50 protein-coding genes, 1 tRNA gene and 2 pseudogenes (2 of these 53 cut by a window edge) are annotated in these 57671 nt (G+C 68.4%); 27 read left to right on the top strand and 26 right to left on the bottom strand.

Annotated features, from left to right (window positions below; all coding sequences use genetic code 11):
* The 7 genes and pseudogenes from urtD to QE399_RS00285 all read right to left on the bottom strand — a co-directional run.
* Positions 1-574 carry the 5' portion of an urea ABC transporter ATP-binding protein UrtD gene (urtD, locus tag QE399_RS00255; protein ID WP_309825252.1) on the bottom strand. 302 nt of this gene lie to the left of the window's left edge, so the window shows 574 of its 876 coding nt (coding positions 1-574); its start codon is at positions 572-574; its stop codon lies off the left edge, out of view.
* Positions 571-1749, bottom strand: coding sequence for an urea ABC transporter permease subunit UrtC (urtC, locus tag QE399_RS00260; protein WP_309825254.1), 1179 nt, complete (start codon positions 1747-1749; stop codon positions 571-573). Before urtC ends, urtD begins: the two co-directional genes overlap by 4 nt.
* An 8-nt stretch (positions 1750-1757) precedes the next feature.
* Positions 1758-1919, bottom strand: a complete 162-nt coding sequence (locus QE399_RS00265; protein ID WP_309825255.1) for a hypothetical protein — start codon at positions 1917-1919, stop codon at positions 1758-1760.
* 1 nt (position 1920) lies between these two features.
* Positions 1921-3501 carry an urea ABC transporter permease subunit UrtB gene (gene urtB, locus QE399_RS00270; protein WP_309825257.1) on the bottom strand — a complete coding sequence of 527 codons (1581 nt, stop codon included), beginning with the start codon at positions 3499-3501 and terminating at the stop codon, positions 1921-1923.
* A 168-nt stretch (positions 3502-3669) separates the two neighbouring features.
* The gene (gene urtA, locus QE399_RS00275) at positions 3670-4932 is read right to left on the bottom strand and encodes an urea ABC transporter substrate-binding protein (RefSeq protein WP_309825259.1); all 1263 of its coding nucleotides are present in this window, start codon (positions 4930-4932) and stop codon (positions 3670-3672) included.
* Positions 4933-5089: 157 nt separating this feature from the next.
* Positions 5090-5386: pseudogene (locus QE399_RS00280) on the bottom strand (Lrp/AsnC family transcriptional regulator); the annotation flags it as partial.
* 255 nt (positions 5387-5641) lie between these two features.
* Positions 5642-5794: pseudogene (locus tag QE399_RS00285) on the bottom strand (Lrp/AsnC family transcriptional regulator); the annotation flags it as partial.
* A 149-nt stretch (positions 5795-5943) separates the two neighbouring features.
* Here QE399_RS00285 and QE399_RS00290 point away from each other — a divergent pair.
* Positions 5944-6555: a glutathione S-transferase gene (locus QE399_RS00290; protein WP_309825260.1), complete on the top strand. Its 612-nt coding sequence runs from the start codon at positions 5944-5946 to the stop codon at positions 6553-6555.
* 132 nt (positions 6556-6687) lie between these two features.
* On the opposite strand, the gene QE399_RS00295 is transcribed toward QE399_RS00290, so the two are convergent.
* The 9 genes from QE399_RS00295 to QE399_RS00335 all read right to left on the bottom strand — a co-directional run bounded on the left by QE399_RS00295 (position 6688) and on the right by QE399_RS00335 (position 15799).
* Entirely contained in the window at positions 6688-7266 is a 579-nt protein-coding gene (locus tag QE399_RS00295) for a YceI family protein (RefSeq protein ID WP_309825263.1), read from the bottom strand.
* Between the two features lie 53 nt (positions 7267-7319).
* Positions 7320-7895 (bottom strand): YceI family protein, encoded by a 576-nt coding sequence (locus QE399_RS00300; protein WP_309825264.1) that lies wholly within the window; start codon positions 7893-7895, stop codon positions 7320-7322.
* 44 nt (positions 7896-7939) lie between these two features.
* A complete protein-coding gene (locus tag QE399_RS00305) occupies positions 7940-8503 on the bottom strand; it encodes a cytochrome b (RefSeq protein WP_309825267.1) in 564 nt (187 codons plus the stop codon).
* A 445-nt stretch (positions 8504-8948) separates the two neighbouring features.
* Positions 8949-10691 (bottom strand): acetyl/propionyl/methylcrotonyl-CoA carboxylase subunit alpha, encoded by a 1743-nt coding sequence (locus tag QE399_RS00310; protein WP_309825270.1) that lies wholly within the window; start codon positions 10689-10691, stop codon positions 8949-8951.
* A 165-nt stretch (positions 10692-10856) separates the two neighbouring features.
* Entirely contained in the window at positions 10857-12464 is a 1608-nt protein-coding gene (gene pxpB / locus QE399_RS00315) for a 5-oxoprolinase subunit PxpB (RefSeq protein WP_309825272.1), read from the bottom strand.
* Between the two features lie 7 nt (positions 12465-12471).
* Positions 12472-13230: a LamB/YcsF family protein gene (locus QE399_RS00320; RefSeq protein WP_309825274.1), complete on the bottom strand. Its 759-nt coding sequence runs from the start codon at positions 13228-13230 to the stop codon at positions 12472-12474.
* A 52-nt stretch (positions 13231-13282) separates the two neighbouring features.
* On the bottom strand, positions 13283-13948 hold the full coding sequence (pcp, locus tag QE399_RS00325) for a pyroglutamyl-peptidase I (protein WP_309825276.1): 666 nt from the start codon (positions 13946-13948) through the stop codon (positions 13283-13285).
* Between the two features lie 154 nt (positions 13949-14102).
* Positions 14103-15059, bottom strand: coding sequence for a DUF979 domain-containing protein (locus QE399_RS00330; protein ID WP_309825277.1), 957 nt, complete (start codon positions 15057-15059; stop codon positions 14103-14105).
* Positions 15060-15064: 5 nt separating this feature from the next.
* A complete protein-coding gene (locus QE399_RS00335; RefSeq protein WP_309825279.1) occupies positions 15065-15799 on the bottom strand; it encodes a DUF969 domain-containing protein in 735 nt (244 codons plus the stop codon).
* Positions 15800-16491: 692 nt separating this feature from the next.
* On the opposite strand from QE399_RS00335, the gene QE399_RS00340 reads away from it, so the two are divergent.
* The 6 genes from QE399_RS00340 to QE399_RS00365 all read left to right on the top strand — a co-directional run bounded on the left by QE399_RS00340 (position 16492) and on the right by QE399_RS00365 (position 22338).
* Complete coding sequence (locus QE399_RS00340) at positions 16492-17172, top strand: GntR family transcriptional regulator (protein WP_309825281.1); 681 nt, start codon at positions 16492-16494, stop codon at positions 17170-17172.
* A gap of 58 nt (positions 17173-17230) precedes the next feature.
* On the top strand, positions 17231-17935 hold the full coding sequence (locus tag QE399_RS00345) for a DUF3334 family protein (RefSeq protein WP_309825284.1): 705 nt from the start codon (positions 17231-17233) through the stop codon (positions 17933-17935).
* Positions 17936-18669: 734 nt separating this feature from the next.
* Positions 18670-19482, top strand: coding sequence for a crotonase/enoyl-CoA hydratase family protein (locus tag QE399_RS00350; RefSeq protein ID WP_309825286.1), 813 nt, complete (start codon positions 18670-18672; stop codon positions 19480-19482).
* Between the two features lie 32 nt (positions 19483-19514).
* Positions 19515-20294 carry an SDR family NAD(P)-dependent oxidoreductase gene (locus tag QE399_RS00355; protein WP_309825287.1) on the top strand — a complete coding sequence of 260 codons (780 nt, stop codon included), beginning with the start codon at positions 19515-19517 and terminating at the stop codon, positions 20292-20294.
* Positions 20295-20332: 38 nt separating this feature from the next.
* Complete coding sequence (locus QE399_RS00360) at positions 20333-21367, top strand: Rieske 2Fe-2S domain-containing protein (RefSeq protein ID WP_309825289.1); 1035 nt, start codon at positions 20333-20335, stop codon at positions 21365-21367.
* Positions 21364-22338, top strand: coding sequence for a PDR/VanB family oxidoreductase (locus QE399_RS00365; RefSeq protein ID WP_309825291.1), 975 nt, complete (start codon positions 21364-21366; stop codon positions 22336-22338). Before QE399_RS00360 ends, QE399_RS00365 begins: the two co-directional genes overlap by 4 nt.
* A 61-nt stretch (positions 22339-22399) precedes the next feature.
* Here QE399_RS00365 and QE399_RS00370 read toward each other — a convergent pair whose 3' ends face one another.
* The 7 genes from QE399_RS00370 to QE399_RS00400 all read right to left on the bottom strand — a co-directional run bounded on the left by QE399_RS00370 (position 22400) and on the right by QE399_RS00400 (position 30319).
* Positions 22400-22891 carry a MarR family winged helix-turn-helix transcriptional regulator gene (locus QE399_RS00370; RefSeq protein WP_309825293.1) on the bottom strand — a complete coding sequence of 164 codons (492 nt, stop codon included), beginning with the start codon at positions 22889-22891 and terminating at the stop codon, positions 22400-22402.
* Between the two features lie 92 nt (positions 22892-22983).
* Positions 22984-23460, bottom strand: a complete 477-nt coding sequence (locus QE399_RS00375) for a nuclear transport factor 2 family protein (RefSeq protein ID WP_309825295.1) — start codon at positions 23458-23460, stop codon at positions 22984-22986.
* A complete protein-coding gene (locus QE399_RS00380; protein WP_309825298.1) occupies positions 23447-24211 on the bottom strand; it encodes an alpha/beta fold hydrolase in 765 nt (254 codons plus the stop codon). Before QE399_RS00380 ends, QE399_RS00375 begins: the two co-directional genes overlap by 14 nt.
* Positions 24211-25143 (bottom strand): amidohydrolase family protein, encoded by a 933-nt coding sequence (locus QE399_RS00385; protein ID WP_309825299.1) that lies wholly within the window; start codon positions 25141-25143, stop codon positions 24211-24213. The genes QE399_RS00380 and QE399_RS00385 overlap by 1 nt, the downstream gene beginning before the upstream one ends.
* Positions 25140-27275, bottom strand: a complete 2136-nt coding sequence (locus QE399_RS00390; RefSeq protein WP_309825301.1) for an acetate--CoA ligase family protein — start codon at positions 27273-27275, stop codon at positions 25140-25142. The genes QE399_RS00385 and QE399_RS00390 overlap by 4 nt, the downstream gene beginning before the upstream one ends.
* Positions 27275-28087: a crotonase/enoyl-CoA hydratase family protein gene (locus tag QE399_RS00395; RefSeq protein ID WP_309825302.1), complete on the bottom strand. Its 813-nt coding sequence runs from the start codon at positions 28085-28087 to the stop codon at positions 27275-27277. Before QE399_RS00395 ends, QE399_RS00390 begins: the two co-directional genes overlap by 1 nt.
* A gap of 402 nt (positions 28088-28489) precedes the next feature.
* Positions 28490-30319 (bottom strand): sigma 54-interacting transcriptional regulator, encoded by a 1830-nt coding sequence (locus QE399_RS00400; protein ID WP_309825303.1) that lies wholly within the window; start codon positions 30317-30319, stop codon positions 28490-28492.
* A gap of 378 nt (positions 30320-30697) precedes the next feature.
* Here QE399_RS00400 and QE399_RS00405 point away from each other — a divergent pair, with 378 nt between their 5' ends.
* From QE399_RS00405 to QE399_RS00440, 8 genes are all read left to right on the top strand, one after another.
* On the top strand, positions 30698-32164 hold the full coding sequence (locus tag QE399_RS00405; protein WP_309825305.1) for a benzaldehyde dehydrogenase: 1467 nt from the start codon (positions 30698-30700) through the stop codon (positions 32162-32164).
* Positions 32165-32201: 37 nt separating this feature from the next.
* The gene (locus QE399_RS00410; protein WP_309825308.1) at positions 32202-32969 is read left to right on the top strand and encodes a coniferyl-alcohol dehydrogenase; all 768 of its coding nucleotides are present in this window, start codon (positions 32202-32204) and stop codon (positions 32967-32969) included.
* 62 nt (positions 32970-33031) lie between these two features.
* Positions 33032-34765, top strand: a complete 1734-nt coding sequence (locus tag QE399_RS00415; RefSeq protein ID WP_309825310.1) for a DUF1302 domain-containing protein — start codon at positions 33032-33034, stop codon at positions 34763-34765.
* 23 nt (positions 34766-34788) lie between these two features.
* Positions 34789-36147, top strand: coding sequence for a DUF1329 domain-containing protein (locus QE399_RS00420; protein WP_405044048.1), 1359 nt, complete (start codon positions 34789-34791; stop codon positions 36145-36147).
* A complete protein-coding gene (locus tag QE399_RS00425; RefSeq protein ID WP_309825312.1) occupies positions 36144-37217 on the top strand; it encodes a WD40/YVTN/BNR-like repeat-containing protein in 1074 nt (357 codons plus the stop codon). The genes QE399_RS00420 and QE399_RS00425 overlap by 4 nt, the downstream gene beginning before the upstream one ends.
* 131 nt (positions 37218-37348) lie before the next feature.
* The gene (locus QE399_RS00430) at positions 37349-39781 is read left to right on the top strand and encodes an efflux RND transporter permease subunit (protein WP_309825313.1); all 2433 of its coding nucleotides are present in this window, start codon (positions 37349-37351) and stop codon (positions 39779-39781) included.
* 159 nt (positions 39782-39940) lie between these two features.
* Positions 39941-40267: a plasmid stabilization protein gene (locus QE399_RS00435; RefSeq protein WP_309825314.1), complete on the top strand. Its 327-nt coding sequence runs from the start codon at positions 39941-39943 to the stop codon at positions 40265-40267.
* A gap of 140 nt (positions 40268-40407) precedes the next feature.
* A complete protein-coding gene (locus QE399_RS00440; RefSeq protein WP_309825315.1) occupies positions 40408-41784 on the top strand; it encodes a putative bifunctional diguanylate cyclase/phosphodiesterase in 1377 nt (458 codons plus the stop codon).
* 36 nt (positions 41785-41820) lie between these two features.
* Here QE399_RS00440 and QE399_RS00445 read toward each other — a convergent pair whose 3' ends face one another.
* Together QE399_RS00445 and QE399_RS00450 are read right to left on the bottom strand one after the other, a co-directional pair.
* Positions 41821-42888: a response regulator transcription factor gene (locus tag QE399_RS00445; protein WP_309825316.1), complete on the bottom strand. Its 1068-nt coding sequence runs from the start codon at positions 42886-42888 to the stop codon at positions 41821-41823.
* Positions 42889-42925: 37 nt separating this feature from the next.
* Positions 42926-46894, bottom strand: coding sequence for a hybrid sensor histidine kinase/response regulator (locus QE399_RS00450; RefSeq protein ID WP_405042962.1), 3969 nt, complete (start codon positions 46892-46894; stop codon positions 42926-42928).
* Positions 46895-47161: 267 nt separating this feature from the next.
* Between QE399_RS00450 and QE399_RS00455 the strand changes: the two genes are divergently transcribed.
* From QE399_RS00455 to QE399_RS00495, 9 genes are all read left to right on the top strand, one after another.
* Positions 47162-47464 carry an urease subunit gamma gene (locus QE399_RS00455; RefSeq protein WP_309825319.1) on the top strand — a complete coding sequence of 101 codons (303 nt, stop codon included), beginning with the start codon at positions 47162-47164 and terminating at the stop codon, positions 47462-47464.
* A gap of 55 nt (positions 47465-47519) precedes the next feature.
* Positions 47520-48119 (top strand): HupE/UreJ family protein, encoded by a 600-nt coding sequence (locus tag QE399_RS00460; protein WP_309825321.1) that lies wholly within the window; start codon positions 47520-47522, stop codon positions 48117-48119.
* Between the two features lie 25 nt (positions 48120-48144).
* The gene (locus tag QE399_RS00465) at positions 48145-48462 is read left to right on the top strand and encodes an urease subunit beta (protein WP_309825323.1); all 318 of its coding nucleotides are present in this window, start codon (positions 48145-48147) and stop codon (positions 48460-48462) included.
* Complete coding sequence (locus QE399_RS00470) at positions 48459-49133, top strand: LysE family transporter (protein ID WP_309825324.1); 675 nt, start codon at positions 48459-48461, stop codon at positions 49131-49133. The genes QE399_RS00465 and QE399_RS00470 overlap by 4 nt, the downstream gene beginning before the upstream one ends.
* Positions 49134-49181: 48 nt before the next feature.
* Positions 49182-50900, top strand: a complete 1719-nt coding sequence (gene ureC / locus QE399_RS00475; RefSeq protein ID WP_309825326.1) for an urease subunit alpha — start codon at positions 49182-49184, stop codon at positions 50898-50900.
* Between the two features lie 58 nt (positions 50901-50958).
* Entirely contained in the window at positions 50959-51615 is a 657-nt protein-coding gene (gene ureE, locus QE399_RS00480; protein ID WP_309825328.1) for an urease accessory protein UreE, read from the top strand.
* Positions 51554-52375 carry an urease accessory protein UreF gene (locus QE399_RS00485; protein ID WP_309825329.1) on the top strand — a complete coding sequence of 274 codons (822 nt, stop codon included), beginning with the start codon at positions 51554-51556 and terminating at the stop codon, positions 52373-52375. The genes ureE and QE399_RS00485 overlap by 62 nt, the downstream gene beginning before the upstream one ends.
* A gap of 5 nt (positions 52376-52380) precedes the next feature.
* A complete protein-coding gene (gene ureG, locus QE399_RS00490; RefSeq protein WP_309825331.1) occupies positions 52381-53043 on the top strand; it encodes an urease accessory protein UreG in 663 nt (220 codons plus the stop codon).
* An 83-nt stretch (positions 53044-53126) separates the two neighbouring features.
* A tRNA-Ser gene (locus QE399_RS00495) sits at positions 53127-53214 on the top strand.
* A gap of 39 nt (positions 53215-53253) precedes the next feature.
* Here the strand turns inward: QE399_RS00495 and QE399_RS00500 are convergent.
* Positions 53254-54912, bottom strand: a complete 1659-nt coding sequence (locus QE399_RS00500) for a histidine kinase famiy protein (RefSeq protein WP_309825334.1) — start codon at positions 54910-54912, stop codon at positions 53254-53256.
* Positions 54913-55118: 206 nt separating this feature from the next.
* Between QE399_RS00500 and paoA the strand changes: the two genes are divergently transcribed.
* The 3 genes in view from paoA to paoC are tightly spaced (at most 4 nt apart) and all read left to right on the top strand, a layout consistent with a single transcriptional unit that may run on beyond the window.
* Positions 55119-55763 (top strand): aldehyde dehydrogenase iron-sulfur subunit PaoA, encoded by a 645-nt coding sequence (gene paoA, locus QE399_RS00505; RefSeq protein ID WP_309825335.1) that lies wholly within the window; start codon positions 55119-55121, stop codon positions 55761-55763.
* Positions 55760-56710, top strand: coding sequence for an FAD binding domain-containing protein (locus tag QE399_RS00510; RefSeq protein WP_309825337.1), 951 nt, complete (start codon positions 55760-55762; stop codon positions 56708-56710). The genes paoA and QE399_RS00510 overlap by 4 nt, the downstream gene beginning before the upstream one ends.
* A gap of 4 nt (positions 56711-56714) precedes the next feature.
* Positions 56715-57671, top strand: partial view of an aldehyde oxidoreductase molybdenum-binding subunit PaoC gene (gene paoC, locus QE399_RS00515; RefSeq protein WP_309825339.1) — the 5' end (the start) only. 1302 nt of this gene lie beyond the right edge of the window; the window shows 957 of its 2259 coding nt (coding positions 1-957); it begins with the start codon at positions 56715-56717; the stop codon falls past the right edge of the window.

Consider the following 57671-nt stretch of genomic DNA (forward strand, 5'->3'; position numbering starts at 1 on the left):
GGCCCGCCTGGCGCGCGGGCTGGTGGGCGAGGTGGATCGTGTGCAGCACCTCGGCCAGGCGGTCCCGCTGCGCGGAGTCGAGCCGGAAGAACATGGACGAGGCCACGCCCTTGTGGGTCTTGAGGGCCAGTTCGAGGTTCTCGAACACCGTGAGCTGCTCGAACACCGTGGGCTTCTGGAACTTGCGGCCGATGCCCAGAGCGGCGATCTGCGGTTCGTTATGGCGCAGCAGGTCGATGGTGGAGCCGAAGAACACCGTGCCGCGGTCCGGACGGGTCTTGCCGGTGATGATGTCCATCATCGTCGTCTTGCCGGCGCCGTTGGGGCCGATGATGCACCGCAGTTCGCCGGGAGCGATGTCGAGGTTCAGGCTGTTGATGGCCTTGAAGCCGTCGAAGCTGACGTGCACGTCTTCCAGGTACAGGATGCGTCCGTGCGCCACGTCCACCGCGCCGGGCACGGCCACGCGCGAGAACCCCGCGGTGCGGCCACCGGATTCGGTCTGCCCGGCGGCGGCCGGTGCGGGCGTGCCGCCCACGCGGCGCACGCCTTCTTCCATCAGGTCGGGGGTCATGCCGCGCCCTCCTCTTTGCGCAGGCTTGCGGCGTTGGCGTCCGCTGCCGGCGCTGCTGCGGCAGGCTGCGCCTTGCGAGGACGCCGCCGCAGCAGGCCCACAATGCCGTTGGGCAGGAACAGCGTGACGACGATGAACAGCAGGCCTAGGAAGTACAGCCAGAACTCCGGCGCGGTGACGGTGAGCCAGCTCTTGGCGCCGTTGACGATGAAGGCGCCGACGATGGGACCGATCAGCGTCGCCCGACCGCCCACCGCCGCCCAGACCGCGATCTCGATGGAGTTGGCCGCGCTCATCTCGCCCGGGTTGATGATGCCCACCTGGGGCACGTACAGCGCGCCGGCCACGCCGCACATCATGGCGCTGATGGTCCAGATGGTGAGCTTGTACGGCAGCGGCGAGTAGCCCGAGAACATGACGCGCGTCTCGGCGTCGCGGACCGCCTGCAGCACGCGGCCGAACTTGGACGCCACCAGCCAGCGGGCCAGCAGAAAGAACGCCAGCAGCGTGACGCCGGTCATCACGAACAGGGTCATGCGCATGCCCGGCGTGGCAATGGGCATGCCCAGGATGCGCTTGAAGTCGGTGAAGCCGTTGTTGCCGCCGAAGCCCGTCTCGTTGCGGAAGAACAGCAGCATGGCCGCGTATGTCATGGCCTGCGTGATGATCGAGAAGTACACGCCCTTGATGCGCGAGCGGAACGCGAAGTAGCCGAACACGAAGGCGATGAGCCCCGGCACGGCCACGATGAGGACCAGCGTGGCGACGAAGCTGTCCGACAGCGCCCAGTGCCAGGGCAGCTCCTTCCAGTCCAGAAACACCATGAAGTCGGGCAGGTCGCTCTTGTAGTTGCCGTCGCGGCCGATCTGGCGCATGAGGTACATGCCCATCACATAGCCACCGAGCGCGAAGAACAGGCCGTGGCCCAGGCTCAGGATGCCGGTGTAGCCCCAGATCAGGTCCATGGCCAACGCGCAGATGGCGTAGCACATGATCTTGCCGAGCAAGGCCACGGCGTAATCCGACAGGTGCAGCGGGCTGCCGGCCGGCACCCACAGGTTGAGCACCGGGGCCACGGCGCACACCACGATGAGCGCCACGATGAAGGCCGACCAGCCGCTGCGCGTGAGCAGCGGTGCAGGTGCAGGCAGTGGGATGGGGTTCGGGATGGTCATATTTCTATTCAGCGTTCGGCATGGCCTACGGCCTCGGCCACCGTCTCGTCCCAGGCCAGCAGCCGCCGCGCAAGGGCCGCCCCGCCGCGCTGGCGGCGTCCCCCCTCCCGCATGGCGCGGCCATGCGAGAGAGGGGGGAAGGAGCGAAGCGACACAGGGGGGTGTTCCATATCAATCAGCGGTACGCCCTTTGACCGCGAAGATGCCCTGCGGCCGCTTCTGGATGAAGATGATGATGAACACCAGCACGGCGATCTTGGCCAGCACGGCACCCGTCCAGCCTTCCAGGAATTTGTTGAGCACGCCCAGGCCCAGCGCCGCATACACGGTACCGGCCAGCTGGCCCACGCCGCCGAGCACCACCACCATGAACGCATCCACGATGTAGCTCTGGCCCAGGTCGGGGCCCACGTTGCCGACCTGGCTCAACGCACAGCCGGCCAGGCCCGCGATGCCCGAGCCCAGCGCGAAGGCGTAGGTATCGACGCGGGCGGTGTTCACGCCCATGCAGGAGGCGATGGGCCGGTTCTGCGTGACGCCGCGCACGAACAGGCCGAGCCGCGTGCGGCTGATGAGAAAGGCCACGCCGCCCAGCACCGCCAGAGCGAAGGCCACGATGATCACGCGGTTCCAGGGCAGCTGCAGGTTATCCATGAGCTGCACCCCGCCGCTCATCCACGCAGGGTTCTCCACGCCCACGTTCTGCGCCCCGAACACGGTGCGCACCAGCTGCTGCAGCATCAGGCTGATGCCCCAGGTGGCCAGCAGCGTTTCCAGCGGGCGGCCGTAGAGGAAGCGAATCACGCCGCGCTCCAGCACTGCGCCCATCAGCGCGGACGCCAGGAAGGCGGCCGGCACGGCGGCGACCAGATACCAGTCGAACGCGCCGGGGAAGTACTTCTGGAAGAGGCCCTGCATCACGTACGTGGCGTACGCGCCGATCATCATCAGCTCGCCATGGGCCATGTTGATCACACCCATGAGGCCGTAGGTGATGGCCAGGCCCAGCGCCACCAGCAGCAGGATCGAGCCCAGGCTGATGCCCGAGAACACGGCGGCCAGGCGCTCGCCCCACTGCAGGCGCTCTTCCACCGCGTTGAGCGCGGACTGCAGCGCGGCTTTCACCTGGAGGTCTTCTTCGCTGCGCAGCTGCTCCAGCAGCACGGTGCGCGTGGCGGGGTTGCCGCTGGCGGCCAGGTGGCTTGCGGCCTCCACGCGCTTGGCGGCGTCGCTGCTGCTGATGAGGATGCGCGCACGGATGGTGTCCAGCCGCGCCTTGAGGCCGGCATCCTGCTCGGCGGCCAGCGCCTTCTCGATGAGCGGCAGGCGCGCCTCGTCGGTCTCTTCGCGCAGGGCCTCGACGGCTTGGCGGCGCTGCGCGAGATCAGTGGAGAGGAGCTGGAGCGAAGCCAGCGCGGTGTCGAACTCGCCGCGCATGCGGTTGTTGTTGACGATGTCTTCGGCATCGTCGGGCACCGGCACCTCGGTACCGGTCACGGGGTCCAGCCCCTTGCCGTCCCGGATGACGATGGCTTGGTCGCCCGCGATCTTCACCGCGTCGTCGCCCATGGCGCGAATGAAAGCCACCGTGGCCTCGTCAGGCGCCGCGGTGGCGGCCTGCAGCGCAGCGATCCGGTCATCGGTATCGCCCGCCGCCATGGCCCGCGCCGCCTCAGCCGTAAGCGCGTGCGCCTGCGCTGCCGCACACAGCAGCAGGCAGGCGATCAAGCGATGGAAGAAGGAAAGAAGCATGAAATTGCAACCCGGAACGAACATCGGAAAGAAGCAGAGCAGTGGCCCGCCCCCAGGCCAGCAGACGCCGCGGAACCGGCTCCGCCGGGCCGCTGGCGTCGTCCCCCTGCCCGCCGTGCTCCGCACGGCGAGAGCGGGGGGAAGGCCCGAAGGGCCTCAGGGGGGTGCTTACTTCTTCTCCGGCTCGTCCTTCTTCTTGTCGTTGCCTTCGATGTACGGGCTCCAGGGCTTGGCCTTCACCGGGCCCGGGGTCTTCCACACCACGTTGAACTGGCCGTCGGCCTTGATCTCGCCGATGAACACGCTCTTGTGCAGGTGGTGGTTCTTCTCGTCCATCTTGCTGACGATGCCGCTCGGCGCCTTGAAGGTCTGGCCGGCCATGGCGGCGATCACCTTGTCCACGTCCGTGCTCTTGGCCTTTTCGACCGCCTGCTTCCACATGTGGATGCCGATGTAGGTGGCTTCCATCGGGTCGTTGGTCAGCGGCTTGTACTTGTGGCCGGCGATGTTCTTGGCCTTGGCGTAGTCGCTCCACTTCTTGATGAACGCGGTGTTCTCCGGGTTCTTGATGGACATGAAGTAGTTCCAGGCGGCCAGGTGGCCCACCAGCGGCTTGGTGTCCACGCCACGCAGCTCTTCCTCGCCCACCGAGAAGGCGACGACCGGCACGTCCTTGGCCTTCAGGCCGGCGTTGCCCAGTTCCTTGTAGAACGGCACGTTGGAGTCGCCGTTGATGGTGGAGACCACGGCCGTCTTGCCGCCCTGGCTGAACTTCTTGATGTCGGCCACGATGGTCTGGTAGTCGCTGTGGCCGAACGGGGTGTACTTCTCGTCGATGTCGGAGTCCTTCACGCCCTTGGACTTCAGGTAGGCGCGCAGGATCTTGTTGGTGGTGCGCGGGTACACGTAGTCGGTGCCCAGCAGCACCCAGCGCTTGGCACTGCCGCCGTCCTTGCTCATCAGGTAGTCCACGGCGGGAATGGCCTGCTGGTTGGGCGCGGCGCCGGTGTAGAACACATTCTTGGACAGCTCTTCGCCCTCGTACTGCACGGGGTAGAACAGCAGGCCGTTCATTTCTTCCACCACCGGCAGCACCGACTTGCGGGACACGCTGGTCCAGCAGCCGAAGATCACCGAGACCTTGTCCTGGCCCAGCAGCTGCTTGGTCTTTTCGGCGAACAGGGGCCAGTTGGAGGCCGGATCCACCACCACCGGCTCGAGCTTCTTGCCCAGCACGCCGCCCTTGGCGTTGATCTCGTCGATGGCCATCAGCACCGTGTCCTTGAGCACGGTTTCCGAAATGGCCATGGTGCCCGACAGGCTGTGCAGCACGCCGACCTTGATGGTGTCCTGCGCATGGGCAGGGAAGACAGCCAGGCCCGCCAGTGCGGCGGCGGCAGAGAGGGCCTTGAGGGTGAATCGACGTTGCATGGTGATGGCTCCGAGGGGGTGAAACGACCGGCTCGCCGGACCGGTACCGGCCCATGGCCCGTCCTGTCCTGCGATGAAGTCGATTCTGTAGATCCCTCGGCTGCCGGCCTATACGCCAGGTGGCGTATGCGGGCGCAGCGCCTGCGGCCCGCCCCGCTTACAGCGGCACCGTCACCGCCTTGCGCACCGGACTGGACAGCACCAGCGACGTCGTCACCCCGCCATGCGCGGCCAGCGCGTCCACGACGCGCTCCAGGTCGCCGGGCTGGGCAATGGCGCAGCGGACGATGAAGCAGTCCTCCCCGGTCACACGGTCGGCCTCCAGCACTTCAGGCATCTGCTGGAACAGCTGCACGTAAGGCGCGATTCCGGTGTGCGTGGTCTGGATGCGGATGAGAGCTTGCAGCCCGATGCCGATGGCACGCAGATTGACCCGCGCCGCAGGGCCTGTTAACGCGATGGAAGGGGATCGCGTTGATCCACCAAGGGGCTGTATGCAAGGCGCTCGCGCGCAGCAAGGCTGGTGCCTTGCAAGTGCGGGCAACGCCGCAGACGGCCCCTTGGTGGGGCAACCCGAAGGGAATCTCATCGCAGCCCGCCCCTCGGCGTTGCGCTCCTTGTGCGTGTGCATACACGCACGGCGTCGCGCGCCTTGATGGGCGGGCTGGGATGAGCTTCGCGACCCCTTACATAGCGTTAACAGGCCCTAGCCCTCGATGACGCCGGCCGCCTCCAGCTTGCGCACGCGCTCGCTCATGGCAGGCTGCGACAGGCCGATGCGCTTGCCCAGGGCGGCCAGGCTCTGCCGTGCGTCGGCCTGCAGCGCCTGCAGGATCAGGCGGTCCTTCTTGTCCAGTTCCACGTCGTGCCCCTCTTGGTAGCCGCTGCGGCTTGCAGCCTGCCCATGCCGATGACCCATCGGCCGGCGGGCGGCATTTCCGATGAATCCGGCTGTGCGGTGCGCAGCGTCGCCGCTATCGTAGGGCCTGTCACACCACGGCTTCACCCACCATGCAACTCATCGGAATGCTCGACTCCCCCTATGTGCGCCGCGTCGCGGTCTCGCTGCACGTTCTGCATCGGCCGTTCGAGCACCAGTCCCTGTCGGTGTTCAGTACCTTCGATCAGTTCCACCGGATCAACCCGGTCGTCAAGGCGCCGACGCTGGTGACGGACGACGGCACGGTGCTCATGGATTCCACGCTCATCCTGCAATGGATCGAGGCACAGGCCCCCGCGTCGCAGCTGACGCCGCACGTGGCGGCGCAGCGCCTGCACGACCTGCGGCTCACCGGCCTGGCGCTGGCGGCCTGCGAGAAGGCCGTGCAGACGGTGTACGAACACCAGCTGCGGCCGGCCGACAAGCGCCATGCGCCCTGGCTCGACCGTATTGGCAGCCAGCTCGACGCGGCCTTCGCAGCGCTGGAGGCCGACATCGCACGGGTACCCCCGGCCACCGCGCAGGACGCGCTGACGCACGGCAGCATCGCCGCCGCCGTGGCCTGGAGTTTCACGCAACTGCTGCTGCCAGGCCGGGTGGATGCGGCCGCCCACCGGCATCTGGCGGCCTTCACCGAGGCGGCCGAACAGCTGCCCGCCTTCCTGGCCTGTCCTCAGACCTGACGCGGCGCTGCGCATCCGGTCCCAGTAAAAAGGCGGGCTCCCGCCATGCAGGAGCCCGCCTTGCGCGGTGGGAGCCAGGCCACGGTGCCGGACCTGTCAGGCCCGGCAGGCGTAGCAGCCGCCGTCGCTTCGTTACTGCTTGACGGCTTCGATCTGCGCCACGATGCGCACGTTCTTGGGGAAGCCGTACTGCACGCCATAGTCCGCGCCGAAGGCCGTGCGGTCGATGGTCGTCTCGAAGTCGCCGCCGCACACTTCACGCTTGAGCATGGGGCTTTGGTAGCAGGCGAACTGGTTAGCCTTGAAGGTGGCGGGCTGGGTCTTGCCCTTGATGGTCAGGTCGCCGGCCACGGACACCAGCTTGTCGCCGTCGAACGTGAACTTGTCGCCCACGAACTTGGCGGTGGGGTACTTGGCGGCGTCGAAGATGTCGGCGCTCTGCAGGTGCTTGTCGAACGGGGCGGTGCCGGTGTTGATCGAGGTGATGTCGATCGTCAGTTCCACCTTGCCGGTCTTGGCCGCCTTGTCCAGCTGGATCGTGCCTTCCTTCTTGTCGAAGCGGCCGCGGTTCACGCTGGCGCCGAAGTGGCTGATCTCGAAGGTGGCGAAGGTGTGGGTCGGGTCCACGGCATACGTGGCGGACTGGGCCTGCACGGCGCCTGCGGCCAGGGTTGCGGCCACAGCGGCGAAGGCGAAGAGGGATTTACGCATGTCGATATCTCCGGTTGAAAAAACGAAAGGAATGGAAAAGGAACGCGAGGGGGTCAGATCTTGGGCACGCCGGTCAGCGCCAGCTTGAACTTGACTTGCACTTCGTCGGCCACCATGGACGTGTCCGCCCATTCGTTCTCGCCGATCTTGAAGGCCAGGCGCCTAATGGGGAAGGCGCCGGTGGCCATCGTGGTGGCGCCGCTTTGCGTCAGCGTCACCGGCACGACCACGTCCTGGGAAGCGCCCTTGACGTTCAGCTTGCCGGCCACTTCGTACTTGCCCGCGCCGACCGCCTTGATGGCCGTGGACTGGAACGTGGCCTGCGGGAACTTGGGCACGTTGAACCAGGTGGGCTTGGGCAGTTCGGCGTCGGTTTCCTTCACGCCCAGCGTGGCGCTGCCGGTGTCCACCGTGAAGGCGATCTTGCTGGTGGCCAGCTTGGCGGGGTCGAAGGCGACCTGCGCATCGAACTTCTTGAATTTGCCTTCCACCGGCACGCCCATCTGCTTGCTCACGAAGGCGATCTCGCTCTGCGCGGGCACCAGGGCCTGCTGGGCGAAGGCGGGCGCACCGGCCAGCAGTGCGGTGGTGGCCAGCGCCAGGCCGGCGAAGGTCGTCGAATAGGTCATGGAGGGCTCCGCGTCAGAAAAAGGAAAAGAAAGGAGGAAAGGGGTCAGCCCCGGCCGGGCAGCATGCGGCCGATGAGGCCGTCGCGGTCGATCAGCTGGTGCTTGAATGCGGCCGCCACGTGCAGCGCCACCAGCGCGGCCAGCGCGTAGGCCGTCCAGGCGTGCCAGGGCTTGATGGCCTCGGCCAGCTCCGGGCTGGCGGGCACGAAGCTCGGCAACGGCAGCACGCCAAGGAACACGATGGGGAAGCCCGCCGCCGAGCTGTAGGCCCAGCCGACCAGCGGCACGGCGAAGAACAGCAGGTACAGCAGGTGATGCGTGCCATGGTGGGCGATCTGCTGCCAGCGCGGCATGCCGGCCTGCACCGCCGCGGGCAACGCGGGCGGGCGGTGCGTGAGGCGCCACAGCAGCCGCAGCGCCGACAGCGCCAGAATCGTCACCCCCGCCCACTTGTGCCAGTTGTACAGCTTGAGGCGCTGGGGCGAGAACGGCAGCCCCGTCATGTACCAGCCCACGCAGAACACGGCCACGATGGCCAGCCCCAGCACCCAATGCAGCGCGATGGCGGTGGCGCCGTAGCGCATCGGTTGTGTCTGCAGAGTGGTCATGGTGATGAAGGCGTGGACGTGGAAATCAATGATGGTGGAGCGCGGGGAGACCCTTCGGGCAACGCAGTCTAGAGTCCTCCCAATCCATTAAGTTTCAATGCCCTTGTCGCGACGATTCAAAATAATTGAATCAACGCGGCAGCTGCCCCATTTGCATGACGTCCGGAGCGTCCGGGGAGAAGCCCTCAGCACCTGGTGCGGGATGTCGGGAAGGCGTTGGGGGAACCGGCGGCCACGGCAGCAAGCGCCTGGAGCTTCGCTGGCTCCCTGTTGGAGCCGCTGCCCAGGGGTGCGCTACGCCCCGCCTTCCTGCGCGCCCCTCGCCCGCCCGGTGCGGGACACGCAGCACATCATCCAGGGGGATTGAAGCGCTTCTTCTGCTTTGGGCGAATGCTGGGGACTGCCGGCGCGGCACTTCGCCGGCCGTCACTCCCCGCCCGCTGGATTACGCCGCGTCGCCGATGGTGGCCAAGCTGGCGCCCACCGCCTGGTAGCTGCCGGCCTGCGCCTGGATGCGGATGCGGCCGCTGCGATGGGCCGCCACCTGCATCTCCATCTTCATGGCTTCCATGACGGCGATGACATCGCCCTCCTTCACCTGGGCGCCGTCCTCCACCTTCCAGGCATGCAGGTTGCCGGCGATGGGGGACACCACGGCGGCCGGATCCACATCCGGCGTGGCGGCTCCTGCTGCTGCCGCAGACGGGGCGGCTCCTGCGGACTGGAGGCCGCGCAGCAGCTCGGCCGGCAGGCCCAGCGAGACGCGGCGGCCGTCGATCTCCATTGCGGTGCGCACCAGCGTCGCGTCCGGCTGCGGTTCAGCGCGTGCCGCGGCGGCCAGGGGGTTGGCAAAGTCGGTCTCGATCCAGCGCGTGTGCACCTTGAAGCCGTCCGTGCCGATGAAATCGGCGTGCCCCATCACGGCGCGGTGGAACGGCAGCACCGAGGCCACGCCGTCGATGCGGAATTCCTTGAGCGCCCGGCGCGCGCGGGCCATGGCCTGCTCGCGCGTGGCACCGGTCACGATGAGCTTGGCCATCAGCGAATCGAAGGTGCCCGGCACGACGGAGCCGGCCTGCACGCCCGTGTCCAGGCGCACTCCCGGGCCCGAGGGGGCATCGAAGCGCGTGACCGGGCCCGGCGTGGGCAGAAAGCCCCGGCCCACGTCTTCGGCGTTGATGCGGAACTCGATGGAATGGCCCAGGGGCGCCGGCGTCTCGGTCACCGATAGCGTGTGGCCGTCGGCCACGCGCAACTGCTCCACCACCAGGTCCACGCCCGTGGTCTGCTCGGTCACCGGGTGCTCCACCTGCAGGCGCGTGTTCACTTCGAGGAACGAGATGGCGCCGCTGCCCGAGAGCAGAAACTCCACCGTGCCGGCGCTGGCATAGCCCGCCTCGGCGCAGATGGCGCGCGCGGATTCGTGGATGCGCGTGCGCTGCTCGTCGGACAGGAAGGGCGCGGGCGCTTCCTCCACCAGCTTCTGGTTGCGGCGCTGCAGCGAGCAGTCGCGCGTGCCCAGCACCACCACGTTGCCGTGCTGGTCGGCAATGACCTGCGCCTCGATATGGCGCGGCTTGTCGAGGAACTGCTCGACGAAGCACTCGCCGCGCCCGAAGGCCGTGACGGCCTCGCGCACGGCGGAATCGAACAGCTCGGCCACCTCGTCCATGCGCCACGCGATCTTCATGCCGCGCCCGCCGCCACCGAAGGCGGCCTTGATGATGATGGGCAGGCCGTGCTGCTCGGCGAAGGCCAGCACCTCGCCGGCATCCTTCACCGGGTCGGACGTGCCGGCCACCAGCGGTGCACCCACCTTGAGCGCGATCTTGCGGGCCTCGACCTTGTCGCCCAGGCGGGCGATGGCCGTGGGCGAGGGGCCGATCCACACCAGGCCGGCGTCGATCACGGCCTGCGCGAAGGCGGCGCTCTCGGACAGGAAGCCATAGCCGGGGTGCACCGCATCGGCACCGCTGCGCTTGGCAATCGCCAGCAGCTTCTCGATGTTCAGGTAGGTATCGGCCGGGCGGTCGCCATCGAGGCCATAGGCCTCGTCGGCCATGCGCGCATGCAGCGCGTCGAGGTCGGCATTGGCATACACGGCCACGGACTGCACGCCGTAGTCGGCACAGGCGCGGGCGATGCGGACGGCGATCTCGCCTCGGTTGGCAATCAGGACTTTTTTCATGGATTCAACCTGTCAATTTCTAGTGAGCTGTTGAACATCGCACCATCACCGCTGGACATCAGAAGGCCGCGGAGCAGGCCATGCCAGCAGACGCCGTGGAACTGGCTTTGCCAGGCCACTGGCGTCGTCCCCCTGAAGGGGGAAGGCGCGAAGCGACACAGGGGGTCATTCCCGAACCACGGGCTCGAAAGCCGTGATGGGGTTGAAGCGTACCCAGGCGTTCACGGGGATCTGTCCCGCGCGGTCCAGGTGGTAGGACGCCACGGCGCCGATCACCGGGTAGCCCCCGGTGAGCGGGTGGTCCGCCAGGAACAGCACGGGCTGGCCGCTGGGCGGCACCTGGATGGCGCCGGTGGGCGTGCCTTCGCTCGGCAGCTCGCCGGTTACCGCGCGCGACAAGGGCGTTTCGCCCGCGAGGCGGATGCCCACACGGTTCGACTGCGGCGTGACCTGCCAGCGCTGGCTGCGCAGCAGCGCGATGGACTCGGACGTGAACCAGTCGGTGCGCGGGCCCAGCACCACGTCGAGCACCACGTCCTGCTGCGTCGTGGGCAGATCGGCGGGCGGGAGCTCGGCCGCGCCCACCACGGCGCCGCGGGGTGCCGGCAGCACGCCCAGCACATCGCACACCGCCAGCGCGGCCGGGCCGACGTGGGCCAGCGTATCGGTGGCGCGGCTGCCCAGCACGGGCGCCCCGGCAAAGCCGCCGCGCACGGCCACGTAGCTGCGCGTGCCGGCCGTGGGCTCGCCGATGGCCAGCACATCGCCCTCCGCCAGGGCCACGGGCGCATAGCGCTCTACGCTCCAGCGCGCACCGCTTGCGGCCGTGAGGGTGACGGGGCCTGCGGCGCCGGTCACGGCCACCACGGTGTCGCCGCGGCTGCGCAGTTGCAGGCCGCCGTTGACGGTCTCCAGGCAGGCGAGGTTAGAGGCATTGCCCACGAGCCGGTTCGCGGCCTTGGCCGCCGCCTGGTCCATGGCACCGGAGGCCGACACGCCCTGCCCCGCCTGGCCATGGCGGCCCAGGTCCTGGAACAGCGTCTGCAGGCCGGGCGAGCGCACTTCCAGCGCCGCGCCGTCGGCCACAGCGGCCGCTTCGGATTGGGAGTGTTTTTGGCCTCCAGCGCTTATCAGACGGTCGCTGTCAGCTTCCGAAAGCATAGCAATATCGACGAAGCGCACGCGGTAGCCCGGCTGCAGCAGCGAGGGCTTGTCGCGGTCGATGTCCCACATGGCCACCGGCGTGGTGCCGATGATCTGCCAGCCGCCCGGACTGGCCTGGGGATACACACCGCTGAAGGTGCCTGCCAGGCCCACGCCGCCCGCCGGGATGCGGGTGCGCGGCACCGTGCGGCGCGGCACGTTCAGGCTCGGGTGGCCGCCCACCAAGTAGCCGAAGCCGGGCGCGAAGCCGGTGAAGGCCACCGTGTATTCGCTGCTCGTGTGGCGCCGGATGACTTCCTCCGGCGTGATGCCCAGCATCTGCGCCACTTCAGCCAGATCCTCGCCGTCGTAGTGCACGGGGATCTCGACCAGCACATCGCTGCGCTGGGCAGCCGCGCTCACGTCGCGCTGGGCGATGGCCTCGACCAGTGCGGCAAAGCTCTGCACGGTCGGGCGGAAGGTCACCAGCAGCGTGCGTGCGGCAGGCACCAACTCCTCGATGCCGGCGATGGGGTCGCGCTTGAGCGAGGCCAGCAGCGCCAGCGTCTGGTCGAGGTCATCGAGCTCGACCAGCAGCGCATTCAGGTTGACAGGCAGGAAACGCTTCATCGGCTGCTCACCCTGCGAACGAGGCGATGGTCACGCCTTCCCGCTCGAAGCGCGCGCGCAGTTGGCGGGCGATGGACACCGCACCGGGGCTGTCGCCATGCACGCAGATGGAATCGGCCTCGATGCGCACGGTGCTACCGTCGACGGCTTCGAGCGTGCCCTCACGCACCAGGCGCAGCATGCGGTCGGCAATCAACTGCTCGTCGTGCAGCACGGCGCCCTTTTCGCGGCGCGACACCAGCGCGCCCTGCGGCGTGTAGGCGCGGTCGGCAAAGGCTTCGGCCACCACGCGCAGGCCGGCGTCGCGGGCCCACTGGATCAGCGGCGAGCCGGCCAGGGCCACCAGCACCAGCGAGGGGTCGATCTCGTGGATGGCGGTGATCACGTCCTTCGCCTGGCGGGCGTCATGGGCGATGGTGTTGTAGAGCGCGCCGTGCGGCTTCACGTAGCGCACGCTGGTGCCGGCGGCCTTGGCCAGGCCCTGCAGAGCACCGATCTGGTAGATCACGTCGGCCACCAGTTCGGCGCTCTCGACGTCGATGTTGCGGCGGCCGAAGCCGGGCAGGTCGTTGTAGGCCACGTGGGCGCCGACGACCACGCCGTTCTCCTTGGCGTGGCGCAGCGTGCGCAGGATGCCGACGGCATCGCCGGCATGGAAACCGCAGGCCACGTTGGCGCTGCTCACGATGCCCAGCATCGCGGCATCGTCACCCATGCGCCAGGCGCTGAAGCTCTCGCCCAGGTCGCTGTTCAGGTCCATCTTCATCGTCGTGTCCTCCTTGGGGTGGACGGCATCCAGCTGCCGTCCGGAAATGGGATCAGTGCAGTTGACCGGCGGTTTCGCGCACGTCGTTTTTTACGGTCAGTGCGGTTTCGATCAGCACACGCAAGGCCTGTACCTGCGTGGCCAATGCCATGCTGGGCGCGCCCGGGTTGCGGGCGGCCTGCTCGGGCAGATAGGGCACGTGCACGAAGCCGCCGCGCGTGCGCGACGGGTCGCCCCGCTTGGCCAGCCGGTGCATCAGCGCATAGAAGATGTGGTTGCACACGAAGGTGCCGGCGGTGTTGGACACCGAGGCCGGCAGCCCCTGCGCACGCAGATCGCGCACGATGGCCTTGAGCGGCAGCGTGGAGAAATACGCGGCTGGGCCGCCGGACACCGCGGGAGCGTCCACCGGCTGCTGGCCGCCGTTGTCGGGAATGCGCGCGTCGTCCATGTTGATGGCCACGCGCTCGGGCGTGATGTCCACGCGCCCGCCTGCCAGGCCCAGGCTGATCACCAGCGTGGGCTGCCACTGCAGCAGCGCCGCATCCAGTTGCTCGATGGCCTTGCCGAACACGCAGGGCAACTGCACCGCGCGCACCGTGGCGCCCTCGCACACCCAGCCATCCAGCGCCCGGGCCACTTCCCACGAGGGATTGACCGGGTCCTTGTCGAACGGCTCGAAGCCGGTCAGCAGCACATTCACAGCAGGTTCAGACATGGTTTGGAGCCTTTCATTTCAGGGCGCGGCGTTGATTGGGATTTGCCAGCAACCGCCGCGCAAGGGCCGCCCCGCAGCGCTGGCGGTGTCCCCCTTCCCATCGCGCAGCGATGAGAGAAGGGGGAAGGCGCGCAGCGCCTCAGGGGGATGCTCCCTACCGGAACATCAGGAAATACAACAGGAACACGTTGCAGGTCAGCAGCGCCAGCGCCGTGGGCACCTGCGCGCGTATCACCGCATTCTTGTCCGGCAGCTCCAGCAGCGCGGCCGGCACGATGTTGAAGTTGGCAGCCATCGGCGTCAGCAGCGTACCGCAGTAGCCCGACAGCATGCCGATGGCGGCCATCACGGCGGGGTCACCACCGTACACGCCCACCAGGATCGGCACGCCCACGCCACCCGTCATCACCGGGAAGGCCGCGAAGCCGTTGCCCATGATGATGGTGAACAGCGCCATGCCGATCACGTACACGGCCACGGCGACGAAGCGCAGGTCCATGTTGATGTAGGTGGTGGTCACGTGCGCCACGGCCTTGCCCACGCCGGCGTCGGAGAACACCAGGCCCAGCATGCCCAGCATCTGCGGCAGCACCAGGGCCCAGCCCAGGGCGTCCGTCAGGCGGCGCGATTCGCGCAGGCCCTGGGCCGGCGTCTCACGCGTCAGCCAGCAGGCCAGCGCCAGCGAGACCACGCAGCCCACGCCCAGGCTCACCAGCGTGGTGTTCTTGGGGTCGAGCAGTGGCGTGCCACCGACGATGAGGTGCTTGGCCGACAGCGTGCCGATCATAGTGATCAGCGGAATCGCCAGCGCAGGGATGAACAGCTTGTTGCCCAGGCGCTTGGCGCTGGCGACATAGTCGGCATCGGTGCGGCCACCGTGCTTGCCGCTGCCCACACCGCCGAAACCGGCGATCACGGCCATGACCACGGCGCCGACGCCCACCCACATGGGGGGAATCAGGTCACCGATCACGAAGACCAGGGCATACAGCGCCCAGAACAGGCCGCTGGAGAAACGCTTGGGGTTGGTCTTGTCGGTCAGCGTCGAGAACGCGGTGACCGCCAGGATGAAACCGACCAGGTAGTAGAGATGTTGGATCGTGAGCGTCATGGCGTTCAGGCTCCCTTGTGGGCGGATGCGGATGCCGATGCACCGGCGGCTTCGGCCGCCAGTTCACGCTGCAGCACGCCGTCCAGGCGGTGCAGGCGCCAGGCGTGGATGGCGAAGGCGCAGATGGCGGTAGGGATGCCCCACAGCGCGACGTGGATGGGTTCGACCTCGATGCCGGCTTCGCGCAGGAAGGTGGTCATCAGCACGATGGCGCCGAAGGCCACGAAGATGTCTTCACCGAAGAACAGGCCCACGTTGTCGGTCGCGGCCGAGAAGGCGCGCAGCTTGTGGCGGATGCGGTCGGGCAGCTTGCCGTGGCGCGCCTCGGTGGCGCCTTCGGCCATGGGGGCGATCAGCGGGCGCACCATCTGCGGATGGCCGCCCAGGCTGGTCAGGCCGATGGCGGCCGTGAGCTGGCGTGCGGCCAGGTAGACGATCAGCAGGCGGCCGGCCGTGGCCGACTTGATGGAGCTGATCCAGTTCTGCGCATGCTGGCGCAGGCCGTGGCGCTCGAGCAGGCCGATCACCGCCAGCGGCAGCAGGATGATGAGCGGCAGGTTGCGCGTCTTGACGAACCCGGCGCCGATGGTCGCCAGGATTTTGTCGATGGGAAAGCCCGCGGCGAACGCCGTGGCGATGGCCGTGACGATCACGACCAGCATCGGATTGAACCGCAGGATGAACCCCGCGATGATGACGGCCACTCCGATGAGCGGCCACAGATTGACGTCACTAAGCATGTTGATCCTTCATTGAACAGACACCCGCCGTCCGGCCAGAGCGAGCACGTGCACTGCGCTCCCGGCCGTTCCAGCCCGCCCGGACGCTGGCTTCTCGCCATGCATCCATCCGGGCCGGCCCCCTGCCAGCCCCTCGGAGCCGACGACTGCCTGATGCAATCCCCATGCCAATCAATGAACAAATATCCACCAATCAGCCCATCAAATATTCTGTTTTGTTGAACAAAAACAGACTTTGAAAATACAAACTGCACCAAGTTGTCTCACATGACGCGGATTCTGCCCAACGATGAGGCATATCAAATCCCCGAGGAAACCCTAGGGATGGGCTATTTGGTGTGGCCGCGAGGCAGGGGTGGGACCCGGGAGGCGGCTTGAGACGGCACGGGGCTGCAGGTTGGCGCCCGTGCCGCAAGCGCTGAGTACGGGGTGGGAGGCACGGGGTGTGTGAAGGCGTGTTGCGCGGCGGCTTGCCTTCGGATCACCCACCAACAGGCCTCGGTGCCCATGCGTTGCAGGCGGTTCCGGACGAATGTTCTCAGCCCCAAGGGCTCGGCCCACGCCCGCGCCTCCGGCGAAGGCCGCCTCGAAATCTGCTACAAACCGTTCCATGCCTGCCGCGACCGTCGAAGGGCGAAGCGCCGACCGGCGCGCCTTCTGTGGCCCCCTGCAACCCGCCCATTCCGCCCGGCATGACCTCCGAACTCCCGACGAACGCCCCCACGCTGAACGACCGCATGGCGGAGCTGATCCGTCACAAGATCGTTCAGGGGGAGTTCACCCCCGGCCAACGACTGTCCGAAGCCGCCCTGAGCGAGAGCCTGGAGATCTCGCGCAACACCTTGCGCGAGGTGTTCCGCCTGTTGACCAAGGAAGGTCTGCTCAAGTACGAGCCCAACCGCGGCGTGTCGGTGGCGGTGCCTAGCATTGCCTCGATCATCGACATCTACCGGGTGCGCCGGCTCATCGAATGCCAGGCCCTTGCCCAGGCCTATCCCCGCCACCCCGCCAAAAAACATCTGCGTGACGCCGTCGATACGGCGCTGCGCTGCCGCGAGGCCGGCGACTGGCAGGGCGTGGGCACCGCCAACATGGAATTCCACATGGCCATCGTCGAGCTGGCTGACAGCGAGCGGCTGAACGTGATGTTCTCGCACATCCTGGCCGAGCTGCGCCTGGCGTTCGGCCTGCTGAACGATCTGGAGTTCCTGCACGCGCCCTATGTGGACATGAACGTCAAGATCGTCGAGCTTTTCGAGGCCGGCAAGCTGGCCGAGGCCTCCACCGAACTGCACGAGTACCTGGTGCATTCCGAACGCATCCTGCTGGGCGTCTACGCGCGCCGGCTCTCCGACTCCGGCCAGCTGCGGTAGGCGCAGCGGCGTAGCGTAGCCCCACCATCCCACCGACCCTCTCCGCCCTCCATACACCATGAGCGCCACCGACACCTCCGTCATCTACGGCACCGAAGACCTGCTCGTCAGCCTGTGCAACTCCGTCACCCGCGTGCTGAGCGTGGCCACGCAAAAGCCCCTGCACTACTCCGGCATGGTCCAGCGCATCACCAAGACCTGCCTGAAGCCCGACATCGGCTGCTTCGTGCTGTTCGACGGCGGTTTTTCGGGGCTGGTCATCATCAACTTCTCGAAAGAGGCGGCGATGGAGATCTACCGGAGCTACCTGCTGAGCATGGGCATGTCGCAGGCGGATTTGGCCACGTCGTACACCTCTGACGAGGTGGCCAACGTGATGGGTGAGCTGATGAACCAGGTGGTGGGCGACTTCACCGGCAAGGTGCGGCGCGAGCTGCAGACCCACATCACGCAGAACCAGCCCAAGATGCTGGTGCTCAACCAGCAGGTGGTGTTGAGCGTGGACGCCAACCTCGACAAGCCGGAAGCCCGCCGCGTGACTTTCTACACGGCCTCCAACCACATCTTCTACCTGGAACTGGCCATCGACCGCACGGAGTTCGTCAAAGTCGTTGACTTCGAGCCCCAGGAGACGCCCGACCCCGACGCGCTGATCGCGGCCCAGAACACCCCTGCCCCGTCCTCGCCATCTCAGGCAGGCAGCGCCGGCGCCACGGGCGGCGACAGCGACACCGACGCGCTGTTGCGGTCCCTGGGCATGTAATTGCTACATATTTAGTAGCATATAGCGCTTATTTGACAAGGGCTTCAGCCATTTTCTATCGATTTTTGGCCATTGCGGTCAGCCGGGCCACGCTGGCGCGGCCCTGGCTCTGGCGCGCCTGTACGTGCAGGGCCGCCGGCTGTCCTCCCCGTTGTAGGGTGAACCGGGGGCGCCCAGCGCGTGGTCGGCGCTCCTGGAGCGCCCTTGGCTGTCGGTAGCGGAACTGCAGCTTTCCACGGCGGCGCCCCACCGCCCTGCACTTGGCCCCCTCCCTCTGCACCCATCGAGTGAAAGTGCGCGCTGCGGCCCGGGAGGGCCGCAAGGCGCAAAACGCAGCCATAGCCTGGCTGTGGCGAGTACTCGCAGCGCCGCAGGCTGCCCGAGTCCGCAGGCGAACGGCGCGGTGGTTGGTGGATATCTCCTAGCAGCCACCGCGATCGCAGGTAAGGAGGGTCGGCGCACTAAGGCGGAAGGGAGTGCCTGAACCCACGCCTCCCTTCGCCCCCCTCCCCCACTCTCCGAAGCCCTGGCCTCACATGGCCTGCCGCTCCTTCTCAGGACACACAGGCTTCCATCAGGCAGCCGTACGGGAAAACCCACCCCCACACGGCAGCAACAAGCGTTGTCTTTTTCATATCGTTAGCTAGACTAACTGATACCCTAAAAATCAATTCCCCAAAAAATCAATTACGGCAGCAGCATCGCTTGCCGTGATGCCCTACCAGAGAGCCCGCATGACCCTTCCCGATTTCCTCCCTGCGCAGGGGCTGCTGGCGCACCTGACGGAATTGCAGGTCAGCGCCGCAGGAGCGGTCGCCCACATCCGCCTGAACCGTCCCGCCAAGCGCAACGCCATCAACGAGGCGTTGATGCAGCAGCTGCACACGGCGCTCATCCATCTGCCCGCTTCCGCGGGAGCCCTCGTCATCAGCGGCGAAGGCCCGCATTTCTGCGCCGGGCTGGACCTTTCCGACCTGAGCGACCGCAGCGTCGCCGAAGGCATTCACCACTCGCGCGGATGGCACGCGGTGATGGACGCTCTGCAGTACTTCCGCGTGCCCGTCGTGGTGGCGCTGCAGGGTGCGGTGGTGGGCGGCGGCCTGGAACTGGCTGCGGCAGCCCACATCCGCGTGGCGGATGCCAGCACCTACTTCGGCCTTCCGGAGGGGCAGCGCGGAATCTTCGTCGGCGGCGGCGGGTCGGCACGCATTCCGCGCTTGGCCGGCGTGGCCTGCATGACCGACATGATGCTCACAGGCCGGGTGCTGGATGCCAGCGAAGGCGAGCGGCGTGGCCTGGTGCAGTACGTGGTGCCCGAGGGCGGCTCGCTGGCCAAGGCGGTGGCGCTTGCGCAGCGCATCGCCACCAATGCGCCGCTGTCGAACTATGCGGTCGTCCAGGCCTTGCCCCGCATCGCCGACATGGCCCAGTCCGACGGGCTGTTCGTCGAGTCGCTCATGGCCGCCATCGCCCAGGGCGATGAGGCCGCCAAGCAACGGCTCGCGGACTTTCTGCAGGGCCGCGCCGCCAAGGTGCTCAAGACGTGATGGCCGCCATCCAACCCACCCAAGGAGTTTCTATGCCATTCACTTCCCAGGCTGCACTTGTCACAGGCGCCGGCTCCGGTCTCGGCGAAGCCGTCGCACGGGCACTGGCCCAGGCCGGTGCGCGCGTTGCGCTGCTCGACATCCATCTGGCCGCGGCCGAGCGCGTTGCCGCCGAACTGCGGGCCCTGGGCCAGCAGGCCATCGCCGTGCACTGCGACATCGCCGACGAAGCCTCGGCCACGGACGCGCTCGACGCTGCCGCGGCCGCCCATGGCGACGCGCGCATCCTCATGAACATCGCCGGAGTGGGTGGCGCCAGGCGGGTGATCCAGCGCGACGGGTCCCCGGCGCCGCTGGCCGACTTCGAACGCACCCTGCGCGTGAACCTGCTCGGCACCTACAACATGGTGCGGCTCATGGCCGCGCGCGCCGCCCGGCTGGAGCCTCTCGTGGATGGGGCCCGCGGCGTGATCGTGAACACCGCATCGGTCGCCGCGTTCGACGGCCAGGTCGGCCAGGAGGCATACGCCGCATCGAAAGCCGGCGTGGCCGGCATGACCCTGCCGCTGGCCCGCGACCTGGCGCAGTGGGGCATTCGTGTGTCCACCATCGCGCCCGGCATCTTCGCGACGCCGCTGCTCAAGGAACTGCCCGAGGCGGTGCAGCACACCCTGGCCGAGGCGATTCCGTTTCCGAAGCGCCTGGGCCACCCCGAGGAATTCGCCGCGCTGGCCCTGCACATCGCCAGCAACGGGCACCTGAACGGCGAAGTGATTCGCCTGGACGGCGCACTGCGGATGGCAGCGCGCTGACCCCCACGCCAACGAAGTCTTCAAAGGAGTCTTCCACCATGTTCCCCCTCAACACCTGGTACGTTGCGGCACGCAGCGACGAGATCCCGCAGGACCGACCGCTGGGCCGGCGCATTTGCAACCAGGCACTGGCGATCTTCCGAAGCAGCGATGGCAGCGTCGCCGCCGTGGAAGACTTCTGCCCCCACCGCGGGGCGCCCCTGTCGCTGGGACGGGTGGAGGGCAACACGCTGGTGTGCGGCTACCACGGACTGGCGATGGGTTGCGACGGCAGGACCGTGTCGATGCCCTGCCAGCGCGTGCGCGGTTTTCCGGCCGGGCGCAGCTTTCCGCTGCACGAGGCCCACGGCTTCGTATGGATCTGGCCCGGGGACCCGGCACTCGTCGATGTTGCGAAGATTCCGCGGTTCGACTGGCTCGGCAATCCGCAATACGCCTACGGCGGCGGGCTCTACCGCATCGGCTGCGATTACCGCCTCATGATCGACAACCTGATGGATCTGACGCACGAAACCTACGTGCATTCCACCAGCATCGGCCAGAAGGAGATCGACGAGGTGCCGTGCCAGACGCATGCGGACGGCGATCACGTGGTCACCCAGCGCCACATGGCAGGCATCGAAGCGCCCCCGTTCTGGAAGATGGCCCTGCGCATGAACGGCCTGCCCGACGACCAACCGGTGGACCGCTGGCAGATCTGCCACTTCACGCCTCCCAGCCACGTGATGATCGAGGTCGGCGTCGCCCTGGAAGGCAAGGGCGGCTACAGCGCACCCGACGAATTCAAGGCCGCCAGTTGGGTGGTGGACTTCATCACCCCGGAAACCGACACGTCCATCCACTATTTCTGGGGCATGGCACGGCGATTCCGGCCCGACGACGAGGCGCTGACGGCGCAGATCCGCGAGGGCCAGGGCCGCATCTTCGCGGAAGACCAGGAAATGCTGGAACGGCAACAGGCCAATCTGCTGGCCTACCCCGACCGCAAGCTCCTGCTGCTGAACATCGACGGCGGCGGGGTGCAGTCGCGCAAGGTCATCGAACGGTGGCTGCAGGCCGAGGCCGCTGCATGAGTGCGGCGGCCTTGCTGCAGTTGCGCGTGGCCGGCAAGCGGGCCGCCGCGCAGGACATCGTGGAGCTGACGCTGCAGGCCCTGCCCGGGCAGAGCCTGCCCGCATTCGATGCCGGCGCCCATCTCGACCTGCATCTGCCCGGCGGGTTGGTCCGCCCTTATTCGCTCAGCAACGACCCCGCGGAGCGGGACCGCTACGTGCTCGGCGTGCTGCGCTCGGCGCAATCGCGCGGCGGTTCCGCCGCCGTGCACGAGCAATTGCAGGTGGGCCAGACCGTGGCCACCAGCGCGCCCCGCAACCACTTTCCGCTGCAGGCCACGCCAGCGCAGAAGCTGCTGCTGGCGGGGGGCATCGGCATCACGCCTCTGCTGAGCATGGCCCGCCAGTTGGCGCGGGAGAAGCGCCCCTTCAGGCTGCATTACGCCGGCCGTTCGCGTGAGCGCATGGCGTTCGCCGACGTGCTGGATGCAGCGCCGCTGGCCGGCAGCACGCAGCTGCACGTGGCCAGCGACGGCGGAGCCCCCGACCTGTGCGCGCTGCTCGACGCCCAGCCACCGGGCACCGAGCTCTATGTCTGCGGCCCACTCGGGTTCATGGATGCGGCGTTCGATGCGGCCACGGCACGCGGTTGGGACAGGAGCCGCCTGCACCGGGAACTGTTCGGCGCCAGCGCGGCGCCGGCGAGCAGCGCGAACCCGGCGGACCGCCCCTTCGAGATCGAGATCGCCAGCACCGGGCAGGTCGTCTTCGTCCCCGCAGGCTGCAGCGCAGCCAAAGCCCTGCAGGAGGCGGGGCTGGCGCTCTACACCTCGTGCGAGCAGGGCGTATGCGGCACCTGCCTCACCCGGGTGACGGCCGGCCAGCCGGACCACCGCGACCAGTACCTCACCCCGGAAGAGCAGGCGGCGAACTACCAGTTCCTGCCCTGCTGCTCACGATCTCTATCCCCCCGGCTGGTCATCGACCTGTGACGCGCAGGGCCTGCGGCGGGCCATGCCTAGCGCTGGCACAGCCGCCCCGACATCCCGCCGCTCAGCGGGCCACGCGGTCCAGCAGATCCATCAGCGTTTCGCGCTCGTCCGCGCTCAGCCCCTTGGACAGCCGGACTTCGTACTCCGCCAGCTTGTCGCGGACTTCGCCCAGACGCTCCTCGCCCTGCTCGGTGATCTCCAGGGAGTAGCGGCGGCGGTCGCCTTCCACCTCGACCCGGCGGATCCACCCGGCCCCTTCCAGCGCGTCCACCAGCTTGAGCACGCTGGGCCCGGCCACGCCCAATTCCTTGGCCAATGCCGCCTGGTTGATGCCCGTGTTCATGGCGATCAGGGACAACGCCGTAACGCGGGCCGGCGACAGGTCCATCGGCGCCATTTTCTCGAAGAACAAATCGAAGGCCCGCACCTGGGCAAGCCGCAGCTTGTAGCCCAGCGCATCGCTTTGAAAGTCGTGCGATGCCGCTGCCTTGCGGGACCGCGAGGTCGGCCGCCTGCCTGGCGGCGCTGACTCTGAACCACTGATTCGAACCATGCCAACTCCTTATCCAAGGTAACAATCATAGTGGCCCTGCCCGATCTGCTGCGAAAACTGCAGCAGGTGCGTAAGGCGACCGGAGCCCTGGATCAGTCGCGGAACAGGTCGAAAGCCGCGGTCCGGCGACCGATGCGCCAGCCTTGCGCCGTGCGCACGAAGTGATCGACGAAGTGCCCCAGCCGCTGCAGCGGCTCCGCAGGCCGCCCATGGGGGCCGGGAAGGCTGTCGGCCTGGGCGGTCCATACCAGGACGCGGCTGGTGGCGAGCGCATGGTCTTCGGAGACCTCGTCGAACAGGGTTCCGCAGATCACATGCACCGTCGTGCGGCCCGGCGGTCGCGCTCGGTAGGTCTGCTCGATGGCGGAACGCCCGGTGACGAGCGCCCCGCCCGGCCGCACCAGCACGCCGTCTTCACTGAACAGGGCCGCCAGGGCGACCGCGTCCCCTGCATCCACCAGCGCAGCGGACCGCAGGACGAGGGCGCTGCAGGCCGATTCGGCGAGCCACCCCGCCCCCGCAGCCGAATGCGGCTGCGCGTCTTCGCCCGCAGGATCACCGGCCGCCATGGCACGCCTTCAGCCACGCGGCCAGGGCCTGCGTGACCGCCTCCGGCTGCTCCATCGGGCTCATGTGGCCGCAGGCATCGATCAGGCACAGGGTCGAATGCGGCACCTGGGCGTGCATGGCCTGGTGCCGTTCCGGCGGGCTCCACCGGTCATCCTGTCCGCACAGCAGCAGCAGCGGGCAGGTCACGGACGCGAGCACGGGTGCTGCATCGGGCCGCTCCAGCAACGCCTCGATCTGCGCGGCAAAGCGCTGGAGGTCACTGCGCGCGACCATGGCGACGATGCGCTCGAAAAGCGGCGTGGCCACCACGTCGGGGTGCACCATCGGCACGGCCCATTGGCGCGCCATGGCGGCCATGCCGTCACGCTGCGCCAGGGCCAGCAGTTCGAGGCGCCCTCTGCGCTCTTCCTCGCCGGCCACTCCGGCGGCGCGTGCGCCCGTTCCGGTGTCCAGCAGCGCCAGCCCGGCGACACGCTCGGGGGCGATGCGCAGCATCTCCAGCGCCACCCGCCCCCCCATCGAATGGCCGGCCAGCGCGAAGCGGGGCGCAGCCACGGCGTCCAGCATGTGCCGCGCCATCCGCTCGATGCGGTCCAGCACTCCGTACTCACCTACGACGATCTCCGCAGAAGCGGACAGGACGTCCATCTGGCCGGCCCAGACGTCGGCGTCGCACAGCAGGCCGGGGAGCAGCACGAGGGGCGGCGCCGGCAACGGCCGCCCATCCTTGCCATGCAGGGTGGCCTCCATCAGCAGCATCCGGCCGCGGCGGGCGGCTTGAGCCGCTGGTAGCGGCCGAACTGGGGATCGCGGTCCAACCCGAGCAGCTGGATGGCGTTCTGCCTGAGGATCAACGGGCGCACCTCGGGGCGGATGTCGAGCGCCTCGAAGTCCTTCAGCCACCGGTCGGCCGTGATGACCGGGTAGTCGGAGCCGAAGAGCACCTTGTGCTTCAGCAAGGTGTTGGCGTACTTCACCAGCTGCGGCGGAAAGTACTTGGGGGACCAGCCCGAGAGGTCGATATACACGTTCGGCTTGTGGGTGGCCACGGCCAGCGCGTTGTCCTGCCAGGGGAAGGAGGGGTGGGCGATCACGATGGGCATCATCGGAAAATCCACGGCGACGTCGTCCAGGAACATCGGGTCGGAGTACTTCAGCCGGATGCCGCCCCCGCCCGGCAGGCCCGCCCCCACGCCGGTCTGGCCGCTGTGGAAAATCGCCGGCAGCCCGGCCTCCGCAATGGCTTCGTACACGGTGTAGGCCGCCCGGTCGTTCGGGTAGAAGCCCTGCGCCGACGGGTGGAACTTGAAGCCCCGGACGCCATAGCCCGAGATCAGCCGCCGCACCTCCCGCGCGCCCATCTTTCCACGCATCGGGTCCACGCTGGCGAACGGGATCAGGGCGTCCGGATGGCGGGCTGCGTCCTCGGCCACTTCCTCGTTGGTGATGCGCACCTGGCCGGTCTCGCGCTCGGTGTCCACCGGAAAGATCACGGCCAGCATGTTCCGCTCACGGTAGTAGGCGGCTGTCTCGTCGATGCTGGGACGCGGCATGGCCTGTTTGAAGTACGCATCCATCGCCGCATCGATGGCGATGGTCACCTCATCCGGTGCATTCCGCAGCGACTTGGTCGCATGGGTATGCAGGTCGATGGCGACGATGCTGTCGAGGAACGTACTCATTTCACCACCACCAGTGCATCCAGGGCCAGCACCCCGCCGCCCGTGCCGTAGGCGACCAGCGGGTTGATGTCGATTTCTTCGATGTCGGGGCGGGCCAGCATGAGGGCGCCCACCGTCGCCACCGCCTGCGCCACGGCGGGCAGATCCACCGGTGGAGCACCGCGGAACCCGTCGAGCAGCTTCGCGCCCTTGAGCGATCGCAGCCGCGCCTCGATGCCTGCCAGGGGAAGGTCCGCCGACAACAGCTGCACATCGCCCAGGGCCTCGACCCAGATGCCCCCCAGGCCGACCATGAGCACCGGGCCCCATTGCGGGTCCCTTACGGCACCGATTACCAGTTCGAGCCCGCGCGCACCCATGGCTTCGACGAGCACACCGTCAAGCACCAGGCTCGCATCATGCTGGCGGATGTTGTCATGCAGGCGCTGCCAGCCGTGGCGCAACTGCGCCTCGTCCTGGATGCCCAGCAGCACGCCGCCCGCCTCGGTCTTGTGCGCCAGCCGGGCCGCTTGCGCCTTGAGCACCACCGGGTAGCCGATGCGCTGCGCCACGGCCACCGCTTCTTCCACGGAGGTCGCCAGATCGCCTTGCGGCGTCGCCAGCCCCGCGGCGCGCAGCCACGCCTTGCCCTGCCATTCGGGCAGCGTTCCCGGCGCCTGCAGGGGCAGGGCCGCCACCGCCGTGGCCAAGAGCGCCGCTGCAGGCGCGGCGCGCCGCTCGGCCTGCAGGCGGCCATGCCGTGCAAAGCGGGCCAGAGCACGCAGGGCACGCTCCGGCGACCGCATCAGCACCGTGCCGCTGCGCGCGGCCCGCTCCAGCATGGCGGGTGGCAGGGGCACGTCTTCGTTTTGCATCACGAAGATGGCGGGCTTGCTGCGCCCCTGCATGCCTTCCAGATGCGACTCCAGCCACACCGGCGCGATCTCGGGCGACGGCATGGGCAGCGACACCAGCAGACTCCCGATCGCCGGGTCGTCCTGGTGCGCCTTGACCCCGCGCGCTATCAGGTCCGGCCGGGGGCCGATCAAGGTCCCTAGATCCAGCGGGTTGCGGGGCGGCGTGTAGACGGGTAGGTGCTCGCGCAACGCCTCCACCTGTTCAGCCGACATGGGCGGCATGGCCAGGCCCAGAGGCTCCAGGTAGTCGAGCGCGATGCCGCACAGCGCGCCAGAGGCGGTGATGAGGCCGAGCCCGCCTTCGGGGGCCTGCGGGAAGCGCAACAGCAACTGGCCCAGGTCGATGGCCTCTTCCAGGCTGTCGACCACCAGCACCCCGGCCCGCTCGACCGCCAGCCGCATGGCGGCATGGTTGCCGGCCAACGCACCGGTGTGCGACTGGGACGCGGCCTGCGCCAGCTCGCTCCGCCCGGGATGCAGCAGCACGACGCCCTTGCCCGCAGACTGCAGATCGGCCAGCGCGGACAGCACCTGCGGCACCGCGCGGATCTGTTCGGCGTACACCACCACTGCCGCGGTCGCGGTATCCGTCGCCAGGAAGCGCAGAACTTCGGCCAGGCCCAGTTGGGCCTCGTTCCCCGTGGCCAGCACATAAGACACCGGCACGCCCCGCGCCTGGAGCGATGCCGAGACATGGATGCCGATGCCCCCGCTCTGGGCCACGACGGCCACGGCCGGCCCGTCATCGGGCCGCAGACGCGGCGGGAGCACCAGCTCGACCATCGCCACGTAGAAGCCATCCACGTTGTTGAAGAAGCCGATGGTGTTGGGCCCGAGCAGCCGCATCCCGCCCGCACGGGCCGTATCGGCGATCTCCTGCTGCCGGTCGCGCCCCGCCTCGCCCATCTCGGCAAAGCCCGAGGCGAAGCACACCGCTGCGCGGACGCCGCGGGCCACACAGGCCTGGACCGTCTCCAGCACCACGTCGGACGGCACCAGCAGGATGGCCAGATCCACCCCCACGGGCAGATCCGCTACCGAGGTCACGAGGGTTCTGCCGTCCACGGAACCGCCGCTGCGCCCTACCAGGTGCACATCACCGTCGTAGCCCGCCTCCAGCAGATTGCGCAGGACCACCAGCCCGGCAGAGCCGGCTTTCGTCGACAGGCCGACGATGGCCACCGACCGGGGCGCGACCAGCGGCTGCAGGTCGTCCGTCTTGCGTTGCATGTCCATCACTGCACTCCTTGGGGCTGCGCGGCTGCCGGCACGACCTTGCCCGCCCGCTTTTCGAGGAAGGCGCGCATGCGTGCCTTGGCTTCCGCATCGGACTGCGTCACCGTGGCCATCAGGCCTTCGGTCAGCAGGCCATGCGCCATGGGCTGCTCCGCGATCAACGGGAGGGCCTGAAGAATGGCGAAATTGGACAGCGGCGCATTGCTGGCAATGCGGGCCGCGAGCTCCATGCCCTTGCGCAGGCCCTCACCCGCGCCGACGAGGTGGTGGGCCAGGCCGATGCGAAGCCCTTCTTCGGCGGTGTAGACATGTCCCGTGAGCATCATCTCGGCCACGCGGGACGCACCGATCAACTTGCTCACCCGCACCGAGCCGCCGCCGCCCAGAAAGATGCCGCGCTGGCCTTCCGGCAACCCGAAATAGGCACTCGGCTCGGCCACCCGCACATGGGCGACGGAGGCCAGTTCCAGCCCGCCGCCGATCACCGCGCCGTGCATCACGCACACCACGGGGCAGCGCCCGAACTGGATGCGCTCGAAGGCCTCGTACCAGACACGCGAGTGCATGAGGCCCTCGGCCGGAGACGTCTCGGCCAGTTCGCTCAGATCGAGCCCGGCGCAGAAATGCTCGCCGGCTCCGTCGAGCACCACGGCCCCGGTCGATGCGGGCAGGTTTTCCATGGCATGGCGCAGTTCGGCGATGACCTGCAGGCTGAGCGCATTGCGCTTGTGAGGCCGGTTGAGAGTCAGGCAGGTCACGGCGCCATGGTGGCTCACCGTGACGTGCGTGGAAGGGGGCAGTTCTGGGGGCATGGTGCTTGTCAGGAAGGGAGCTGAGGGGCGCCATCCAAACCATCAATTAATGATTAACCTGGATAACGTTTTAATCGTAGCCCAAGCCCCGGACACCGCACTCGGTGCAAACCCTAGGGCGGATCGTCAGCCGGCGAAGACCGCGCGGTGGCCCGGTGCACCATGGGATCACGCGGCCTCACGGCCTCCCCGTCGCGCTGCACGCAGCCCCACTGCGTCCACGCCGTGTGACATGTGCCTGCGCTGGCACCGGCGCACGGGCTTCGTCGTCGCTCTGACCGCACTCAGACCGGGCTGGCTGCCCGCATGGCGAGAACAGCGCCTCGAATGCAGGCGCGCAGCTGAATCGCGGGCTTCCCTATCAGCGAGGCAACGGTGCCGGCGAATGGTCCTGGTTGGTAGTTAAGGCTGCGCCGTCTGCGGCGTAGCGCGCTCCAGCCGGTAGGCCAGTTGCGCGCGGCTCAGGCCGAGCATGCGGGCAGCGGCGGACAGGTTTCCGTCGCAGGCCTGCACCGCCTCCTGCAGCAGACGAGCCTCTACGCGGGCCAGGTCCAGGACGGGGGCGTCCAGCGTCGCGCGCAGATGGCCCAGCAGATTCGGCACCCCGCCGGAGGGGAGGGTTCCCGGGGCCACCAGGTCCCCATGCGGAGACAGGGCGAGCACGGCACCCGGCCCCCGCGATTCCCCGCGGAACATGTGGTGCACGTCGATGGCCGCGCCATCCTCCGCGCCGATCACGCCGCGCTCGATCAGGTTCAGCAGTTCGCGGATGTTGCCGGGCCAGTCGTACTGCAGCAGCGCACGCACGGCCTGCGCGCTGAAGCCCTGCACCTGGCGCCCGTGCCGCTTCGCTTCCCGGTTCAGGAAGTGGTTCATCAACAGCGGAATGTCCTCACGCCGCTCCCGCAGGGGCGGCAGGTGGATGGGAAAGACGTTGAGGCGATAGAACAGGTCGGCACGGAACCTTCCCGCCTGCACCTCGGCCTTCAGGTCGACATTGGTCGCGGCCACCAGCCTCACGTCCACCCGCTGCACCCGCGTACCGCCCACGCGCTCGATCTCCCCCTCCTGCAGCACGCGCAACAGCTTGGCCTGCGCCACCAGGCTGAGGGTGCCGATCTCGTCGAGAAACAGCGTGCCGCCATGCGCGCGCTCGAATCGGCCGGGGCGGGCCGCCGTGGCACCCGTGAATGCACCCTTGTCCACACCGAACAGCTCGGATTCCCACAAGGCCTCCGGAATGGCCGCGCAATTGACCGCCAGAAACGGCTGGTCGGCGCGGGCGCTGACGAGGTGCAGGCGGCGTGCGAAGGCCTCCTTGCCCACGCCGGACTCGCCCGTGAAGAGCACCGTGGCCTGCGTGCGCGCCACGCGGTCCAGCATGTGGCAGGCGGATACGAAAGCCGACGAGGCCCCCACCACCGCGTGGCGTTCGTCCCACTCGGCGGTCGAAGGAGCCGGCGGCGCCGACGGTGCAGGCACGCCGAATGCCGGCACCGCCGCAGCAGGCCGCACGATCGATCGGAAGTCGTGTGCTTCCAGGTAGCGCAGGTCCTCGCTGATGTCGCCCCAGGCGGCCGCGTGCCGGCCCACCACGCGGCACGCCGCCGCGCCCTGGGCGCGGCACTCGACCTCCCTGAAGATCACCTGCTTGCCGAAGAGCGTCGTGACGTACCCGGTGGCGTAGCCGATCTGCTGCCAGCAGGCGGCCTCGGTCCCTATGCCATACGCGGCGATGTGCGCATCGTCTTCGCTGGAGTGCTCCCAGATGAACTCGCCCTCGTACACCCCACGATCGATGTCGAAGGCAAACGACAAAGGCGTGACCTTGACCATGCCCTCCAGCGCATGGAGCCGCGCACCGGCCATGAAGACGGCCGCCGCATCGGCGTCGGGCCAGCGCTTGCGCACCAGGGCCGCATCACGGGCACCGCTGACATAGCCCGCGCGCGTCAACAGTCCCCGCGCACTGGCGAGCCCCAGCGTGTCGATGAGCTCGCGCCGCAGATGCCCCAGCGCCGAGTTGTGGATCAGCACCATGCGCTGGTCGTTCAGCCAGATGCGGCCGTCGCCCGGCGAAAAGAAAAGCGATTCGGACAGGTCTGCCAGCGTCGGCGCCGCCGCGCTTCGCGTCCAGTTGAAGCGGCCACTGTCGCCGCTCCTCAGCACGGTGGAGGATCGGCTCGCCATGTCGGCCAGCGAGATGCGTTCATGGGCAGCTGAGGTTTTCATTTTTTCGTGAATTTGGTCGCCGGAAGTCTGCACTGCAATTCATGATTTGCGCCATTGGCACCCACCCCGATGGGGCGTCGGCACCGCTCCGTGCCAACGCCAGCCGCCCCCCGGGAAAGTCCTGAGTTCGGCCCGCAAGCGCCAGCGAAATCAGCCACTTGCCAGCGCTCTCCCTTGCTTTTTCCGCACTGCAGCATTCCAAGCTGGCACGCGCGCTGCAATAAGCCTTGCGCAGAACCGACCACGAAGGGGGTTCGGCAGCGTCGGACGACCAACACATCCCTTGATCGCCACAACGCCTCAGTACGCCCATTTCGTTAGTCACACTAATGTTAACCGTTATTACTAATTAACAGAAGCATCGAGGAGCACACGCGCATGGCCCACGTCCCGTCCTTTCTCACGCCGCACCAGTGGCAGCAACACGTCTACGTCGGCGGCTGGCGGCCATCGCACCAGAAGCTGGAAATCGTCGAGCCCGCGACCGGGAAAAGGCTGGCGACGACCGGGCTGGCCAGCGTGGAGGACGTGGCGCAGGCCGCAGCCCTGGCGCAGCGCGCCCAGCAGGATTGGGCGGCGCAGCACCCGCGTGACCGTGCAGCCGTCCTGCACCGGGCTGCCGCCCTCTTGCAGCAGCACCACGACGAGCTGTCGCTCTGGGTCGCCCGCGAAACCGGCGGGGTCCTGCCCAAAGGGCAGCATGAGGTCCGCGAATCGGTGGCCTTTTGCCTCCAGTCAGCGGCCATGCCGACCCAGTCGCAAGGCCAGGTCCTTCCGAGCGTGCCAGGCCGGCTGAGCCTGGCACGCCGCATGCCCCACGGCGTCATCTCAGTGATCTCGCCGTTCAATTTCCCGCTGATCCTCAGCCTGCGCGTGGTGGCCGCGGCACTGGCCACAGGCAATGCCGTCCTGGTCAAGCCCGATCCGCGCACCCCCATCAGCGGGGGGCACCTCCTGGCGCAGCTGTTCGAGGCCGCAGGGCTGCCGCCCGGCCTGCTGTCGGTACTGCCCGGGGGTGCCGATGTCGGGGAAGCGCTGGTGACCGCACCGGAAGTCTCGATGGTGTCGTTCACCGGCTCGGTGGGCGTGGGCCGGCGCGTCGGAGAGCTCGCGGCCCGCCATCTGAAGAAGGTGTCGCTGGAACTCGGCGGCACCAATTCGCTGGTCATTCTGGACGACGCCGACCTGGACCTGGCCGCCAGCAATGCCGCGTGGGGAGCCTGGCAACACCAGGGCCAGATCTGCATGGCGTCCAACCGCGTGCTGGTACACGAGTCCATCGCGCCGGCGCTGCTGGAGCGGCTGGTGGCCAAGGCCAACCACATGACCGTCGGAGATGGCGCGACAGGTCAGGTCTCCATGGGCCCGCTGATCGACGCCCGCCAGCGCGACCGGGTGCACCACATCGTTCAGGAGGCCGTGCAGTCGGGAGCGCAGTTGCTGGCCGGCGGCACCTACGAAGGGCTGTTCTACCGCCCCACCGTGCTTACAGGCACGCGCCTGGGCATGCGGGTGCACGACGAGGAAGTCTTCGGCCCCGTGCTCAGCCTCAACACCTTCCGCAGCGACGAAGAGGCGGCGGCGCTGGCCAATGCGCACCGCGGCGGCCTGTCGGCCGGGGTCATCACGCGCTCGCTGAACCGGGGCCTGGCGCTGGCGCAGCACCTGCGCGCCGGCATGGTCCACGTCAATGACCAGACCGTCAACGACGACGTCGTCAATCCCTTCGGGGGACCGGGCGTCGCCGGCAACGGCAGCGTGCACGGCGGCCCGGCCGACTGGGAGGCCTTCACGGTGTGGCGCTGGCTGACCGTGAAGGACGCACCGCCGGCCTACCCGGTCTGAACGCAGGCCCACGCAGAAAAAAAGACAAGGAGACAAGATGAGCCTGAACAACAAGACGATCGTCGTCACCGGCGCCTGCTCCGGCATTGGCGCAGAGACGGCGCGGCTGCTGCGCCAGCGCGGCGCACGTGTCATCGGCATGGACCGCAACGATCCCACGCTGACGCTCGACGGATTCATCAAGGTGGATCTGTCGCATGAGGCCGCCATCGACGCTGCAGTGCAGCAGTTGCCGGAACGCATCGACGGCCTGTGCAACGTGGCGGGCGTGCCCGGCACCGCGCCCGTCGAGCAGGTCGCACGGGTGAACTACCTGGGCCAGCGCCACCTGACGGAGAGCGTCGCCCAGCGCATGGGGGCCGGTGCCAGCATCGTTCAGGTGTCGTCGATCCTGGGCTACTTCTACGCGCAGCGCAGCGACCAGCACAAGGCCCTGGCGGCGGTGAATGGCTTCGAGGCCGGGCTTTCCTGGCTGGCCCGCCGCCCCGTGGAGCAGAAGGGCTGCTACGAGTACTTCAAGGAAGCGCTGATCGTCTGGACCCTGCAGCGCTCGTACAGCCTCTTCAAGGAGCGCGATATCCGCATGAACTGCGTCGCGCCCGGCCCTGTGTTCACCCCCATCCTGGGCGACTTCGTCACCCAGCTCGGCGAAGAGCGCGTGCAGGCGGACGCAGAGCGCATGAAGCGACCGGCCTTCGCCGACGAGGTCGCCCCGGCCATCGCCTTCCTGTGCAGCGACGACGCGCGCTGGATCAACGGCGTGAACCTGCCCGTCGATGGAGGGTTTGCCGCCACCTATCTCTGAGTCCGCGGTGCAGCGCCTGCGCGCACGCGGCTCCCCCACACCACAAGAGAGGAGACAAGAAAATGCGTTTGCATCCCTTCGCCCTGGCCGCCGTGGCCGCCCTGGGCTTGCCGGCCGCACAGGCCTTCGACATCGAAACCCCGGACCCCGACATCAAGGCGCGCCTGGACTTCACGCCCAAGGTCAGCATGGGCTACCGCGTCAAGAATCCTTCGGAAGCGCTGAGCCGGCTGGACGTGGGCGTGGACCCCGGCACGGTCAACGAGGACGATGGCAACCACAACTTCCGCCGCGGACTCATCTCCCGGCGGGTCGATCTGCTGACCGAATTCGACGTGACCGGCCGCAACTTCGGCATGCGCCTGAGCGGGACGGCCTGGCATGACGGGGCCTATACCGGCCGCAACGACTACCAGGGCACGCCCCTGTATGCGGGGGGCCGGGCGCTGGGCCCGGTCGTCTCCACCGCCAACAACCTGCCTGGACAGGCGCCCAATGAATTCCTGCCCGCCACGCGGCGCCAGCACGGGCGCAGCGGCGAGATCCTAGATGCCTTCGCGTATGTGAAAGGCGACGTCGGCAGCATGCCCTACACCCTGCGCGTGGGCAAGCACACGCTGCAATGGGGCGAAAGCCTGTTCTTCGGGCAGAACGGCATCGCCAACGCGCAGGGTCCGATCGACATCGCCAAGATCGCCTCGGTGCCGGGCTGGCAGTTCAAGGAAGTGCTGCTTCCGGTCGAGCAGATATCGGGCACGCTGCGCCTGGCCGAAGGCGTTCAGCTGGGCGCCTACTACCAGCTGAAATGGCGGCCTAGCAAGCTGCCCGGCGTAGGCAGCTACTTCTCCAACCAGGACTACGTAGGAGGAGGCCGCGTCAACTTCGGGACCAACCCGGACGGCTCCCCGAATGACCTGCCTGTGCAGCCGTCCGCGGACATCCGTCCCAAGGACTCGGGCCAGGGCGGCGTCCAGCTGCGCTGGAGCCCGCAGGGCAGCGAGTACGAGTTCGGCTTCTACGCCGCGCAGTACCACGACAAGACCCCGAGCGCCCTGGTGTTCGACTTCGCGCAGGGCAACACGCATCTGGCGTACGCCAGCAACATCCGCACGTTCGGGGCCAGCGTCACCTCGTCGATCGGGCAGCTCAACTGGGCCGTGGAAGGCTCCATGCGCACCAACGCACCGCTCAATGGAGACCCCGCCGTCCTCGGCGGGCCCATTCCGACTTGCACCACCCAGCGCGCCAACCCTTGCTATCCCGTCGGCCGTACCGCCCACCTGCAGGTGTCGGGCATCTACGTGCTGCAACCTTCTGCCCTGTGGCAAGGGGGCGCGGTGCTGGGCGAGCTGGCCTACAACCGCCGCCTCAAGGTCACCCGGGACATCTTCGCGATCGGTCCGGACGGCACGTGGGTCGGACTCGGCGGGCTGGACCCGAACACGACCAAGGGCGCCTTCGCGCTGCGCATGCTGTTCGAGCCGACGTACTTCCAGGTGGCGCCGGGGCTCGACCTGTCCGTACCCATCGGCTTCGGCTACAACTTCGGAGGCCGGTCCTCGGCCATCGCCAACTTCGCCGGCGGGGGCTCCAACACCGGCGACTGGACCATCGGCCTGAAGGCGACCTACCAGAACGTCTGGAAGTTCTCGCTGACCTATTCCGACTTCTTCGGCTCGGCCAAGACCTTCACCCAGACACAGGTCCCCGGCAGCGCCTCGCCGCGCCAGCTGAGCTTCGGCCAGACCCTCCGCGACCGCGCGTACGTCGCTTTCAGCGCAACCCGCACTTTCTAAGACCACCCCAAGGACCGACGATGATGAAAATTCCCTACGCCTTCTGGACGATGGCCGCCGCGGCTCTGCTGCCCCTGCAGGCGCTGGCCACCGCAACCGCCGACGAGGCGGCCCAGCTCAAGAGCACGCTCACGCCGCTGGGCGCGGAGCGGGCCGCCAACAAGGACGGCACCATTCCCGCCTGGGACGGCGGCATGACCAAGGCGCCGGCAGGCTACCGCAACGGCGATCCCCGGCCCGACCTGTTTGCAGGCGAGAAGCCCCGGCTCCAGATCAATGCCAAGAACATGGAGCAGCATGCCGACAAGCTGACCGACGGCGTGAAGGCGTTGATGAAGAAGTACCCCGACTTTCGCATCGACGTCTACCCGACCCACCGCACCGCGGGCGCGCCGCAGTACGTCTACGACAACACCTTCAAGAACGCCACGCGCGCCAAGCTGACCGACGGCGGCCAGGGCGTCGAAGGTGCGTTCGGCGGCATCCCGTTTCCCGTTCCGCACGACGCCTACGAAGTGATCTGGAACCACCGGCTGGCCTGGCTGGGCGTGAACACGCAGACCCCGCTGCGCGTATGGGTGATGACGTCGGACGGCCGGCGCAGCATGGCTTCGGGCGGGTCGCAGACGTTCCGCCGCCCCTACTACGACCCCGACCTGTCCCCCGAGAAGTTCGACGGCTACTACTCATTGGGCAAGTTCGCCGCCACCGAGCCAGGCTCGAAGGCCGGGGAAGCCATCCTCGCGCACGACGGGCTGAACGCCTCGTCGCCCCGCGGACTGTGGCAGTACCTGGTGGGCCAGCGCCGCGTGCGCAAGTCGCCTTCGGTCGGCTACGACACGCCGGACGCCGTCACCTCCGGCATCGGCCTGTTCGACGAGGCGTTCAATCTCTTCGGCCCCATCGACAAGCACGAGCTGAAGCTGGTCGGCAAGAAGGAGCTGTACATCCCGTACAACAACAACCGGGCGGCTACCCTGAAAGTGGCCGACCTGGTCACGCCGTCGACGCTCAACCCCGACGCCGTGCGCTGGGAGCTGCACCGGGTCTGGGAAGTCGAGGCCACCCTCGCCCCCGGCAAGCGCCATGTGGCGGCAAAGCGCAAGTACTACATCGACGAGGACAGCTGGCAGATCGTGCTGTTCGACGGCTGGGACGCCAAGGGTGAACTGTGGCGCACCAACTATGCCCTGATGCTGACCGCGCCGGACCTGCAAGGCGCTGTGCTGGGCAATGTGTTCTGGGGCGGCTACGACATGCAGACCGGCGCCTATTACCTCAACATGGCCTCAAACGAGCTGCCGAGCCAAATGAAGACCATGCCCACGCTGCAACGCAGCTTCTTCAGCCCTGAAGAGCTGGCGAACGAGGGAACGCGGTGAGGCGGCGTGACCTGCTGATGGGTACGGGGCTGGCATCGCTCGGCGTGGTGGCGGCTGCACAGGGCGTGCCGCCCGCTGCAGCGTCCGCAGCGTCGGCGCCCGCGTTGCCGGGCGTGCTGTCGCGCCCAGCCCAGGCCACGCACCTGGCCACGCGCTCCGCACTGCTGGGCGCCACCCGCGCGGGCCAGCGCCTGCTGCTGTGCGGCGAGCGGGGTATCGTCCTCTGGAGCGACGACCAGGGCCAGCGATGGAAGCAGGCGCGCGTGCCGGTGCAGGTCAGCCTGACGGCGCTGGCTTTCGCCGACGATGCGCGCGAAGGCTGGGCCTGCGGCCATTTCGGCGTGCTGCTCCACACGCGGGACGGTGGCGAGAATTGGACGCTGGCCCTGGACGGCGCGGCCGCCGCCCGTCTGCAGTCGCAGAGCGCGACCGGAGAAGCCCAGCGCCGGCTGGCGCAGCGCCATGTGGACGAGGGCCCCGACAAGCCGTTCTTCGACGTGTCCCTGGTGCAGGGCCGCGTCGTTGCCGTGGGCGCCTACGGCCTCGCTGTGCAGGGCAAGGATTCCGATCGTGCAGCGTTCACGCCCCTCGGCCCGCAACTGCCCAACCCGAAGCAACTCCACCTGTACGCGGCCTGCGCCCACGGCACACAGCTGTACGTGGCCGGAGAGCAGGGGCTGCTGCTGCGATCCAGCGACGGAGGCGGCCAGTTCGACGCCATGGCCACGCCGTACAAGGGCAGCTTCTTCGGATTGCTGCTACCGGCAGACGGCGCCGTGCTGGCGTATGGCCTGCGCGGCAACATCTGGCGCTCGGCCGATCGCGGCGATACCTGGACCCGCATCGCCAATCCCTTGCCAGCGAACCTGGGGGCCGGCGTGGTGCTGGACGACGGCCGAACGGTGCTGCTGGCGCAGAACGGCGACCTGCTGGTCAGCACCGACCAGGGCCAGCGGTTCGAGCACCGACCGGCCGCCCACCCCTTTCCAGCCGCAACCCTGGTAGCCACCGCCGATGGCCGGCACGCCGTGCTGGCAGGCCTGCGTGGACTGCAGCGCGTGGCGCTTTGATCCATGCCTGGCCGCGTTGCATCCGCCTGCGCTGCGCACAGTACCTGCACACGGCCGCGCGCACGGCGGCATGTACGCCGCAGGTGCCCCATTTCCGCCCTTCGCCCCACCCCGACACCGAGAGCCCGACCGTGAGCCTGCCCACCGACGACACCGCACAGCCGGTCATCAGCCAGCTTGAGCATTTCGATACCGCCAGCGGCTCTGCCGCCGAACGCCTTTTCTTCAACCACCGCCCGTGGGTGCTCGCCATCAGCCTGATCGCCACGCTGATCCTGGGGTGGCATGCGCTGGCCATCCAGCTGTCGGCCAGCTTCGACAAGACGATTCCGACCCGCCACCCCTACATCGTCAACTTCCTTGAACAGCGCGAGCAGCTGGGCGGCGGAGGCAACGCGCTGCGCATCGCCGTGCAGGCCAAGACCGGCAGGATTCTCGACAAGGACTATCTGGAAACGCTGAGCCGCATCAGCGATGAGCTGTTTCTGATGCCCGGGGTGGATCGCCCTTTCCTGAAGTCGCTCTGGACCAGCAACACCCGCTGGGTGGCGGTGACCGAGGACGGTCTGGACGGCGACACGGTGATGAGCGACAGCTACGACGGCAGCCCCGAGGCGATGGCGGCCGTGCGCGCCAACATCGAGCGGTCGGGGGAGATCGGCCAGCTGGTGGCAGCCGACTTCAAGAGCACCATCGTCTACGTGCCGCTGCTGGACAAGGACCCGCGAACCGGCCAGGCGCTGGACTATGGCGAACTGGGCCGCCAGCTGGAGGCACTGCGAGCCCGCTACGACAACGACCGCACATCGATCCACATCATCGGCTTCGCCAAGGTCATGGGGGATTTGATCGAAGGCGTGCGCCTGGTGGCCTTGTTCTTCGCACTGGCCATCGTCATCTGCGCGGGCGTGCTGTTCGCCTACACCCGGTGCGCCCGCTCGACGTTCATCGTGGTGGCGTGCTCGCTCGTGGCCGTCGTGTGGCAGCTGGGCCTGCTGCGGCTGCTGGGCCAGGCGCTCGACCCCTACTCGGTGCTGGTGCCGTTCCTGGTCTTCGCCATCGGCATGAGCCACGGGGCACAGAAGATGAACGGCATCCTGCAGGACGTCGGCCGCGGCACGCACCGCGTGGTCGCCGCGCGCTACACGTTCCGGCGGCTCTTCCTGGCGGGGCTCACGGCGCTGCTGTGCGACGCCGTCGGCTTCGCCGTGCTCGCGCTGATCGACATCCGGGTGATCCAGGATCTGGCCGCCAACGCCAGCATCGGCGTAGCGGTGCTGGTGTTCACCAACCTCGTGCTGCTCCCTGTGCTGCTCTCGTACCTGGGCGTGAGCCGCCAGGCCGCGCAGCGCAGCCTGCAGCAGGAGCAGGCGGGCGAGCTGCGCGGCGCGTGGGGCTGGCTTGCGGCGTTCACGCAGCGGCGCCCCGCCCTCCTGGCCATTGCGGCGGCGGCCGCGCTGCTGGCGGGCTCGGTGGCACTGTCGATGCGCATCCAGGTGGGCGACCTGGATGCGGGCGCGCCCGAACTGCGCGCCGAATCGCGCTACAACCGCGACAACGCGTTCGTGGTCCAGAACTATGCGGCCAGCACCGACATCCTGACCGTGATGGTCACGTCGCCCGACGACCAGTGCACCCGCTACGCCACGCTGAGCCAGGTCGACGAGCTGGCTTGGCGCCTGCAGCAACTGCCCGGCGTGGAGGGCACGCAGTCCATGGCCGGCCTGGCCAAGCTGGCGATGGTCGGGTTCAACGAAGGCAACTTCAAATGGTTCGACCTCATCGCCAATGACCAGGCGCTGGGCGGTGTGCAGGCGATCGCGCCCCGCGAGCTGCTGAACAAGGCCTGCTCCTTCCTCAGCCTGCACGTGTTCCTGAAGGACCACAAAGCCAGCACGCTCGACCGGGTCGTCGCCGAAGTGGAGGCCTTCAAGGCGGCCCAGCCGCCATCGGACGTGAAATTCCTGCTGGCGGCGGGATCGGCCGGCGTGGAGGCAGCCACCAACCTGGTGGTGCGCAAGGCCATGCGGGAGATGCTGCTGTGGGTGTACGGGGCTGTGATCCTGCTGTGCTGGATCACCTTCCGCTCCTGGCGCGCGACCGTGGTGGCCGTGCTGCCGCTGGTGCTGACCTCCATGCTCTGCGAGGCCCTGATGGTGCTGCTGGGCATGGGCGTGAAAGTGGCCACGCTGCCCGTCATCGCGCTGGGGGTGGGGATCGGCGTGGACTACGCCCTGTATGTGCTGGCCGTGATGCTCCAGCGCCTGCGGCGCGGCGATACCGTGGACCAGGCCTACCGCGCCGCTTTGCAGTTCACGGGGCGGGTCGTCATGCTGACCGGACTCACCCTCGCCCTCGCCGTGGGCACCTGGTTCTTCAGCCCCATCAAGTTCCAGGCGGACATGGGCATCCTGCTGGCCTTCATGTTCCTGTGGAACATGGTGGGCGCGCTGGTGCTGCTGCCGGCGCTGGCCCGGTTCCTGCTGCCCCCGTTGCGCCAGCACCCGGCCCCCCCGGCTGCGACCGGGCTGCCGGCGGGTGTGGTTCAGCCGGCAGCACGGTGACGGCTTGCCGCGCGGGCAGCCGCCCGCAGAAGGCGAGCGCCGTCCTACGCAGCACGGCGCACGGTGCCGACAGGGGCCGCGCCGTGTGCAACGTCAGATCAGGATCAGGTCGCCGGTGCGTTGCACCGGCCCGTTCCACCATCCCACCGGAGGTCTGCCATGCCCCAAGCTGCCTGGAGCGCCAAGCGCGAACGCCAATACGAACACATCAAGGACAGCCTCAAGGAACGGGGCCGCAGCACCAAGACCGCGGAATCCATCGCGGCGCGCACGGTGAACAAGGAGCGTGCACAACATGGCGAGGCCGAGAACCCCAACCCGAAGACCCTGCGCGACACTCCCGCGCCGGTACGCGGCGGCCAGCGCTCGCACAGCGGCGCCCAGGGCCGCACCCGGGATCAGCTCTATGAGGAAGCCCGCAAGAAGGGCATCGCCGGCCGCTCCAGGATGAACAAGGCCCAGCTCCAGAAAGCCGTCGGGCGCTGAGAAGCGGCCATCGCGGACGCAGCCATCCCTTCGATGCGGCGGGGGAGCGGCAAACGCGGATGGGCGGCACCCGCCTTGCCAGCCGCCAGGCGCGCCCGGAGAATGCAGCCAGCACTGCACTGCCTCCGACGCGCCCCTCCATGACGACAGCCCCCGGCGGCCCCGGCCCGCTCACCACCCGCCTGCGCAACCTGTGGCTCGCCCCCGATCTGGCCGGCGTCGGCCAGCGGCGGGAACGCCGCATGCGCCTGCTGGCCAGCGCGGCGCTGGTGTTCATGGGCGCGGGCTGGGGCGTTTTCTTCGGACTGCAGGGTCATCAGGTCATCGCCCTGGCCGAGCTGGTGCCGGTCGCGTCCGGCCTGGGCGTGTTGTATCTCACGTTGCAAGGCCACCGCCGCAGCGCCAACCTGCTGCTGTTCGGCAGCATGGCCGTCGTGGTTGCAGGCATGGCCACGCTGTTCGATGTGCCCAGTGCCCACGTGCCACGCAGCGTGCATCTGTACCTGCTGCCCCTGGCCGTGGCTGCCTTCATGGCCTTTCGCGACGACCCGGCCTGGCTGCGCTATGGCATGGCGGCAGGCTGTCTGGCCCTGTTCGTCGCGCTGGACGCGCACCCCTGGCGGCTGGCCGAGGGCTATGACCTGCCGGGCGAACTGCGCCAGGCCGCCATCTGGGTGCAGGCCACGCTCGCCATGGCCTTGATGCTCATGCTGCTGCACATCCTGCAGACCGATGCGGCGCAGCGCTCGTGGCTGGACCGCGACCTGCAGGCCGCTCTGCGGCAAGAGCAGTTCACGCTGCACTTCCAGCCCCAGCTGGACCGCCAGGGCCGCGTGACCAGCGCGGAAGTGCTGATCCGCTGGCAGCACCCCGTGCATGGCCTGCTGCGGCCGGCGGAGTTCATCCGGCATGCGGAGCACAACGGCATGATCGTCCCGATCGGCCAGTGGGCGCTGGCGCAGACCTGCGCCACCCTGCGCGACTGGCAGACCGATCCCGACCTGCAGCCGCTGGTGCTGGCGGTGAACGTCAGCCAGAACCAGTTCCGCCAGGCCGACTTTGCGCAGCAGGTGCGCGCGCTGGTGCAGACCCACGGCGTGAACGCCGAGCGGCTGGAACTGGAGCTGACCGAAACCCTCATCGTGCAGGACGTGGCGGACCTGCGCCGCAAGATGGACGAGCTGGTGGCTCTGGGCGTGCGCTTCGCGCTCGACGACTTCGGCACCGGCTTCTCGTCGCTCAGCCACCTGCAGCATTTCCCGCTGGCCAAGCTCAAGATCGACCGATCCTTCACCAGCCGCCTGCCGGACGACCCCGGCAGCGCGGTCATCGTGCGCAGCGTCATCGGCCTGGGCCACGGCATGCAGCTGGCCGTGGTGGCCGAGGGGCTGGAGACCGAGGCGCAGCATCGCTTCATGCTCGACCACGGCTGCGACGGCTTCCAGGGCTACTGGTTCAGCCAGCCGCTGCCGCTGGACGCCTTTGCCGCCTTCGTGCGCCAGCGCAACCGGGCCTGACCGGCCGCCCGCGCCGCGGCCCTGCCCCCGCGCTCGTCACCCTTCGAACTGCGGATGCGTCTGCCGGATGCGCGCCATGGCGATGCCCGCGGCCGCCGTGCGCGTCTCCACGCCCAGCTTGACGTACACGCGTTCCAGGTGCTTCTTCACCGTGGCCGGACTGGAGCCCAGGATGTCGCCGATGTCGCGGTTGGTCTTGCCCTTGACCAGCCAGTACAGCACCTCGGCCTCGCGTGCGGTGAGCTTGAAACCCAGGGCCATGGCCTCGATCACGGCGCCATCGGACACCTCGCGCATCACGATCAGCCAGTCGCCGCCGCCCTCGCTGTCGCCTGTCTGCTGGTGCAGGCTGAACGACAGGCGGCGCGCGCCTTGCTCCACCACCAGCCGGGGCGGCTCGATCTGCTGGGCGGCCCATTCGGGAACGCGCGGCAGCTGGGCACGCAGCCAGTCGACGACGGGGGCCGGCGCTAGCGCGGTGAACAGCGCGGGTGCGTCCCGCTCCTCGGACGCAGAGGTTTCACCCGCAGGCGGCGCGAAATAGTCACGCAGCAGCGTGCGCGCCAAGGCGGTCTGCCACATCAGCCGGCCATCGCTGGCGCGCACGGTGATGCTGGCGTAGCCGAAGGCGTCCAGCGCGTTGCGGGCCTGGCCGGCCTGGCGCATTTCCTGCCGCGCACGGCGCGCGCCCTGCAGGTGCACGTTCATGCGCGCCAGCACCTCGCGCGGCTTGATGGGCTTGGTGACATAGTCCACGCCGCCGGCCGCCAGGGCGGCCTCCAGGTGCTCGGTCTCGGTCAGGCCCGTCATGAAGATGATGGGAATGTGCGCCGTGGCGGGCGTGGCCTTGAGCCGGCGCGCCACTTCGAAGCCGTCCATGCCGGGCATCATCGCGTCCAGCAGCACCACGTCGGGCAAGGCCTGGGCGGCGCGGGCCAGCGCCGTTTCGCCGCTGGTCGCCACCAGCACGGTATAGCCCGATTCATCGAGCGCATCGTGCAGCACGGCCAGGTTGTCGGGCACATCGTCCACGATCAGCACCACGTCGGTGCCCGCACGGTCGATGGCCGGCGTGGCCGCATCGGAGGGGGAAGTCGTCGTCATAGAAGCCTGCATGGCGGCGGAAAGCATCGGGAGCGGATCAATCGGTGGCGGGTTGAGCGGGCGCGCCGGCGGCAAAAGGAGCGGGTTCCACCGCCGCGCCGCCGGGCAGCCGCGCGGCCATCGCTTCGAACTGGAACCGCTGCGCCAGCGCGCGCATCTCAGCCACCCAGGCGGCGCAGGCGGGCTGCGCGGCCTCGATGGCGGCCAGCTGCTGCAGCACGCCGCGGTAATAGCCCAGTGCTACCGCCTCCGCCAGCGGCCCCAGCGTGGCGGGGTCGGGTGGCTCGGCGTCGGGGGCATTCGCGCCGCTGCCGGGGCCTGCGGCCAGCGGTGCGGCCGCGGTGTCGGCGGACGTTGGCGCCGGTGCATCGGTCCATTGCAGCGCCAGGCGGCGCTCCAGCCAGTCGAGCAGCTCGCTGTGGCGCACCGGCTTGACGATGAAGTCCTCGGGGCGGATGCCCACGTCGTTCTCCAGACCCTTGTCGAACGCGTTGGCCGAGACGACAGCGACGTGGATGGAGGAGCCATGCCCCTGCCCGCGCCCCGCCGCCGAGCCGCTGCCAGGCGTGACAGCCCCCTCGGAGGGCAGCGAGGACACGCCAGAGCTGAGCGTTAGGGCATGCATTCTGCGGAGGGTTTCCCAGCCGTCGATGCCCGGCATGGCCAGGTCCATGAAGACGACGTCGGGCCGGTAGCCGGCGGCCAGCAGATCCAGCGCATCGTGGCCGCTGGCGGCCGTGCGCAGCACGAAGCCCAGCGGCGCGAGCAGCTGCACCAGCAGCTCACGGTCGGCCTCCTCGTTGTCCACCACCAGGATCTGGCGGCGCGGGCCCAGATACCCCCGGCGAGTGCGGCGCGCCTGCACCGCAGGCAGGTCGGCGCCGAGCGATCCGGGGTGCACCTCGGGCAGAAAGAGCCGGATGCGGAACAGCGCCCCGGCGCCCGGCGTGCTGGTCACCGTCATCTCGCCGCCCATCAGTTCGGTGAGCATCTTGGCGATCGTCAGCCCCAGCCCGGCGCCGGGCGCCACGCCCTGGTGGGTGGCGGCGCCGCGGGCGAAGGGCTCGAAGATGCTGGCGCGCTCGGCTTCGGTCAGGCCGGGGCCGCTGTCCTCGATCTCGATCAGGGCTAGCTCCCGCGCATGGCGCACGCCCAGGCGCACGTGACCGGTGCTGGTGAACTTGATGGCGTTGCCGATCAGGTTGATGAGGATCTGGCGCACGCGCTTGTCGTCGCCGCGCACCCACTCGGGCAAGGGGCCCTGCGGGTCGAAGCGGAACTGCAGCCCCTTGGCCCGCGCCTGCGGCTCGAACATGTCGCACATCTCGTGCATGCAGTCGGCAAAGCGCAGGGGCTTGACCTGCAGCGTGAGCTTGCCGCTTTCGATGCGGGCGATGTCCAGCGTGCCTTCGATGAGCGACAGCAGGTGCTCGCCCCCGCGCCGGATCACGCTCACCGCCTGCTGGCGGTGCGGCGGCACGGCGGCGTCCTCGCCCATGAGTTGCGCGTAACCCAGGATGCTGTTGAGCGGCGTGCGCAGCTCGTGGCTGATGGCGCTGATGTAGCGGCTCTTGGCCTGGTTGGCCTGGTCCGCCTGGGCGCGGGCGCGCTCGGCCTCTTCGCGCGCTTCTTCCGCCACGCCGCGCGCGTGCTCTGCCACGCGGCGCGCGTCCTGCAGGGCCTCGTCGGTCCGGCGGTGCAGGGTGATCTCGCGCTGCAGCAAATGCGTCTGGCGGTTGGATTCCTCCTGCGCGACCTTGCGGCTCTTGTGGGCCAGCACCAGCCACCAGGCGACGATGCCCGAGATGACCAGCAGCGCCAGGTAGGCCTTGAGCAGCCCCGACCGCAGCGCGCCCTGGGTGCTGACGGGCCAGGGGGCCATCGGCACGTCGGCCAGCGGCGCCGCGGCGGTGCCGGGCGCCCCGGGCGCCAGCGTCTGCAGCTCCTGGTGGTAGAAGAGGCCGAACACGGCAGCCAGCAGCGGCGCAATGACCAGCATGATGAGCAGGAAGTGCCCGAGCCCCGTGTCGAGCAGGCGCCACGCCCGGCGCGGCAGCACCCAGCGCAGCGCCGCGCTCCACTGCACGGCCAGGTGCGCGTGGGGTTTGCACATGTCGCCGCAGCGCGCATCCAGCGTGCAGCACAGCGAGCAGATGGCGCCGCGATAGGCCGGGCAATGGGCCATGTCGGGGGATTCGTACTCCCGCTCGCACACCACGCAGCGCTGCAGCGCGAGCAAGTCGCCGGGACCGCCCTGTATACAGCCGCTACAGCCTGCCACGCCATCCCTGCACTGTGGCATCGCGCCCTGCGCCCTGTCACTGGCACCCTCCAGGCCAGCGCCCCCGCGCAAGGGCCGCCCCGCCGCGCTGGGGGCGTCCCCATCCCGCGCAGCGAGAGAGGGGGAAGCGGCGCAGCCGCACAGGGGGAGATCGCCATGTCGCGCCAGGTAGTACCGGCCGCCCGTGGCCCAGGCGATCAGCGGCGCGGCCACGAAGGCCGTCACCATGGCGATGACGGCGGAGAACGCCTGCGCCAGCGGCCCGAACAGCCCCAGGTGCGCGCCGATGGACACGCACGACGCCAGCGCCATGGCGCCCACGCCCACCGGATTGATGTCGTACAGGTGCGCCCGCTTGAACTCGATGCCCCGGGGCGACAGGCCCAGCGGCTTGTTGACCACTAGGTCGGCCACCACGGCCATCATCCAGGCGATGGCGATGTTGGAGTACAGCCCCAGCACCTGGCCCAGCGCCTTGAAGACGTTCATCTCCATCAGCATGAAGGCGATGAGCGTGTTGAACACCACCCACACCACGCGCCCCGGGTGGCTGTGCGTGAGGCGCGAGAAGAAATTGCTCCACGCCAGCGAGCCGGCATAGGCGTTGGTCACGTTGATCTTGATCTGCGAGACCACCACGAACAGCGCCGTGGCCGCCACCGCCCAGCCGTAGTGCGGAAAGACGTATTCGTACGCCGCCAGGTACATCTGGTTGGGGTCCACCGCCCGCTCCACCGGCACCATGTGGGTGATCGCCAGGTAGGCCAGCAGCGCGCCGCCCAGCATCTTGACCACGCCCAGCACCACCCAGCCCGGCCCGCCGACGAGCACGCCCAGCCACCAGCGGCCGCGCCGCGCCCGGGTGTGCGCCGGCATGAAGCGCAGGTAGTCGGCCTGCTCCCCCATCTGGGTGATGAGGGCAATGCCGACGGTGAGCGCCGCACCAAACAGGGGCAGACTGAAGGTGGCCGCAGCGCCCGACTCACCGCCATAGTGCACAACGCCCGCAAACGCACCAGGATCGCGCACCAGCACGAAGGCGAAGGGCACCACCAGCATCACCAGCCACAGCGGCTGGGTCCACATCTGCAGCCGGCTGATGGCCGACACGCCGTGCGTCACCAACGGAATCACCACCAGCGCGCAGATCAGATAGCCCCAGCGCGGCGGAATGTCCAGCGCCAGCTCCAGCGCGTAGGCCATCACGGCCGCCTCCAGCGCGAAGAAGATGAAGGTGAAGGTGGCGTAGATCAGCGAGGTGATGGTCGAGCCGATGTAGCCGAATCCCGCCCCCCGCGTGAGCAGATCCATGTCCACGCCGTGGCGGGCGGCGTACACGCTGATGGGCCAGCCCGCCAGGAAGATGATGAGCCCCGTCACCACGATGGCCCAGAAGGCGTTGAGAAACCCGTACTGCACCAGCAGCGTGGCGCCCACGGCCTCCAGCACCAGGAAGGACGCGGCGCCGAACGCCGTGTTGGCCACCCGCCACTCGGACCAGCGACGAAAACGCTGCGGCGTGAAGCGCAGGGCGTAGTCCTCCATGGTCTCGGTGGCCACCCAGCTGTTGTAGTCGCGGCGCACCTTGACGACCTGCTGCGGCACGGCGTCGAGCGGCCGGGCTCCGCTGTCCGCGACGAGCGGCGGCGGCGAGACCGGCGGGACAAAAGGGGGGGAGGGGTCGGGATGGCTCATGGCGGCCCAGCCGCCGGGTGCAGGTTCCATGCCACCCGCCCGTCGCCAACGGGCGGGCGGGACGCTTCTTTTTTGATAGCTGGCTGCGCTTGATTGATGGCGCTTCCATGGCAATTGATGCCCATAACCCAATGAATTCAAGCGCATACAGCTATCAATTCAATAGTGCCCGAGCGGCGACCCGGCCCCACGCCTGCGCCGATCGGCGTATAGCCGGGCACGGTGCTTGCTGCTTACGATGCGCCTCAGGGCAACGAACGCCTCAGATTTCTTCCCTTTGCCCTACCCGCCCTCGCCATGGAACTCACCCCGCGCGAAAAAGACAAGCTCCTGCTCTTCACCGCCGCCCTGCTTGCCGAGCGGCGCCGGGCGCGCGGCCTGCAGCTCAACTACCCCGAGGCCGTGGCGCTGATCAGCGCCGCCGTGATGGAGGGCGCGCGCGACGGCAAGACCGTGGCCCAGCTGATGAGCGAGGGCCGCACCCTCCTCACGCGCGCCGACGTGATGGAGGGCGTGCCCGAGATGATCGCGGACATTCAGGTCGAGGCCACCTTCCCCGACGGCACCAAGCTCGTCACGGTGCACCAGCCCATCGTCTGATGCGCGGCCCCGTCCGCCCCCACCCCGTACGCCTTTCCTGATTGGATTCTTCGCCATGAACAAAGAAGTCAAAGCCTCCCTGGCCACCGCCGCCCTGCTGCTCGTCCCCGCGCTCGCCATCGCCCACCCCGGCCACGGCGCCGAGGGCCTGGCGCATGGCGAGGCCGGATTCATCGACGGCCTGGTCCACCCCTTCACCGGCCTGGACCACCTGGCCGCCATGCTGGCCGTGGGCGTGTGGAGCGCGCTGGCCGTGCGCCCGGTCTGGCTGGCACCCGCCGCCTTCGTGGCGCTGCTGGTGGCCGGCGCGGCCGCGGGCTTCCTGGGTGTGGTGGTGCCGGCCGTGGAGCCGATGATCGCCGCCTCGCTGCTGGTGCTGGGCCTGCTGGTGGCCTGGCAGCGCAAGATGCCCATGGCGCTGGCCGCCGGCCTGACCGGTGCCTTCGCCTTCTTCCACGGCGCCGCGCACGGCATGGAGCTGGCCGGCAGCACGCAATGGCTGGCCCTGGCCGGCATGGTCGTCGCCACGGCCACGCTGCATGCAGCCGGCATCGCCCTCGGCCACCTGGTCATGGCGCGCCACCGCTGGCTGTCGCTGGCGGCCGGCGCCTCCACCGCGCTGCTGGGTGCCACCCTGCTCGTGCGCATGGCCTGACCGCCACCACGAAAAGGCCCTGGCGATGATTCCCGGAGAACTCCTCATCGACGACGGCGAGCACGCGCTCAACACCGGCCGCCGCACGCTCACGCTGGTGGTGCGCAACACGGCCGACCGGCCCATCCAGGTCGGCTCGCACTACCACTTTGCCGAGACCAACGGCGCGCTGGGCTTCGACCGCGACGCCGCGCGCGGCATGCGCCTGAACATCGCCAGCGGCACGGCCGTGCGTTTCGAACCCGGACAGCAGCGCACCGTGGAGCTGGTCGACTACGCCGGCGACCGCACGGTGCACGGCTTTCGCGGACTGGTGCAGGGCCCGCTGGACTCCGCCGCATGACGGCCCTGTTCGCCGCCGCCTTCGTGCTCGGCCTGGTGTTCAACGCCGCCCCCGGCGCGGTGTTCGCCGAGACGGTGCGCCAGGGCGTGCGCGGCGGCTTCCGCCCGGCGCTGGCCGTGCAGGTCGGCTCGCTCGTCGGCGACGCCACCTGGGCCGTGCTGGGGCTGGCCGGCATCGGCATGGCCATGCAGGTGGATGCGCTGCGCTGGCCCGTGGGCCTGGCGGGCGCGGCCTACCTCGTCTGGCTGTCGTGGGACAGCTGGCGCGCCGCGCGGGTCGAATACTCGCTGGAGGCCACGCCCGCCCGGGCCGGCCGCCAGGCGCTGCGCAGCGGCATGGTGCTGTCGCTGACCAATCCACAGAACCTCGCCTACTGGGCTGCCATGGGCAGCGCGCTCGGCGCCGTCGGCGTCACCCAGCCCACGGCCGGTGACTACGGCGTCTTTTTCGCCGGCTTCATGGCCTCCTCCATCCTGTGGTGCTTCGTCTGCGCCGCGGTGGTCGACCGGCTCTTTCGCCGTGCCGGCGCCCGCTGGGCGCGCTTCACCTACCGCCTGTGCGCCGCCCTGCTGCTGGCCCTGGCGCTGGGCACCCTGCGCGACCTGCTGCACGGCACGCCGGCCGGCCCCGGCCGCGCCCCGGCGGCCCTGCACGGCCAGCCCCTGAACTGACCTGACCCCGAACCCGAGCCCACCCGGCACGCCTTCCCTCCACTGACCATGGCCACACTCCACAAACGCGCCTATGCCGAAATGTTCGGCCCCACCGTCGGCGACCGCGTGCGCCTGGCGGACACCGGCCTCATCGCCGAGGTGGAACACGACTACACCCTGCGCGCCGGCGCGTACGGCGAAGAGGTGAAGTTCGGCGGCGGCAAGACCATCCGCGACGGCATGGCGCAAAGCCAGCGCACCCATGCCGAAGGCGCCATGGACACGGTGCTGACCAACGCCCTCATCATCGACCACTGGGGCATCGTCAAGGCCGACATCGGCCTGAAGGGCGGCCGCATCGCCGCCATCGGCAAGGCCGGCAACCCCGACACCCAGCCGGGTGTGGACATCGTCATCGGCCCGGGCACCGAGATCATCAGCTGCGAGGGCAACATCGTCACCGCCGGCGGCATCGACAGCCACATCCATTTCATCTGCCCGCAGCAGATCGAGGAGGCCCTGGCGTCCGGCATCACCACCATGCTGGGCGGCGGCACCGGCCCGGCCACCGGCACCCTGGCCACCACCTGCACGCCCGGCCCCTGGCACATCGAACGCATGCTGCAGGCGGCCGACGCCTTTCCGATGAACCTCGCCTTTCTGGGCAAGGGCAATGCCAGCCAGCCCCAGGCGCTGCGCGAGCAGATCGACGCGGGCGTCGTCGGCCTGAAGCTGCACGAAGACTGGGGCACCACGCCCTCGGCCATCAGCAACTGCCTGGACGTGGCGGACGAGACCGACACCCAGGTCGCCATCCACTCTGACACGCTGAACGAGAGCGGCTTCGTCGAGAACACCATCGCCGCCGTGGCGGGCCGCAGCATCTGCGCCTTCCACACCGAAGGCGCCGGTGGCGGCCACGCGCCCGACATCCTGCGCGTGGTGGGCGAGGACAACTTCCTGCCCTCGTCCACCAATCCCACCATGCCGTACACGCACAACACGCTGGACGAGCATGTGGACATGCTCATGGTGTGCCACCACCTGGACGCCTCCATCGCCGAAGACCTGGCCTTCGCCGAGAGCCGCATCCGCAAGGAGACCATCGCCGCCGAGGACATCCTGCACGACCTGGGCGCCATCAGCATGATGAGCAGCGACAGCCAGGCCATGGGCCGGGTGGGCGAGGTCATCATCCGCACCTGGCAGACGGCCGACAAGATGAAACAGCAGCGCGGCACGCTGGACGGCGACACCGCGCGCAGCGACAACCAGCGCATCAAGCGCTACGTGGCCAAGTACACGATCAACCCTGCCATCGCCCACGGGCTGAGCCACGAGGTGGGCAGCATCGAGGTGGGCAAGTGGGCCGACCTGGTGATCTACAAGGCCGCCTTCTTCGGCGTGAAGCCGGCCCTCATCGTCAAGGGTGGCAGCATCGCCATGGCGGCCATGGGCGACCCCAACGCCTCGATTCCCACGCCGCAGCCGGTGCACTACCGGCCCATGTTCGGCGCCTACGGCGGCGCGCTGGCGCGCAGCTCGCTCACCTTCGTCTCGCAGTCGGCGCTGGCGGCCGGCGTGGGCCAGCGCTACGGCCTGGCCAAGCCCCTGTCTGCGGTGCAAGGCATCCGCGGCGTGCGCAAGCAGCACATGGTGCACAACGGCTACACGCCCCGCATGGAGGTGGACGCACAGACCTACACCGTGCGCGCCGATGGCCAGCTGCTGACCTGCGAGCCCGCCACCCGTTTGCCGCTGGCGCAGCGCTACTTCCTCTTCTGACCCTTGCCGCCGGGCGCAGGCCGGCCCCGCTGGCCGCCCAATACGCTCTAATCCTTCGATGCTCCAAGTCTCCAAACTGCTTTCCCAAGGCCAGGGCCTGGCCCCTGTCCTCCTGAAGCGCGCGGCCACCGTCGAGCTCGACTGGGACGTGCGCCAGAAGAGCCGCTTCGCCGCCACCGACTCCACCGGCCGCGAACTCGCCGTGTTCCTGCCCCGCGGCACCGCCGTGCGGGGCGGCGACGTGCTGGTGGCCGAAGACGGCTCCATGGTGCGCGTGGTGGCGGCACCGCAGCCAGTGCTGCGCATCACGCACTGCAGCCAGCACGGCACGCCCTTCGACCTGACGCGCGCCGCCTACCACCTGGGCAACCGCCACGTGCCCATCGAACTCACGCCCACCTACCTGCAGATCGAGCCCGACCATGTGCTGGCCGACATGCTGCGCGCCATGCACTTGACGGTCACCGCACAGCAGGCCCCCTTCGAGCCCGAAGGCGGCGCCTATGCGGCCGGTGGACACGGACACGGACACCACCATGCCCACGCCGGCGACGGCCATGGACATGGCCACGACCACAACCAGACGCACGACGACCCGCTCGCATCCACGCCCGGGCCAACGCCTGCGCAAGCGCCTTCGCACGGCCACGGCCATGTGCACGGCCCTGGCTGCGGGCACGACCATGGCAGCCATGGGCACCACCACTCTTCCTGAGCAGGCTGCGGTTTCGGCCTTCGCCGGCCCGGGCGGTCCTCCGCCGGCACCCGCGCCCTCCCCAGCCACCGCGCTCCCGGCGGCCAGCCTGCTGCAGCTGATCTGGCTGGCCTCCCCGGCCCTGCCCGTGGGCGGCTTCTCGTACTCGGAGGGGCTGGAGATCGCCATCGAAGCCGCCGGCGTGCAGACCCAGGCTGCCACCGCCGCTTGGCTGCTGGAGCAGCTGCGCCTGACCCAGGTGCGCGGGGACATGGCCGTGGTGCATGCCGCCGTCCAGGCCTGGCGCACAGCCGATCACGCCCGGGTGCGCAGCTTGAACGACTGGGTGCTGCAGACGCGTGAGACCAGCGAGCTGCGCCTGCAGACGGAACAGATGGGCCGTTCGCTCGGCGACTGGCTGCGCAACCAGCATGCCGATGCACCGCACATCCTGAGCGACATCGCCGTGCTCGCGGCCCTGCCCCCCACCTACCCCGTCGCCTTCGCCCTCGCCGCCGCGACCACGCAGGCACGCCCCGAGGACGTGCTGCTGGCCTACACCTTCGGCTGGGCCGAGAACATGGTGCAGGCCGCTATCAAGTCCGTACCGCTCGGCCAGAACGCCGGCCAGCGCATCCTGGCGCAGCTGGCCGCCGCCATTCAGCAAGCCGTAGCGCAAGCGCTGCAGGTGGGCGACGAAGAACGCCAGGCCTTCTCGCCCATGCTGGCCATCCTCTCCGCCCGGCACGAAACGCAGTATTCCCGCCTCTTCCGCTCCTGACCGCCATGACGACCACCACCGCCTCTTCACTGCACCACATCCCCCACCGCACCAAGCCGCTGCCGCCGCTGCGCGTCGGCATCGGCGGCCCCGTCGGCTCCGGCAAGACCACGCTGCTGGAAATGCTCTGCAAGGCCATGCGCGACAAGCATGACCTGATCGCCATCACCAACGACATCTACACCAAGGAAGACCAGCGCCTGCTGACCGTCAGCGGCGCTCTGCCCGCGGAACGCATCATGGGCGTGGAGACCGGCGGCTGCCCCCACACGGCCATCCGCGAGGACTGCTCCATCAACCTGGAAGCCATCGACCGCATGCTGGCGCAGTACCCGGACGCGGACGTGGTCTTCGTCGAGAGCGGCGGCGACAACTTGGCCGCCACCTTCAGCCCCGAACTGAGCGACCTGACGATCTACGTGATCGACGTGGCCGCCGGCGAGAAGATTCCTCGCAAGGGCGGCCCGGGCATCACCAAGAGCGACCTGTTCGTCATCAACAAGACCGACCTGGCGCCCCACGTGGGCGCCAACCTGGAGGTGATGGAGGCCGACACCCGCCGCATGCGCGGCCCCAAGCCCTTCGTGATGACCAATCTCAAGTCACTGCAGGGCCTGGACGACGTCATCGCCTTCATCGAGAAGAAGGGCCTGCTGACCACCGCTTGAACGATGCACGGCTGCTTGACAACGTGTTTACGTTCTCAGGGCGCAAGCCTGCGAGCGGCAGCTAGAATACGCGTCCGTTCGAAGGAGACTTGGGTGAGCGGTTTAAACCAGCAGTCTTGAAAACTGCCGACGGGCAACCGTCCGTGAGTTCGAATCTCACAGTCTCCGCCAAATGACCAGCCGATCTCCTCTACGCTGCTGGTCTGCCCCTCAGCTGGACGTGGGACCATCGAGAACGCCGCGGACCTTCCTCGCCAGGTCGGCCAGGCGATAGGGCTTCTTGATCAGATCGAATTCGGAAGGTGCGACGGTCTCGATGCGCCCGAGGTCTCTGTCGAAGCCCGTCGTCAACAGAATCTTCGTCTGCGGCGCCAGCCGCTGAATCTCGCGGGCGAGTACATAACCGTTCATTCCACCGGGCATGACCACGTCCGAGAAGACCAGTTCCGGAGGAGCGTCTGGCAGCATCGATTTGAAGATGTCGAGGGCCTTGCGCGCATTGGTCGCCACGTGGATGGTGTAACCCAGCCCCTCCAGCATTTCCCGAGCGATCTCGGCCACCTCTTCCCTGTCTTCCACGATCAGGACGGACTCCGTACCGCCCTTGTTGACCGGCCTGACGCTCACTTCCGATGTCGTCCGGGTGGGCACTTTCGCCTCAGGGAAGTACATGCGCAAGGTCGTGCCGACGCCGACCTCCGAGTACATCGTCACAGTCCCGCCGGACTGCTTGACGAACCCGTGAACCATCGACAGGCCCAAACCGGTGCCCTTGCCTTCCTCCTTGGTGGTGAAGAACGGATCCATGACACGCGGCAGAAGCTCTGCCGGAATCCCGTGCCCGGTATCGGTGACCGACAGGGCGATGAACCGCCCTGCGGGCAGGCCAAGCATCGACACGGCTTCGCCGTCGAAGACGTCGATGGCCTCCGTGGATATCGTGATCGTGCCGCCCTGCGGCATCGCGTCGCGTGCGTTCACCAAGACGTTCAGCAGCGACACTTCAAGCTGGTTCGTGTCCACCTGGCAGTTGCCGATCTCATCGCTGAGGTCATATTCCACACGAACCGTTTCACCCAGCGTCCGCTCCACCAGCTCGCTCATTTCCCGGACCAGGGAGTTGATGTTCACGACGCGCCCCCGCAAGCTCTGCTTGCGTGAGAACGCCAACAGTTGCTGCGTGAGCGTGGACGCCTTCTTGATAGAGGCCCGGAGGTTACCCAGTCCTTTGTCCAGGGCGGCCTTGTCCAGCTTGTCTCGATCCGCCTTCATGGAAAGCAGTTCGACGTGCCCCGACATGACCTGCAGCAGATTGTTGAAGTCGTGCGATATGCCGCCCGTGAGCTGGCCCAGGGCTTCCATCTTCTGGGCCTGGGCCAATCCCTCCTCCGCATCGCGTCTTCGGCTCACGTCCAGCTGGGACGCAAAGAAGTAGACGATCTCCCCCGCGGGGTTGTAGATGGGGGAGATGAACAGGGCATTCCAGAAAGACGAACCATCTTTGCGGTAGTTCAGGATTTCCAGCTGCACCTGAACGCGCCGCTCGAGCGCGTCCCGGATGGCCGCCACCGAGTCCCGGTCCGTTCCTGGCCCCTGCAGAAACCTGCAGTTGTGCCCCACGATCTCTTCTGCCGAATACCCCGTCATGGACATGAAGGCGGGATTGGCAAAGACGATGGGGTTGTCGGCCTGCCGGGGATCCGTGACGATCATCGGCATGCGCGTGTTTTCGATGGCCGCAAAGAAGATGTCGTCCTTGTGGTCCCGAATCTCGTGGGCAGACCCCTCTGCTCTGGCATCGGATCGGCGTTTTATGGCGGGTTTTTCAGGGATCATCGTTGACTTGTCTCTTGCGGCGGGTTTGGCCATTGTGACTGATCGATGGACAGCCCTTACCCATCGGGCTGGGCAAGAACGCGTCGGGTCCAGCCCGCTCGCCTCCGGCGATTTCGGAGGCCGCGCACCAAGGCGCGCATCCCGCCTACATCGGCGATGTCTCCGCCGAGTGATGCTCCCAGGGCACGCGCACGCTGGCGCGCATGTCTCACGACCAAGAACATCACGATGGATGCCCTATGGACCACCACACTTTCCCATCCGTGTCGCGGAGGGGCCTGTTGATCGCGGGCGCCTCGACGGCGGCCGCCTCAGCCGTGCCGGGCGAGGCCGGCGCGCAGGGCCTGGACGCGCCCGCGGCGCCCCCCATCCAACAGCCCGTCACCTTGCAGGTGAACGGCAAGGACTGCGCCCTGGACATCGACACCCGCACCACGCTGCTCGATGCGCTGCGCGAGCATCTTCACCTCACCGGTACCAAGAAGGGCTGCGACCACGGCCAGTGCGGGGCCTGCACCGTGCTGGTGAACGGGAGGCGCGTGGTGTCTTGCCTGAGCCTGGCGGTGATGCAGGAGGGGGCCAGCGTGACCACCATTGAAGGACTGGGTACGCCGCAGTCTCCGCACCCCCTGCAGACGGCCTTCGTCCGACACGATGGCTACCAGTGTGGCTACTGCACGCCGGGCCAGATCTGCTCGGCCGTGGGCGTGCTCGACGAGATCCGGCAAGGCATGCCCAGCCACGCCAGCCAGGACGTCGTGGCGCAGCCGCTGGTCTCGACCGCCGAGCTGCGCGAGCGCATGAGTGGCAATCTGTGCCGCTGTGGCGCGTATTCCAATATCGTGGATGCGATCACCGAGGTGGCCGGAGGGAGCCGCCTATGACACCCTTCACCTACGAACGCGTCTCCTCCCCTGCGCAGGCCGCAGCCGCCGTGGCAGCGCGGCCTGGCGCCCGCTACATTGCCGGCGGCACCAATCTGCTGGATCTCATGAAGCTCCAGATCGAGAAGCCCGTGCACCTCGTGGACCTGAATAGCGCCGGCATGGGAACCGTGGAGCCGACCGCGCAGGGAGGCCTGCGCATCGGCGCGCTGGTACGCAATGCCGATTTGGCAGCCCATCCCCGGGTACGGCGCGACTACGGGCTGCTCACCCGCGCGCTTGTCGCGGGCGCGTCCGGCCAGCTGCGCAACATGGCCACCACCGGTGGCAACCTGCTGCAGCGCACCCGCTGCCCTTATTTCTACGATTCCAACATGCCGTGCAACAAGCGCCTCCCAGGCAGCGGCTGCTCTGCCATCGGTGGCGTGAGCCGCCAGCATGCGGTGATCGGCACCAGCACGGAATGCATCGCCACCCATCCCAGCGACATGGCCGTGGCTCTTCGCGCGCTGGATGCGACGGTGGAAACCGTCAATGCCACGGGCACGGTCCGCACCATTCCGATCGCGGACTTCCACCGTTTGCCGGGCAAGACGCCGCACATAGAGACGACGCTACAGCCGGGCGAACTGATCACGTCGGTCACGCTCCCCGCCCCGGTAGGCGGCATACACCTCTATCACAAGGTGCGGGACCGGGCGTCCTACGCCTTTGCGCTGGTGTCCGTGGCGGCCATCGTTCAGCGCGACGGCAGTGGCCGTGTGGCGCTGGGTGGCTTGGCGCACAAACCCTGGCGCCTTGAGGCCGCAGAAGCGCAGATGCGCCAAGGAGCCAAGGCGGTCGCAGACCGGCTGCTGGCCGATGCCAATCCCACGCACGACAACGCGTTCAAACTGCCGTTGGCCGAGCGCACGCTCGCCGCCGTGCTGCAACAGGCCAGGAGCTGACGCCATGAAGTTCGACACCCCTGCCACCGTCAACCCCATCGACCAGCTCAAAATCGTCGGTCAGCCGGTGAGCCGCATCGACGGACTGCTCAAAACCACAGGCACCGCTCCCTACGCCTATGAACGCCACGACGTGGTGCAACGACCCGCCTACGGCTACGTCGTGGGCTCTGCGATCGCCAAGGGGCGGATCCGGCACATCGACCTGGCAGCCGCACGGCGCGCCCCAGGAGTGCTGACCATCGTCACCGCGGAGACGGCTGGCAAGCTGGGGCAAGGCAAGATGAACACCGCACCCCTGCTGGCAGGTCCCGAGGTGGCCCACTACCACCAGGCCGTGGCATTGGTCGTAGCCGAGACTTTCGAACAGGCGCGCGCTGCGGCGCAGCTGGTCCGCGTGGACTACGCACGTGCGGCAGGCGCCTATGACCTGGCCGACGCCAAGGGTTCCGCACAACCACCAGAGAGCATCAACGGCGATGCGCCCGACACAGCCATCGGCGACTTCGAAGGCGCCTTTGCCGCAGCGCCGGTGCAGGTGGATGGTACCTACACCACGCCTGACCAGTCGCACGCCATGATGGAGCCGCACGCCACGCTGGCCGCGTGGAAGGACGACCAGCTCACCGTCTGGACATCGAACCAGATGATCGCCTGGGGCCAGCGCGAACTGGCCGCCACCCTGAACATTCCCAAGGATAAGGTACGGCTCGTGTCGCCTTTCATCGGAGGTGGCTTCGGCGGCAAGTTGTTCCTGCGCGCCGATGCGCTGCTGGCAGCACTGGGTGCCCGTGCGGCGCGCCGCCCCGTCAAGGTGGCGCTGCAGCGCCCCCTGATGGCCAACAACACCACGCACCGGCCGGCTACGATCCAGCGGGTGCGCATCGGTGCCGAATTGGACGGGCGCATCACCGCCATAGGGCATGAAAGCTGGTCAGGCGACCTGCCCGGAGGCTCTGCC

This window comes from Paracidovorax wautersii, assembly GCF_031453675.1.
Classification (GTDB): Bacteria; Pseudomonadota; Gammaproteobacteria; order Burkholderiales; family Burkholderiaceae_C; genus Paracidovorax.

Coding starts and splice junctions, on each gene's coding strand:
- urtC (WP_309825254.1), bottom strand. CDS start 1,749: ATGACCATCCCGAACCCCATCCCACTGCCTGCACCTGCACCGCTGCTC.
- QE399_RS00265 (WP_309825255.1), bottom strand. CDS start 1,919: ATGGAACACCCCCCTGTGTCGCTTCGCTCCTTCCCCCCTCTCTCGCAT.
- urtB (WP_309825257.1), bottom strand. CDS start 3,501: ATGCTTCTTTCCTTCTTCCATCGCTTGATCGCCTGCCTGCTGCTGTGT.
- urtA (WP_309825259.1), bottom strand. CDS start 4,932: ATGCAACGTCGATTCACCCTCAAGGCCCTCTCTGCCGCCGCCGCACTG.
- QE399_RS00290 (WP_309825260.1), top strand. CDS start 5,944: ATGCAACTCATCGGAATGCTCGACTCCCCCTATGTGCGCCGCGTCGCG.
- QE399_RS00295 (WP_309825263.1), bottom strand. CDS start 7,266: ATGCGTAAATCCCTCTTCGCCTTCGCCGCTGTGGCCGCAACCCTGGCC.
- QE399_RS00300 (WP_309825264.1), bottom strand. CDS start 7,895: ATGACCTATTCGACGACCTTCGCCGGCCTGGCGCTGGCCACCACCGCA.
- QE399_RS00305 (WP_309825267.1), bottom strand. CDS start 8,503: ATGACCACTCTGCAGACACAACCGATGCGCTACGGCGCCACCGCCATC.
- QE399_RS00310 (WP_309825270.1), bottom strand. CDS start 10,691: ATGAAAAAAGTCCTGATTGCCAACCGAGGCGAGATCGCCGTCCGCATC.
- pxpB (WP_309825272.1), bottom strand. CDS start 12,464: ATGAAGCGTTTCCTGCCTGTCAACCTGAATGCGCTGCTGGTCGAGCTC.
- QE399_RS00320 (WP_309825274.1), bottom strand. CDS start 13,230: ATGAAGATGGACCTGAACAGCGACCTGGGCGAGAGCTTCAGCGCCTGG.
- pcp (WP_309825276.1), bottom strand. CDS start 13,948: ATGTCTGAACCTGCTGTGAATGTGCTGCTGACCGGCTTCGAGCCGTTC.
- QE399_RS00330 (WP_309825277.1), bottom strand. CDS start 15,059: ATGACGCTCACGATCCAACATCTCTACTACCTGGTCGGTTTCATCCTG.
- QE399_RS00335 (WP_309825279.1), bottom strand. CDS start 15,799: ATGCTTAGTGACGTCAATCTGTGGCCGCTCATCGGAGTGGCCGTCATC.
- QE399_RS00340 (WP_309825281.1), top strand. CDS start 16,492: ATGACCTCCGAACTCCCGACGAACGCCCCCACGCTGAACGACCGCATG.
- QE399_RS00345 (WP_309825284.1), top strand. CDS start 17,231: ATGAGCGCCACCGACACCTCCGTCATCTACGGCACCGAAGACCTGCTC.
- QE399_RS00350 (WP_309825286.1), top strand. CDS start 18,670: ATGACCCTTCCCGATTTCCTCCCTGCGCAGGGGCTGCTGGCGCACCTG.
- QE399_RS00355 (WP_309825287.1), top strand. CDS start 19,515: ATGCCATTCACTTCCCAGGCTGCACTTGTCACAGGCGCCGGCTCCGGT.
- QE399_RS00360 (WP_309825289.1), top strand. CDS start 20,333: ATGTTCCCCCTCAACACCTGGTACGTTGCGGCACGCAGCGACGAGATC.
- QE399_RS00365 (WP_309825291.1), top strand. CDS start 21,364: ATGAGTGCGGCGGCCTTGCTGCAGTTGCGCGTGGCCGGCAAGCGGGCC.
- QE399_RS00370 (WP_309825293.1), bottom strand. CDS start 22,891: ATGGTTCGAATCAGTGGTTCAGAGTCAGCGCCGCCAGGCAGGCGGCCG.
- QE399_RS00375 (WP_309825295.1), bottom strand. CDS start 23,460: ATGGCGGCCGGTGATCCTGCGGGCGAAGACGCGCAGCCGCATTCGGCT.
- QE399_RS00380 (WP_309825298.1), bottom strand. CDS start 24,211: ATGGAGGCCACCCTGCATGGCAAGGATGGGCGGCCGTTGCCGGCGCCG.
- QE399_RS00385 (WP_309825299.1), bottom strand. CDS start 25,143: ATGAGTACGTTCCTCGACAGCATCGTCGCCATCGACCTGCATACCCAT.
- QE399_RS00390 (WP_309825301.1), bottom strand. CDS start 27,275: ATGGACATGCAACGCAAGACGGACGACCTGCAGCCGCTGGTCGCGCCC.
- QE399_RS00395 (WP_309825302.1), bottom strand. CDS start 28,087: ATGCCCCCAGAACTGCCCCCTTCCACGCACGTCACGGTGAGCCACCAT.
- QE399_RS00400 (WP_309825303.1), bottom strand. CDS start 30,319: ATGAAAACCTCAGCTGCCCATGAACGCATCTCGCTGGCCGACATGGCG.
- QE399_RS00405 (WP_309825305.1), top strand. CDS start 30,698: ATGGCCCACGTCCCGTCCTTTCTCACGCCGCACCAGTGGCAGCAACAC.
- QE399_RS00410 (WP_309825308.1), top strand. CDS start 32,202: ATGAGCCTGAACAACAAGACGATCGTCGTCACCGGCGCCTGCTCCGGC.
- QE399_RS00415 (WP_309825310.1), top strand. CDS start 33,032: ATGCGTTTGCATCCCTTCGCCCTGGCCGCCGTGGCCGCCCTGGGCTTG.
- QE399_RS00420 (WP_405044048.1), top strand. CDS start 34,789: ATGAAAATTCCCTACGCCTTCTGGACGATGGCCGCCGCGGCTCTGCTG.
- QE399_RS00435 (WP_309825314.1), top strand. CDS start 39,941: ATGCCCCAAGCTGCCTGGAGCGCCAAGCGCGAACGCCAATACGAACAC.
- QE399_RS00440 (WP_309825315.1), top strand. CDS start 40,408: ATGACGACAGCCCCCGGCGGCCCCGGCCCGCTCACCACCCGCCTGCGC.
- QE399_RS00445 (WP_309825316.1), bottom strand. CDS start 42,888: ATGACGACGACTTCCCCCTCCGATGCGGCCACGCCGGCCATCGACCGT.
- QE399_RS00450 (WP_405042962.1), bottom strand. CDS start 46,894: ATGGAACCTGCACCCGGCGGCTGGGCCGCCATGAGCCATCCCGACCCC.
- QE399_RS00455 (WP_309825319.1), top strand. CDS start 47,162: ATGGAACTCACCCCGCGCGAAAAAGACAAGCTCCTGCTCTTCACCGCC.
- QE399_RS00460 (WP_309825321.1), top strand. CDS start 47,520: ATGAACAAAGAAGTCAAAGCCTCCCTGGCCACCGCCGCCCTGCTGCTC.
- QE399_RS00465 (WP_309825323.1), top strand. CDS start 48,145: ATGATTCCCGGAGAACTCCTCATCGACGACGGCGAGCACGCGCTCAAC.
- QE399_RS00470 (WP_309825324.1), top strand. CDS start 48,459: ATGACGGCCCTGTTCGCCGCCGCCTTCGTGCTCGGCCTGGTGTTCAAC.
- ureC (WP_309825326.1), top strand. CDS start 49,182: ATGGCCACACTCCACAAACGCGCCTATGCCGAAATGTTCGGCCCCACC.
- ureE (WP_309825328.1), top strand. CDS start 50,959: ATGCTCCAAGTCTCCAAACTGCTTTCCCAAGGCCAGGGCCTGGCCCCT.
- QE399_RS00485 (WP_309825329.1), top strand. CDS start 51,554: ATGTGCACGGCCCTGGCTGCGGGCACGACCATGGCAGCCATGGGCACC.
- ureG (WP_309825331.1), top strand. CDS start 52,381: ATGACGACCACCACCGCCTCTTCACTGCACCACATCCCCCACCGCACC.
- QE399_RS00500 (WP_309825334.1), bottom strand. CDS start 54,912: ATGGCCAAACCCGCCGCAAGAGACAAGTCAACGATGATCCCTGAAAAA.
- paoA (WP_309825335.1), top strand. CDS start 55,119: ATGGACCACCACACTTTCCCATCCGTGTCGCGGAGGGGCCTGTTGATC.
- QE399_RS00510 (WP_309825337.1), top strand. CDS start 55,760: ATGACACCCTTCACCTACGAACGCGTCTCCTCCCCTGCGCAGGCCGCA.